Below are 54,848 nucleotides of genomic sequence, written 5' to 3' on the forward strand. Positions count from 1 at the left end.
ATATCTCTCTCCGAAGGCAGTTCGAAATCGCGGTGATAGCTACGGATACGGATGTGGCTCGCGATCGGGACGCGGTTCGAACCCGAGTTCGCCGGGAACCGTCCGCGCACGCTCGCCGAAGAACGCATCCCCGGTGAACAGCGGTTGTGCGTCGGGCACGAGGACACGAGCTCCCTCGAATCCGAGCGACGCGACGTCTCGCGTGGTCAGCCGTGCACCGTAGACCTGAAATGCGTCCCTCGCCAGCGACACTACGGTTTCCAACTCCTCCACGCCCTCCGGAACCGCCGATCCGACGCTCGAACTCGGTATCGTCGTCTCGGGAGCGACGAACTCCCGGGCCGCGTCCGGAAACGCCGCATACCGGCCGATGGACCCGTCCTCGTTCGCCGCATCCTCCTTCCCCATCAACTTGAGTTCCGTCCAGTTCTGCAACGCCTCCGCGAGAGCCGACCGTGCCGCCGCGTCCGGATCGAGGTTCGCACCTGACCCGACTGCGAACTTCGGCCACTCGCCCTCCCGGTGAACCGCCACGGCCACCACGGGAACGTCGATGTCCTGTGTCACCAGCAGGGCCGTCACCTCCAGTTCCTCCGCGCGTGCTCGCTTGACCAGCGCCTCGAAGCCCCCGTCCTCGACGGCCAATCCGAGCGGTTCGAACGTGGAGTACCACGCGAGCATCGTCGCATCGCGCTCGATGACTTCGTATATCCCCGACAGAAGCGCCTCTACCGTCGAATTGCCCAACCCTAACCCGGTAGTGATGGATGGCTTGAACCGCATCGACGGCGGCGGGAAGTGGACGAACTCGGCCGGGAGATGAACCAGGTCACCGGTCGTCAGATTCCGACCCGACACCCATTCGATCTCTTCGTCGCTCGGGTCTTCCCACCCGGTCGGGCGCACGAATTCGGCGGGTGATACGGCGTTCCCGAGTTCGGACGGCCGTGCCACCGCGAACTCCTCCTCGCGGTAGATTCCCGCGCAGTAACGCTCCATCCCCTCACCCAGCGCCTTCATCAACGCTTCGTCCCAGTCGGCCGAAACACCGGCCGATTGGGCCGCCGCGCGTGCGTCGCTGAACCCGCTCGTATCCGCGGTGGACGCCAAATAGTACGGCACGGGAAACGACGACACCTCGCCGAGCGAGCGAACGATTCCGATCCGCTCGTCCATCGCCAGTTCCGCACGGCCCACCGCATCGTCCAGCGTTCGCTCCTCGTACGCGATACCGAGCGTCCTGTCCCGTGGTTCTCCACACGTCGGACACCCCGGAACCGGGAACAGTCGCCGTTCGGCGTGGGGAATCTCTCGAACCCCACCGAGGAGCGACGATTCCTCCCCGCTTGCGAGTCTCGCCGCCTCCCGTCCCGCGACCGCGCCAGCGTATCGTTCGGTGACGCCGTCGTACTCGACGTTTTCTCCATCTTCCTCTCGATTCGATACCACGCGTGCGCTGAGACAGTCGAAACAGGCCGTCTCCGGGGAAAATCCGGAAACCGCGGCATCTACCTCAGTGATCGCGTGTCCACCGACGCCACCGAGTTCCACGGCGATCCACGGAATCCCCGCGCGATTTGCACGCCTGAAAACGGGTGCACCGACCTCGTCGATGACGACCGCGAAATCGGCCTCGTCGATCGCGTCGTCGTCGAGTTCTTCGACGCTTCCTTCGATATCCGAGAGCGCCGCGACGACCGCATCCGCACCACGTCCCTGTCCGACCACGCCCAGCACGCTGTTCATGAACGGGACGAGACAGCGTGGTGGCAAAAATACGGCGGATAGCTACCGCTCACGGGTACTGAAAAACGGAAGGAGTTCGGCTTAGTTGAGGATGCTCTGTGCGACGCCAGCGAGCTGGTCGGTGTCCGCGCTCTGCAGTTCGTCGTTGGCGAGCTTCAGGCGGAGGCGTGGGCGACCGACGTCGATGGGGACCTTTTCCGTGCCGATGAGGCCCATGTCTTCGAGCTTGGTCTTCGTGCGGGAGAACGTGGCTTTGCTTGCGATGCCGACGTCCTCGCCCCACTTGCTGATGTCGTAGAGCAGTGCCTCGTTTTTGGCCGCGACGAGGAGGCTGATCGTCACTTCGTCCAGACCGTCTCCGTCGCCACGTGCGGTTTCGAGGGACGCGAGGACGCTGTTGAAGTCGTCTTCCGCCTCGGGGCTGATCTCGTCGCCGAGCGTCTCGCGGACGCGCGTGATCGGGGGCGTGCGGAGCGAGAAGGAGCCTGCGTCGTCCCAGAACTCCGAGTACGTGCCGTATGCGGCGTCGACGAAGTCGTCGTCGTCCGAGGTGAGACCGCCCACGCGGTCGCCCGCCGTGACGAGCGCGATGACGACGTCGTCGGTGACGAGGAGCGAGTTGCCGGAGGTGTCGTCAGTCGTGCGAAGGGTGAGTGCATCTTCGTCGATGAGGTCTGCGGCGTTACTGGCGATGATGAAGTCCTCCATCACGTCCTTCAGGGTACCCTCGTCCGCGAGCATGCGCATCTCGGGGAGGTCACCTTCGTATTCCGTCGCGGCGTCGATGAGGTCCTCGATCGCGCTCGCGGATGGGTTCACGACGAGCATGACGTCGGGACCTTGATCGATGACCGTCTGCAGGATTTCGTGGACGCTTTGGTTCAAGAGGTTCGATTTTGTTTCCATGGTAGCAGGGAAGAGATTCATGTATTTAATTTTAACGCTCGAACTCAACGGAAATCATAGGTTATGTAGCATGAACAATTAGTCAACGACGTAATTATAATCTCTAAATTTGTATAATATCGGCCTGATCTCCGAAATCTCTTCAGTGAATTTGAATTTTTCAGTGTTGCCGCGAGAGTGCCCAGATCGCACAATATCACGTAATTTTACCTTCCGATAACCGTTGTTGGCCGGGAATAACCGGATAATTCCGAGGGGTAAGCGGTAATTACCAAATCAAGATTGCGTGAACAGTCCGAAAGAATGAAGTATGAATGTGATGTTTCAACATGTATCATGCGATCCGAAATCCGACAGTGGTTCGGGAGTCATCCGTGGGCATTGAACGCAGCGTTCAGTTTGATGTTTGTAGCGACCATTCACTTCGGCGGAGTTTTGGTGCCACTGGGTCGCGTTGATGCTGGAGCGGGACCCTAGCTAAACACCGGCGCGAGTTCGGCAGACCAATACAATTCTCCGTCGTATACGATGGGAAAGTCCGCATTGGTGAGGAAATCCGCTATTTCTACTCGATCTAATTTGTAATCCGTGCTGTTCCCCCCAAGGTGTACTTTGTTGTTTCCGCCGGTATTTATTTGATAATATCCGCCGGGTAGTCGTTCCGCCATCGCATTACAGAGTAACTGGAAGGAACCATCATTTAATTTAATGATCTCTCCGACAGTTGGAAAGAAATTGTCACTCTGTGCTAGTTGATGTGTCCCATCACCGACGACGGCATAATCCTTATTCATCATAATACGCCGCCGAGCGATTTGAAGTGCCCGCTGGATACTAAAGCCGTTGATCAGCAACCGAGCAAACGAGACACCGACTTTTCCAGCTTGTTTGTTCAACACTTTATTGAACGTCACCGCTCCTGCCACACTTCCTTTTCGAATAAGCTCCATTCCTTCAAAGTACGAACCACACGCGTTCAAGAAGAAAGTCTGGACGTTGCTCTGTTCGATAGATTTCACTGAAAGGTTTCCGTCTGTGCAGCGCAACCCTGATGCCTCACAATGGCCGATGTAGTGAACAAAATCACAAGGTGTCTCCAAAGTTTCAGCGAGTTCTACACGCGACAGATGTTCGCGAACGGTAACTTCTATTGGGAGATTTTCAGCCCGCTCCAAGTAGATCTCCGCCACGTCTTCGTGTTCTTCTTCCATCGTCTCATCGTTCAGTATCAGTGTTACGCCGATGTTCTCTCCTTCTGACTGTTCGAGGTATTTGAAACGATTCTCGTAGGCACTCGGTTCGACTTTGAACACGTCGATAGGTACGCCGTCCGCTAACCATCCGTGAATCTGTCCTCGCTGAAGCTCCGGCATCACTCTATCAACTGAATGAACTCTGTCGGTCGTTCGATATGATTCGTCAGTTGGCACTGCACGCGGGGTCGACTGCGTCGGTTGTTCATTGCCACGGTAGAAATCGCCAAGCGAAATGTCCAGTAGTTCGTTTTTCTGTAGGTCCGATGACTCGGGAAGATAAATGAGACTCAGGTTCGAGAGCAGATATGGGAGAGAAGAGACATTTTCCAGCGACGGCTCGACATACATTGATAGATGCCAGTCCGGAAAACCATCGTCGATACATTCGAAATCCACGAAGCTGTAAGTGACGAGCTGTTCGGCTGGAGTCGCCTCGTAGGTCTCCTCTGTGTCCATGTCGATCTCATCAAGCAAGGACAACTCCGCGAGGTCCCAGCTGTAGGGTCCTTCGTTGCGGACGAGACAATCCATGAAAAACACTCGTCGGAGCATATCGGCAACTTCGTGTTGATACGACGGGAGCGGACTGAACGAGTACGTGAAGTTGACTTCGGGTGCCGAAAGCTCCGGTGCGTCACGGTTTTCAACAATCACGTCCGCTTGCAGGTAGTACGCGAGGGGTGCGGTGACGAATAGTGTTCTAAAATCGTCCGGAACCCGTATCTCTATGCCGACGTCCTTCTTCTCGGCGCGAACCGGCTCCGGAATATTCAATTCGTCTCCCACCTCGAATCGAGGTGGATGCCCGCGGAGGGTTGGATACGATCTGTCGGGACCAGTCGCTTTGTGCGACGAAGAGGCGTAGGAAATCGCAGTCGCTAGCCCATCTGTCGTCGGTGGGATGGTTATCGTGTCGAGTGGGACTTCGTGATGGCTTCGAAAGCCGAACGTAATCGGAAGCCGTTCGTGGAAATCGATGATTAAATCCTCGAAATCTTCCGTTTTCCGAACGGTCGCCCCACCCGAAAATCGGAGGTACGTTTTGACGTTCCCGTGGATGTTTGCGAGGTACTCCCCCTCGGGAAGTTCGAGGGATTCAGTGTCGTTACCGTGTTCGTACTGTTCCTCTGTCTCTATTTCCGTAATCTTCACCAAACTCGAAGGAAACGTGAGTTCGGAGGCGTAACCGGGGACTAACTCGTCGATAGGCGGTTCGATTTCCTGCGTCTCGCCGCCGGACTTCCAGTCGAGTGCATCGATGGTGACCCCCGTTTTTGTCCGGTCGAACGCGCGAACCCCTGTCTCCGTTTCCTCCCATTCGATCATACCGGTAATAGAAGCGTTATCTCACTGTTAGTTTATATTTCTGTCGGGGACGGCTATCTGCCGTGCGAAGGGTAAACTTATACCTCGCGGTGTCCCGGGATTTCACATGGAGTACGACCACGTTCGAGCGACTGATCCGGAAGTCGCCGACGCTCTCGAAGCGGAAGTCGAACGCGAACGCGACACGCTGGAGATGATCGCCAGCGAGAACTTCGCCAGCGAGGCGGTTCTCGAAGCACAGGGAAGCACCCTGACGAACAAGTACGCGGAAGGCTATCCCGGCGAGCGCTACTACGGTGGCTGTGAGCACATCGACACGGTCGAGAGCCTCGCCATCGAGCGCGCGAAGGAACTCTGGGGGGCCGAACACGTCAACGTCCAACCGCACAGCGGTTCGCAGGCGAACATGGGCGTCTACCTCGCCGTTCTCGAACCCGGCGACAAGATTCTCTCCCTCGACCTGACCCACGGCGGCCACCTCAGCCACGGTCACAAGGTGAACTTCGCCGGAAAGCTGTACGACGTTGAACAGTACAAGGTGGACCCCGAATCCGGCTACCTCGACTACGACGCTATTTACGACCACGCCGTCGAGTTCGACCCCGACATCATCGTCTCGGGCTACTCCGCCTACCCGCGACAGGTCGAATGGGAGCGGATTCAGGAAGCCGCCGACGCGGCGGATGCGTACCACCTCGCGGACATCGCCCACATCACGGGCCTCGTCGCCGCGGGCGAACACCCTTCGCCGGTCGGCATCGCCGACTTCGTCACCGGTTCGACGCACAAGACGATCCGCGCCGGACGCGGTGGCATCATCATGTGCGACGAGGAGTACGCCGACGCCGTCGATACGGCGGTCATCCCCGGTATGCAGGGCGGCCCATTGATGCACAACGTCGCGGGCAAAGCGGTCGGGTTCAAGGAAGCGCTCCAACCCGAGTTCGAGGAGTACGCCGCCCAGACCGTCGAAAACGCGAAGGTGCTCGCCGAGACGTTCCAGGACCACGGTTTCGGTCTCGTCTCCGGCGGCACGGACACCCACCTCGTGCTCGTGGACCTGCGTGAATCCCACGAGGACGTGACGGGCAAGGACGCCGAGGAGGCGCTCGAAGACGTCGGTATCGTCCTCAACGCGAACACGGTTCCGGGCGAGACGCGCTCGCCCTTCGTCGCCAGCGGTATCCGCGCCGGTACCCCCGCGCTGACGACCCGCGGCTTCGACGCCGACGACATCGAACGCGTCGGCGACCTAATCGCCCGCACGATAAACCACATCGACGACGAGGACGTGAAAGCGGAAGTCGCCGAGGAAGTGCAGGCCCTCTGCGAAGAGAACCCGCTGTACGAGTAACGCGACTCTCGACCCTCGACCCTCGACGTTTCTTTTTCGCGAGCGACACATCTAATTCGGCACGCCGTGAGGTTCGACCATGCCTGAACAACTCGCGGGTTTCAAACGCGCCGACATCGTGTTCACCGACGGAACGTCCCTCGCCGACGTGACCGTCGCCATCTATCCCGGGTGGATTCGCATCCAGACGGAGACGGCGAACCAGTTCCACCCACGCGAGCAGGTGGACCGGGTTCAATCGACTCGGTGATACCGATGACCGACGATTCAGACGTTCTTCGAGCGAGGATGCACGTGGAGGACGGAAACGTCGAATACGTCGAACGCGACGACGTGATTCGGTATCCGAGCGTCTGTCACGGCGAGGAGCCACTGGAGTACGATACGATGCCGGTCGAAAGATGGATCGAATATCGGGCCGCCAAGGCCGCGCTGGATGCCGTCCGGGAGGAATTGGAGACGCGAGTAGACGGAAACTTCGTCGGTATCGCAACTGGAATCGGGTCCGCTGACGAGGAGACTGCGAAAGCCGCGCGATCCGTGGTAGTTTACTACGTCGAAAATTTCTCGAACTCGTCAATCTCGTTCGACCGACTGAAGGAACTCACCCCGAAACGCGTGGAAACGACTATAATATTCCGCGGAGAGCCGTATTCCCGTTCAATACCCGTCGAATTCGACAGCATGGAGTTACTGGAAACTTGACCGGGGATGGTCACAAACATGTATATATCCGAATTCTAAAGGCCAAAAATACGCACGAACCCGGATGTTTAAGGGGCTTCGAGTGCCAACGTCGGGTAATGACGGACATCATCGACGGGCGTGCGGTTGCGGAGGGCATTCGAAGCGACCTCGGCGAGAGCATCGAGACGCTGAAAGCGGAGGGTGTGACGCCGGGACTGGCGACGGTGCTCATGAGCGACGATCCGGCGAGCGAGACGTACGTCTCGATGAAACAGCGGGACTGCGAGGAGGTCGGTATCAACGGGATTCACATCGAAATCGACCCCGAGGCACCCGCCGAGGAACTGTACGACACCATCGACGACCTGAACGAGGACCCCGACGTCCACGGGATTCTCGTCCAGATGCCCGTTCCGGACCACATCGACTCACAGAAGGTGCTCCGCGCCATCGACGCCGAAAAGGACGCGGACGGCTTCCACCCGGAGAACGTCGGCATACTCGTGGCGGGCCACCCGCGATTCAAACCCTGCACGCCACACGGCGTCCAGAAGCTTCTCGAATCGGCGGACGTAGACCCCGAAGGAAAGGACGTGGTCATCGTCGGCCGGTCGAACATCGTCGGGAAACCGCTCGCGAACCTCCTCATTCAGAAAGCCGAGGGTGGCAACGCGACGGTGACGGTGTGTCACTCCCGCACCGACGACCTCGCCGCGAAGACCCGCGAAGCGGACGTGGTCGTCGCGGCCTGCGGCGTCCCCGAACTCATCGACGGTTCGATGCTTTCCGAGGGAGTAACGGTCATCGACGTGGGTGTCAACCGCGTGGACGCGGACAACGAGAAGGGCTACGAACTCGTCGGCGACGTGGACTTCGAGAGCGCGAAGGAGAAAGCGGGCGCGATCACGCCGGTGCCGGGCGGCGTCGGTCCGATGACGCGGGCGATGTTGCTCTACAACACGGTGAAGGCCGCCGGAGAGCAGACGGGCATCGACGTCGAACTGCCGTAAAGCGGAGAGTCGAACGGCGCTATCCTAACCGGTCGAGCCTGTCCTGACTGCTTGCGAGGGCGTCCAAGTCTCCTTCATCGAAATATCGCCGCAACTCACGGGCGGCCGATACGAGCACTTCCGCGGTGTCGATGTCGGTTCCGCCTTCGAGCGCCTGCGCCCTGCGGACGTGTTCCCCGAGGGTTTCCAGCGTACTCCTGCTCTCCCGACTGACGTCGTGTTCCCTGGTCCACTCTCCCATCTCCCGGTGATACTCCTTGAGCGATTCGGCGTCGGCCAACCCGCGAATCTCGTAGATCGACTCCGGGAGGTCCTCGGTGTCCGGTCGTTCGCCCTCGTCGGCCCCGCTGAGCAGGGAGTAGAAGTAAATCTCCTCGTCGTCGGTCATCCGCATCGACCGACTGAACAACTCGCCCGCGTGGCGGAGTTCGTTCGCGGCGAGGTAGGTGCCGTCGAGCGGGAGGAGTTCGCCGCCGCGGATGAACCCACGCTTTCTGACGTATCTGCGGCCCTCCTTCGCCGCGAGGTCTGCGACCTCGCGCGCCGGTTCCTTGTCGAGTGCGTTCCGTATTTCGACCAGGTCGAGCGTCGCCGGACGGTCGGTCTGTTGGAGACGATTCTCGTCCAACCCGACGCTCTCCATGCTTCCACAGTCGGGACACGTGACGCTCCCCGTCTCGTAGTACGACCACTGGTTCCCGCAGCGCTTGCACTCACGGGTTCCGCGAACTTTCATGCCCATCCGTTACAGGCCCGCGGTAAAAACTTTCACGCGCGTGAGCGGTCTCCTCTTTCCTTTCCACCTCTCCCCTCTTTTCTTCACTTCTCCCTTTCACTTCTCCTTCTTCACCGCTCCTCTTTCACCTTCGGTCCCCGCTACAGTTCCTTTCTCCCCAGTACATTTATCAGCGGTCACGAACTACTCCGTATTACTATGTCGAGTGAAACAAGCTCGGAGGATAGAGTAAGTCGCCCCGTGGCGACTGGTCGAGAAATTCTCGGCCACTTGTACCGCTGATTCTGCGGAGTATTCCGCGAACGACTCGTCCGCTCCCGCCGAGACGCCAGTCTCCGCCGAGCGAACGGACGATGGCGTGTCGCTGACCGTCTCCGGCGAGACACACGAACTCACCAGACGCGAGGCAACCCACTTGCGGGAGGTTCTCGGTCGAGCGCTGACCGAACGCCGCGAATACCTCCACACGGCGGGGGAGCACCGCGATGACGGCAGTTACGTCGTCTCGCGTCGCGGTGCCGATTCCGCTGGTCATCGAAAGGTGTTCGAGCGCTTCGACGTACTGGTGGACCTGTACGACCGGCTTCCCGGGGCGTTCACCGCCGATGACGTGGACGAACGGGGACTGACCGGCGGGCGACGTCACATACTCGTCCACCACTTCGCCGAACATCCCGAGTTCGACTGCGAACTCGTCTCGCGCCAGCCACTTACCGTGCGGAAGGAGGGCAAAACGGACGGGTAGAAACGCGGACGAACGACACGCGGACAGCACGCGGACGAATCGTACACGAAGAGCGACGCGGGAACCCCGACGACGTTTCCGACTAGTGAACGCTTTTCGGGATGGACTGCTTCGTCCCGCGTATGTCACACCACGCCACAGACGATGGACCGCGACCGTCCACGTTCTCCATCGTCGCTCGCGACCCGGAACAGGACGCCATCGGCGTCGCCGTCCAATCGAAGTTCGTCAGCGTCGGCAGCGTCGTCCCGTTCGTCAGCGCCGACGCCGGAGCCATTGCCACACAGAGCTTCGCCAACGTTTCCTACGGACCGGACGGCCTCGGACTGCTCCGGAAGGGGACTCCCGCCGACGAAGTCGTGATGGAACTCACCGGGGCCGACCCCGACTTCGAGTCGCGACAACTCGGTGTCGTCGAGGCACCCATCGCCGCCCGCCGCCGGACGAAATCCCACAACGTGGGCGCACAGGAGGACTCGATAGCCGCCTTCACGGGCATGGAGTGTTTCGACTACGCGGGCGACATTCAGGGCGCTCACTACACCGTGCAGGGGAACATCCTCGAAAACAGGGCCACCCTCGAAGCGATGGCCGAGACGTTCGAGGAGACCGACGGCGGACTACCGGAACGACTCATTGCCGCGCTCCACGCGGGCAACGAGGCCGGTGGTGACAAACGCGGCGAACAGAGTGCCGCGCTCTCCATCGCCAAACCGCAAGGCGGCTACGAGGGCCGTAACGACCATTGGGTGGACGTGCGCGTCGACGACCACGAAACTCCAATCGACGAACTGGAACGCGTCTTCAAGATTTACGACGTGACCCTTCTGGAGCGCGAAGCCCCGGACGAGACGCGCGAACTGACCGGCGACGTCGCGGAACAGGTCAGCGGCACGCTCGCGGAGATGGGCTTTTTCGAGGGGACGCCATCGGCGGAATTCGGCGACGAGGAACGCGACGCCCTGGAGGACTTTCGCGGCCTGAACAACTTCGAAAACCACTCGCTTCCAGTGCTGGAGGACGCCCTCGCACGCGGCTGGGACGAGTCGTCCGGTGACGGCCAAGGGAAGATGGTCGACGCCATCTGGCACGGCCTCTCCCGACTGCAACGGAAGTGACGGCGACACGAGAGGGAATTTTCGGATTTCGATTTTTGCTGTAATTGATCGAGAGCAAGTGAGAGCGACGCTCTCCCGAGGAATCGGTTTGGGAGGACGGGGTGTGGTTTTTGCAGTTCGGAGAAAACCGATTCCGGAGCCGTTTGCGAGTGGGCTAACGTTAATGAGGCTTGACCGACAAGCAGTATCTATGAGTACAGATGCCGCACCGAACGGGGAGGAAAGCCCGACAATCGAGGTGACCGAAGATGCAGCGGAACAAGCGCTGTCGTTGCTGGACAGCGAAGGCCTCGACCATTCGGTAGCGGGGCTTCGACTGTTCGTACAGCAGGGTGGCTGTGCCGGACTGTCGTACGGAATGCGGTTCGACGACGAACCGGAGCCTGACGATACGGTGTTCACACATTACGGTCTGCGGGTGTTCGTCGATCCGGCGAGCATGAACTACATCGAGGGGAGCGTCGTGGATTACGAGACCGGTCTCCAAGGTGCGGGATTCCACGTCGAGAACCCGAACGTGGTCTCCGAATGTGGCTGTGGCGAGAGCTTCCGAACCTGATTCGACGCGACGAAGCTCGCGGTATCGGCAAAAGAATGGATCGGTGGCTGTTTTCCCGTTAGTCCAGTTCGAACGCGACCGTCACTTCGGATTGGTACTGACGCCCTTCGACCGAGGCGACTTCGACGCCGAGGGTGTCGACTTCGACCCACTTGATGTTGTCGAGCGTCTCCTCCGCCCGGTCGATGGCGCTTTCGGTCGCTTCGTCGAATCCTTCGTCGCTCGTTCCGATGAGGGTGATCTTCTTGAACACCATGGGGTATGTGATTGTTCCGCACCGGTAAAAACCGCATCGGCCGTCCCGGTCCCTCCCGTTCCCATCCCGTTCCGTATTCCGCTCCTTACTCGGACCCCTGCATCCGTGCGTCGAGGCGGGCCGCGAGGGCACCCGTCACGTCGGTGAGGTAGGCCGTCCCCCAGAGTGCGGTAACGAGGCCGCCCGCCGTATCGAACACCAAGTCGAGCATGGTGTCGTCGAGTCCAAACTGGGTGAGGACCGCACTTCCGCCGACGATGGATGCTAGGCCGCTGACCGCGAACTCGGTCACTTCCCAGATGACGCCGAACGCGACGACGAACATGAGGATGAAGACGAACATGAACCGAGGTGGGAGATACACGTCCGTGTAGTGTGAGTCGAGCGCCCGGACGGTGGCGTAGCCGACGCCAGCGACGAGCGACGCAGACAGCAGGTGCGTGAGGTGGTCCCACCACCAGACGTTCTGGTAGGGTCCGAGGGTGCCGACCGCGTGGAGGAAGACGGCGGTGGTGATCCACAGGGTCAACCCGGCGTCCATCGGAATCCCGTAATCGCGCTTGAGAACTGCGGGGGTGAGCGTGACCGCGAACGCCAGCGCGCTGTTGATCATGATTCCGAGGTTCCCCCTGTCCACGCCGACGAAGAAGATGCCGACGAGACAGAGTTCCATCACGCGCGTCAACTGTTGCTGTCTATGCTCGGAGATACCGAGGCGTTCGCGTACTCTCATTCGAGATGCTCCTGAATCTCGGCGGGCAACCGTTCTTCGGTCGGGATGACTCGTCGGAAGTACCACTCGAAGACGAGTCCCGCGACGATGCCGACGACCGTCGCGTAGACGAAATCCCACATCAGTCGATACTCGCTGTGGAGGAGGTGCGTTCCGAGATAGCTATCCGAAAGCCACTGGACGACTGCCCAGACCCCGGCCGTCGCGATCGTGGCGATGACCACGAAGAGGACGGCGAACCAGTGGTTCATCCGAACCGGGGTAAAGACGTGTAACTCGACGGCGACGATGAGCGCGAGCGCGGCGACCGAGAGATACGTGGCGACACGCGTGGTGAGCGCGAGAGTAGCGAGTTCCCGTCCGAGGACGGGGAGTGCGGCGAGTATGAGCACTTCCCACGGGAGCATCGCTTCGGTGTTCCGAAAGGCCAGTGGTGGTACCAGCGCGAGCACCGCGACGCTTCCGGCGAACATCGCCCATAGCAGGTCGTCCTGCACCAGGCTCCCGATCATCACGATCACCAGAAATCCGACGAGTAGCCACGCCAGTCCCGCGTTGACACGCTTGTCTTCCACGAGTGCGTCCAACTGACTGACCCGCTGTGCCATACCCTGAATACGAGCGCGGGCGGTAAGAAATGATAGGGAAGGACGCGAAAAACGAAATCCGTCGGGAATTTCAGCTGAACGGACTATTCGGTCGGGAAAGCGGTTCAGGCGAACTGATACACCGCGGCGTACGCGACGGCCGCGAGTGTCACCGCGGCCATGCCGGTACACAGCCACGCCCTCGGGTTCCGAACCGGGCGGAACGGTCGTTCGGGGTGCAGTTGCGGTCCGACGCCGACGGCACCTACCGCGAGCACCGAGAACACGAACTGATACGAGACCGAGAGCGTCGGGGCGGGAATCACCAGCGCGGCCAGCGCGTATCCCACCCCGAGCGCCGCACGCGGGTGGATGTGTTCGCGGAACTGCTCACGAACGCGGCCGCCGCTGAGGTGAAAGTACACCGAGACGGCGAACCACGCCAGCACGACTTCCAGCCCGAAAATGGCGAGCAGGTTCAGCGTCGGGTCCGAAAGGATGGCGACGCGGGAGTGCAGCAGCGTCACGTCGAAGGGGTAGAAGAACTGTGGCGGTGCCCCCGTGAACACGTCGCCGAACGGATGGGACATCAGCCCGAAGACGGCGGCGAGAACTAGCTCCCTCGGCCCGAGGTCGGTGCGCGAATCGGCGACGAGCGCGGCGACCGTTCCGACGACGACGAAGACGGACATGACGCCCGCTCCGAGGAAGCCACTGTTTGCGAACGCGATCCAGACGAGTCCCGCCAGTAGGCCCGCGGACAGAAGTTTCCTCCACCGATCGCCGGTCGCCAGCACGAACGCGGGACCGGCGATTGCGGCGACGACGAGCGAGTGGGTCACGGCGCGGTGGACGAGGTGTGCGCTCCCCCAGAACTCGGCTGTCATCCGCCAGACGCCGCCGAATCCCGACTGTACGAGCCCGATCACCGCGTACGTCATGTCAACGTCCGGGACCGTAGCGAAGACGCCCGCGACGACCCCGAACGCGAGCGCGCGCTCCGTGGACCAGAATCGTCGGGCGACGAGCGCTGCCACCCCGAAGGCGAGCAGCGCGTGGCCGACCATCATGGAACTACCCTTCGCGTTCAGTCGTCATAAGCTTCTCTCCAGTCCGCCCCCTACTGCATCCGACCCCTACTGCATCCGACCTTCGGTCTGCACCGGATCGACCGTTCGGAAAGAAATAGCCGCTTGGAATCGAGTACGAGACGGTTCGCGTCGCACGTGTGACGGCCCGAAAATGTGAGAGTTAGAACCTCGATTGCTCGCCCATGATCTCCTGTTGGATACCACCGGTCGATGGCTCCTGTCCCGTCGTCCCCAACTGGTCGAGCAATCGGTAGGTCGAATCGACGGCCCGGGAAAGAACCGACGCACACTCCTGACAGTGCGGGTTCTGGTGTCGCATACACTCGCTTGCACATTCCTCGGCCGCGTTCGCGAAGATTTCGGCGAGCTCCGGTCCGAAGACCGAGTCACGCGCGATGAGCTTCGTGTTCAGCGTTCCGAGGTCGGCAACGTCACGGCAGAGCCGAATACATTCGGCCATCTCCGGCCCCTCGTCGAGACATTTATCGGCACACCAATCACAGACTTTCGCGGCCTGCTCGAAATCTTCGAGCGCGACACGCATCTCGCCCGGCAACTGGTCGTCGAACTGGCCGCCCGGTTGTGTCATCCCTCGTCCGATCTGCTGGCCGATTCCCCCTCGTTGGGTCGTCCCTCCTTGAGCCATTTCTCGTTGGCCCATTCCGCCGGGGCCGGTTTCACCGCCGTATCCCTGATTGGGCACCTGTTGGCCGATTCCCCCTCGTCGGCCACGTTGCTGACTGACGGGCGGTTGCCCGTACCCCTGCTGATACTCGGTGCCGTACTCGTTGCCACCGCCGCTCCGCGCCTGCGAGTGCTGCATGGGTCTCTGTTGTGTCATGGTATTTCTCCACCCAGCAACGTGCTGGGGTACCCCGTCCTACACCCATGACCCGAATAAACCGGACCGACCGTTTCGACCGTTCGTGATCCGTTCGCCGGGAGAAACGCTGCGTTGTGCGATTTAACGGTCCGTTGGGTATCGACTGCCGGGACGGCGGGATTTTTGTCACCGCGCGTGATACGGAAAGGCATGGAGAACCCTACGGTAGGCGAGTTGACACCGCCCGACAGAACGCTGATGGGTCCCGGTCCGAGCGAGGTACATCCACGCGTCCTCCGCGCGATGAGCACGCCGTTGGTCGGCCATTTAGATCCGTCGTTCATCGACATCATGAACGAGGTTCAGGACCTCCTCCGGTACACCTTCAGAACGGAGAATCAATGGACTATTCCCGTCTCGGGAACCGGATCCGCCTCCATGGAGGCCGCTATCGGAAACCTGGTCGAACCCGGCGACACGATGTTGGTTCCGACTAACGGCTACTTCGGCGGCCGGATGGAATCCATGGCGAAACGGGCGGGTGGCGAAGTCGTCCACGTCGATGCGCCGTGGGGCGAACCACTCGACCCCGCCGACGTGCAGGTCGCGTTCGAGGAACACCAGCCCGATATCTTCGGATTTATCCACGCGGAGACGAGCACCGGCGTCGTTCAACCGGGCGTTTCCGAACTGACGAGCATCGCCCACGACCACGATGCTTACGTCATCGCCGACTCGGTGACATCGCTCGGGGGCGTCGAGTTGAAGGTGGACGAATGGGACATCGACGTGGCCTACTCCGGCCCGCAGAAGTGTCTCTCCTGCCCGCCGGGTGCGAGTCCGCTGACGCTCAACGACCGCGCGATGGAAAAGGTGCTCTCCCGCGAGCAATCCCCTCGCTCGTGGTATCTCGACCTCTCGCTCCTCGAAGGCTACTGGGGTGATGACCGGGCGTACCACCACACGGCACCCATCACGAACGTATATGCACTCCGTGAGGCGCTTCGTCTCGTCAGCGAGGAAGGCATCGAATCGCGCTGGGAGCGCCACCGCGACGTTGCCGGTGCGCTCAAGGCGGGCGTCGAAGCGATGGGTCTCGAAATGAACGCGCCCGAGGAGTACTGGCTCCCGAGCCTCAACGCGGTTCGCGTACCGAACGGCGTCACCGACACCGACATCACGAGCTACCTGCTCGACCAGTACGACCTCGAAATCGCCACCGGACTCGGTGATTTGGACGGCGAAATCTTCCGCATCGGTTGCATGGGCTACTCCGCCCGCCCGGAAACCGTCTCGTACCTCGTGAGCGCGCTCGGCGACGCGCTCCGCGAACACGGCGCGGACGTGGACGTGGAGGCGGGACTCGCGGCGACGAGCGAAGCGCTCGGCAACTGAGTCGAAAACCGATTTCTACGGATGCACGGGCGGACTACCGAACGGTCAGCGCAGTTTCCAAAACCCCTTGTACGGTTCGTCCGCTTCGAGGAAGTTGAAGGCCCAGTAGAGCGGCTTGGTGCCGGTTTCGACCTGATAGGCGAGTTCACCGCGGTGAGACTCCCCGGACTCGATGTCGGAACTCTCGTTGAGCGGTTGTTTCAAACCGGAACTCGCACCGATGTCCGCCGTGTACGCGAGACCAGCTCCCGTCTTTACGTGCATCTGGAGCAGCGTCGAGACGAGCAGTCGCTCGTCGCCGTCGTTCGTGATTTCGATGTCCGGGACGACGAACTCGTGTCCGTCGGTCGCGTCCGTGATTTCGTTCAATTGCGTCGTCGTTCGGACGCCGTGGACGGCGACCGAGACGCCGCCGTGTGACGCTTTCTCCCCCGAGGAGAGTACGTCGTCGAGCGACTGTTTCAGGTCGGCGACCGAGTCGGCTTTCTTCCCGAGCGAGACGGTTACCTGCTCGAATCGAAAGCTGGTGAACGAGTCGAAATCGAGTCGAAGCGATAGCTCGGACGCCCCCTTCGGCACCTCGAAGACCATGTCGCCGCGCACGACTTCACCCGGGGCGAGCACCCCGCTTCGAATCGGGTGGTCGGGGGAACTGATCGATGGGTCGTACGTCCGATTCTCCCCGTCCACGACGCTCGCATCGAGGAAGTCCTCGAAATCGATGAACTCCGAACCTCGGTTTTTGACCGCCATCCGAATCACTGCGAACGTCTTACCCTCCTCCGCATCCCGAAACTCGCCCAACTCCTCCTCGGTCGTCACCCTGCGAACGACCATGGCGAGCGTGTCGTCCTTCACGACCGAACCGACCGACACGGTCGTTTCCGTTCGCCGCCGTTCCGTGTCGCCGTTTTTGTCCGTCCCGGAGGACGAAGTGGCCGATTCCGCGCTCGTCGAGGAAGACGACGTGCCCGCGTCCGTCGTGTCGCTCCCGTGGCTGGTACACCCGGCGAGCGTCGTCGCTACACTCGCCGCGATAAACGTCCGTCGCCCGACGAGCGCCCCTTTCTCCATGAAACAGAAGGCCCGTCCCGGCTGTTAAAAGTATATGATGTTGATTGAATATCTGACAGATGTGATCGAATGAGGTACGGCCGTTTTCTCCCCCGAAGCCGCCGTTTCCACGGCCATCACTATCTTAGGCCCACCTAAAGTTCGAAACGACTATAGGTGTTTAGGCGAGCCTAAAATCATGGCTGACGATTCACGGCGACGCGGACTACGGACGCGACGCACCGTCATCAAGGGAACTGGCGCGGCACTCGGCGGCGGGTTGCTCGCCGGTTGTACCAGCGACAGCGATGACGGTTCCGACGGCGCTGATAGCACACAGACCAGCACCGACACGACGGCCTCGTCGGACGAGTCCACGACGAGCGAATCGACGACTACCACGGACGGTCCGTACTCCGTCTCGATGGTTCCCGTCGGCGAAGTTGAGTTCGAGAGCGTTCCGAAGACGTGGGTCGCCAACAACGGCAGTTGGGCGGACATGGGTATCGCGCTCGGCCTCGAACCGCCGAAAGCGGTCTGGCTCACCAGTCGGTATCACACCCAGTACTACGACGCGATAGACGGCGTCTCGGTGGACAAGAGCGGGATGAAGAACCTGTACCAGGACGGCGTCAACAAGGAGCTGTTCTACCAACTCGACGCAGACGTGCACGTGATGGACCCCAACTTCCTGATGAACCGGTTCAAGGGATGGTCCCAATCGGACGTGGACGAGATCAAAAAGAACGTCGGCCCGCTGTTCGGCAACTGCATCTACGCACAGCACTACACGTGGCACGACGACTACCGATACTACACCCTCATGGAGGGCTTCGAAAAACTGTCGAAGGTGTTCAAGCGGCACGACCGCTACGAGGCGTTCGCGGACCTCCACGCCGACTTCCAGTCGAACATCGAGTCGGTCGTCCCGTCGAAGGGTGAACGGCCGTCCGCTGCCGTCGTCTGGGGCGTCGGCGACGAACCGAAGAAGTTCTATCCGTACATCATCGGCAAGGGAACCGGGTTCAAACACCTGAACGACCTCAAAGTCGATGACGCGCTGGCGAAGACGGACGTCAAGGATTTCCACGGAAGCCGTGCGGCCATCGACCTCGAAGTGCTCCTGAAGGTGGATCCGGAAGTACTCCTGCTCCGCGGCTACGAAGACAAGAGCAGAGAGGAGTTCGAGAACACGGTCGTGAAATTCCTGGAAAACAACAACACCGCGAGCAATCTCACGGCAGTCAAAAACGGCGACGTCTACCGCGCCGGTGGACTGTACCAAGGACCGATCACGAACCTCGTCCTCACGCAACGAACCGCCGAACTGCTGTACGGCGTGGACGAAAAACTGTACGACCACCAGCGCGTCGCGGACATCGTCAACGGGGAGTTCTGACGCCTACTCCGATTCGGCGGCAGTAGCGGTATCCACGTCATCCACATTCTCGGCGTCCGTATTTCTGGTAACGTGCCCGTACTTCAGCAGGGCCACGAAGAACACGCCACCGATAGCGTTGCCGATGGTCGCGGCGAGGAGGAAGCGGGCGTAATCGACGAACGTGATTTTCGCGGAGAGGAACATCCCCATCAGGACCTCGACGTTTCCGGCGATGGAGTGGGGAAGGTGGGCCAATCCGATGGCGGTCGTGACGATCCAGATGATGAGGACTCGGCTGACGGTGTCCCGTGCGGCGGTGACGAGCCACGACAGCAGGCCCATGAGCCACCCCGCGAAGATGCCGCTCCCGACCAGAACCAGGAAGTCGTGTTTGACAAGTGCCGCCGATATCTCGGTGAACGCTTTGGCGTGCGCGATGCCGAGTTTCGGGGCGATCGTCACCGCGAAGGCGGCGAACAGTGCTCCTCCGAGGATGTTCGCCACGAACACGACGACCCACAGTCTGGCGAGCGAGGCGTACGACGCCCGTTTGTCGAGGACGGGGAGCACTGCCAGCGTGGTGTGTTCGGTGAACAGTTCGGAACGGCCGAGAATTACGAAGATGAACCCCACAGCGTACATGTTCGCCATGAGTAGCTCCGTGACGGGTTTCGACAGGGACCCGGTCATCAGCCCCGTCATCACCGCCATGAGGAGGGGACCGAATCCGATATCCAACCCGGCGGAAAGCCCGGACAGGAAGAGGCCGCTGGTGGGACGCTGTAACTCCTCCAGTCCGAGATTGATCTGTTCTCTCAGAATGTTCTCGTACGATTTCAGGCCGTCGGCTTGCGTATCGGAGTTAGTAGACTGTGCCATAGGATAAGGATCGTAGTACCGTGTCCGCCAATGGCAGTCCGTCAGGAAAGGAGTTATGGCTCGGGGCATTCACCACCGGCATATTCCGGGTGTGCTATTCGGATCGAGCCGTCGAAATCGCATCTGTGACGCGGCACTTATTATCCTTCCTCGACCTCGCTTCGTCGTGTCGAATCGACGCCGTTCACCGTTCGATAACTCCCCATCCGTTCTGACGGACGACCCACCGGTCCTGACGGCCGTCGTTCTCGGGACGACTATCCTCTGCACCGCCCTCCACCTCGTGATTCCCGGGTTGCTCCCCGCGGTGCGTCGGAATCCGGACGCACTCGCGGCGGGCGAATGGTGGCGACTCGTCACGCCCCTGTTCGTCCAAGCCGACTCGTGGTGGGCCACGCTGACGGTGTTCGTCGGCATTGCAATCGTCGGCGTCGCCGTCGAGCGGCTATACGGACGCCGTGACTGGTTGCTGTTGTACTTCGGCGGTGGAGTCGTCGGCGAACTCGCCGGTTACGCGTGGCAACCGAACGGTTCCGGGGCGTCGGTCGCCGGTGCGGGACTGCTCGGCGGGTTGTGCGTCTGGCTTCTGTGGCGCGGAAAATCGTTGCCGCTCCGGGTTCGAATCTGGGGCGTCGTGTGGCTACTCGTGGGCGTCGCTCTCGTCGCACTGCACGACATTCACGGCCCGCCGCTCTGCTTCGGAGCGTGTCTGGGCGGTCTGTTGCTGTTTCTCGAAAACTGACTGCGGCTACTGGAATCCCTACTCTTCGAACCGTTTCCGCACGCTCTCGGCGTGCGCGTCCAGTCCTTCCGACTCGGCCAACGTCGTGATCGTCGCCGAGAGGGAGTCGAGCGCGTCCTCGTCCAACCGCTGGACGGTGGTCGAGCGGAGGAACGTGTCGACCGACAGTCCGCCCGTGATCTTCGCCAGTCCGGTCGTCGGGAGCACGTGGTTCGTCCCCGAGGCGTAGTCGCCCGCCGCGACTGGGGTGTACGACCCGAGGAAGACGCTTCCCGCGCTGTCGATCCTGTCGAGGAGTTCCTCGTCGTCGTCGGCCTGTATCGAGAGGTGTTCGGCCGCGTACTCCTCGGCGAAGAGGAGGGCCTCGCTCATCGACCGCGCGACGAACACGCCGCTCGCGTCGTTGTCGAGCGCGGCCCGAATCACGTCCTCGCGTCGGCGTTCGCTCGCCTGCTCCTCGATTTCCTCACAGACCGCCTCCGCGAACTCGGCGTCGTCCGTGACGACCACGGACGAGGCGTTTTCGTCGTGTTCGGCCTGCGCGACCACGTCGCTGGCCACGAACGCTGGGTTCGCGGTCGCATCGGCGAGGACGAGGAGTTCGCTCGGTCCCGCGAGGAAGTCGATAGCCACGTCGCCCTGCACTTCGGCTTTCGCCGCCGTGACCCACTTGTTGCCGGGACCGACGACCTTCTGCACGCGGTCGATCTGTTCGGTTCCGTAGGCCATCGCGGCGATGGCCTGCGCGCCGCCGACGCGGTAGACCTTGTCTGCTCCGGCGGCGTGAATCGCGGCCAGCGTGATGTCGTTCTGCGGTTCGCCGGGCGGCGTGGCGACCGCGACCTGTTCCACGCCAGCCACTTTCGCCGGGATGACGCCCATCAGCGCGCTGGAGGGGTATGCCGCCGTACCGCCGGGTGCGTACACGCCCACACGCTCGATGGGGCGGAATCGACGGCCGAGTTCGCGGCCGTCGAAGTCCGCACGCCAGTCCTCCGGCACCTGGGCCTCGTGAAACGCGCGGATGTTGTCGGCCGCGTCCTCGATGGCCTCGCGCACGTCATCGTCTATCTCCTCGTAGGCGCGTTCGGCGTCGTCCGTGATGTCGATGTTACCCACCTCGACGCCGTCGAACTCGCGGCAGTACTCTCGGACCGCCACGTCGCCTTCCTCGCGCACTCGGTCGATGATGTCCCGCACGTCGCCCCTGACGCCCTCGATACCCGCGTCACGGTCGAACAGCGCCTGACGCTCGTTCGGCCCGAGTTCGGAGGTCTCCGTTGGATTCATGGACGGGGTTTCGAAGCGGGCGGAAAAACACGTTGCGCTCTCGGATGAACAGGCGAGTGGGAGATGATTCGTTTTCGATTGGAGTCACTGAGAAGCAGACCTCGAAAGCCCCCGCCCGCGCGAGAAACGCAGTCGGTTGGGGACGGTGTGGCGCGGTGCGGTAATGTCGGGGCTCGGTCGTTGCAATCACAACAAAATCAGAACGGTCTCGTAGTCTGTAGTCGGGCTTTTCGAGCGATTACTCCCCAGTAGTTGGTGGATTTACAGCTCCGCCCACTCCGAGTCGTTCCCTCGAATCCACCAACACGCATAACCGCCGAAGCCACGAAATGGCGAAATATGCGAGACGAAGAAGAGATTCGGGAGCAGTACGAGTTCCTCAAAGAACAGCTAGAAAGCGACGAAATGAACCATCAAGGAATCCGTCAGATGTTCACGTATTACAAGCGGGCGTTGGGATGGACGCTGGAGGAGGAGTACATCTAACTTTTTTTCACCCTGTGACCCACAGTTATCGAAATCGTTACCTTTAAGTCACTACGCCGTTTTGTTGCAGTTGACGCTTCGCTTTGGAGGGCCGAAGCGTCAGCGGGGACCAATTCAGGGCGGCAAGCGGTACGCGGGGTCTTTTCGCCCCCGCGTGTTCCGCTTTCCTTTCGACAATCAAATTCTGAGCCACTGCTTCGTGCACATCGTTTCTATCGACGGATAGTGGTTTCGCCGTTTCCGATCCGAGCGATTGCTTCTGCATAGATTTTGATACATAACCCAAAATAGGGTGGAACGACGACGTCGTGGAAAAACAGAAACCGCCGACCTCAGACGACCGAAACGGTTTCGGTGAGGTCGCCGACGGAGAGCCAGTACTCGCCCGTGTCGATGACCAACTCGCCGCGGGAGAAGATGTCGCCGAGGACGGTCCCGAGCGGGAGGATCGTCGAACGGATTTCGACGCGCTTCGTCTCGCCGGGGTCGAGCGCGACGCGTTCGAAGCCGACGACGACTTCCTGCGGATACATCACTCGACCGAGATCACGGCCGCCGTAGACGGGAACGACGGTCTCGCCCGCCTCGTCGCCCGTGTTTTTGACCGCGACGGAGACGGTGATGTCGTTCGTCGCGTTCTTCTGCTGGAGTTTCGTCGGTGCCACGCGGAGGTCGGCGTACTCGAACTCGGTGTAACTCAGTCCGTGGCCGAATTCGAACAGTGGCGTCTCGTGTGACTGAGGCGGGTTGACGTTCGTGGACTTGTTGAACTCGTCCGGCGGATAGTTGTTGTGCAGGTTGGGGATTTGCCCGGTCCCCTTCGGCCACGTGAACGGCAACCGACCGCTCGGGTTGGCGTCGCCGAACAGGGTCGCGGCGACGGCCGGTCCGGCGGCCGTTCCCGGGAGATAGGCCATCATGGACGCGGACAGGTCGTCGAACACGTCCGTGCCGCGCGGGCGGCCCGCCATGATCACGCCGACGGTTGGCGTGTCCGTTCCCGACACGACCTCGACCAGTCGCTGTTGTGCCTCGGGAAGCGCGAGCGTGTCCGTGTCACCCTTCTCCTCGGCGTACGGTCCCTCGCCGAGAACGGCCACGACGACGTCGGCGCACTCGGCCGCACGTCGGACGTCGTCCTCGTTCGTGAACTCGTGGAGGCCGGTCGGAACGTGCGTGACGGACGCGGACGAATCCGCCGCATCGGTGAGGCCTTCGAGGACCGTCGTCGCCGGTGGCTCGGTGTCGCCGACGCCCTGCCAGCCGAGCGCCCAGCCACCCATCTGGTTCCTCACGCTGTCGGCGCTCGGGCCGGTGACGAGGATCGAACTCCCGGAGTCGAGCGGGAGCGTCCCGTCGTTGGTGAGCAACGTCATCGACTCGGTGGCGACCTCCTCCGCGAGGTCCCGCCCGTCGGAAATCACGTCGCTCACCTTCGATGGCGTCCCGTACGGGTCCTCGAACAGGCCGACGTGCTCCTTGAACGCGAGGATGTTCGTCACCGCGTCGTCGATGCGGTCCCGGCTGACGCTGCCTTCCTTCACGAGTTCGATGAGTCGCTGTTGATAGCCCGCGGCGTCGTCGCCCTCGATACCCGCGGCAGGAACCATGTACATGTCTATCCCGGCGTTGATGCCCAGTTTGGTCGCCTCCTTCAGGTCCTCGGCGAAGCCGTGGACCTTTATCATCCGGTAGAAGTCGTGCCAGTCGGTGACGACCATCCCGTCGAACCCGAGTTGGTCGCGGAGAATGTCCGTCAACAGTTCCTTCGACGCGTGGGCGGGGAGCCCGTTCAGCGACCCGCTGTTGACCATCACCGTCTCCGCTCCGGCGTTGATGCCCGCAGCATAGGACGGCAGGATGGAACTCACGAAGGTCCGATACGGAAGAAGGGCGGCGGTGCGGTCGTTCCCGTTCGCCGGTGCCGAATACCCCGCGAAGTGTTTGACGGAAGCACCGGTTCGTTTGTACCCGTTCGTCTCCTCCTCGTAGCCGCGAACCTTCGAGGCGACCATCTGGGAGGCGAGGAACGGATCCTCGCTGAACCCCTCGTAGAACCGTCCCCATCGTGGGTCGCGCTGTATGTCACAGACGGGCGAGAAGTTCCAGTGGGTACCGGTGGTACGCATCACCTTGCTCGTCACGGTCGCCATCTCCTCGGCCTTGTCCGCGTCCCACGTCGCGCCGACGCCGTGGTTGTGTGGGAACAACGTCGCCCCTGCCACGTTGTTGTCGCCGCGAACGGAGTCGATACCGTAGACGAACGGCACGCCGAGACGGGTCTCGTTCACCATCGCTTTCTGGAGTTTGTTGCTGGTTCGAGCGACCTCCTCCGGATCGAACGACGTCAGGTACATGAGCGACCCCGGCTTGTACTTCCGAAGCGTCTCGGCCGGGTCGTCGGTCGAAATCTCGCCCGCGGCCATCTGTGTCATCTGACCGACCTTCTCTTCGAGCGTCATCTCGTCGACGAGTTCGGTTACGTGGCGACTCGGCTCTCGTTGCTTCGTGGCGACCGCGGACTCTCCGAGGTATCCGGCCAGTGCCGTTGCCAGCGTGATTCCCCCGGACGCTTGCAGGAACGTTCGCCGCGACGAGCCGCTCGTGGTATCCTTTGACATGCCATAAAAACTGGGAAGCAAGAATCAATAAGATTTTTTCTTATAAATATATGGATTTTTACTGAACAAACTCTTATTTGAAATGAGAACGACTGGTATCGATTTTGATTGGAAAATAGAACAACTTCGTTGGTGGGGTGAGACACCCGAGAAAACGGCGGGAAACATGGTTGAATTCATCAACGAACGTCCTGATACTATATCTTCCCAAAACTATCGGAACCGATATCCTTATACTAAGTAGACACATAATTCGAGTGGTAATAATGCACGAGTTGACGGGATTTCAGCGGGACATACTGTACGTCATCGCCGGACACGGCGAGCCGCACGGACTCGCCATTCAGGACGGTCTCGAAGATTACTACGACACCGAGGTCCACCACGGTCGTCTGTATCCGAACCTCGACTCGTTGGTCGATGATGGACTCGTCGAGAAGGGGAAACGGGACAAGCGGACGAACTACTACGCGCTGACTGAGCGGGGTCGGTCGCTCCTCGAACACCGACGTACGTGGGAAGAGCGGTTTCTCGACTGAACCGGACGGTATCAGCAGTCACCGAATACCCCGTCAGTCGATACCATCCCCGTCCGTGGGCGTCGGCGCTTGGACGGGCATCTCGTCACCACCCGGCGGTAACTCCTCGTCATCCGAATCGGACGGGTCATGCGGTGGTTGTGGATGCATATCGGCGTCCTTGAGATACGTCGGGTCCACGGCCCACGGTCGAATCGGGTTGCCGGTGATGAGTTCGGGCAGGACGATTTTCACGAAGTGGACGACGAGCACGAGTATCATCGGTCCCAAGAAGATCCCATACCAGCCGAACAGCAACGGCCCGAAGATGTACGCGAGCATCACCATCCCGACGTGGAGGTTGCGCCCCGAGACGTACGGCCGCAGGACGAGGTCCGGGATGGTGTCCACGATGACGAACGAGACGAGCGCGAAGACGACGGGGAACCAGAGGATGCCGGGGTCACGAGCCATCAACGCCTCGGCGCTGATGACGCCCGTCACCGGGAAGTAGACGAGTTTCATCCCGACGACGGGGATGAGGCTGGCGACGCCGGTCAGCAACCCGACGACGGTGGGGTACGGAATCGCCAAGCCGGGGGGTGCGATCATATTGAGGAGGTTGTAGGAAATCGCGCCGATGGTGCCCGTCATGAAGGCGTTCAGGATGTTGCCGAAGAAGATGCTGTTGAAGTCCGAATCCACGCGGGCCACGTACGCTTCGAGGACCCCACCGCTGTCCGCGAACGTCCGGTGGAACCACCGCGAGAGTTTGTGGTCGTCCCGGAGCAGGTAGAACGCGATGGCGATCATCACGAACAAGTGGAGTGCCCCGTTCCCGACGAACTTGAGATACTGGAACGTCGAACCGAACGCCTGCTGGATGAGCTTCGTGTTGTCCTTGTTCTGGAGGAGCTGTTCTGGATTTTTGGTCAACTTCGAGATGTCGCTGTACTGCTGTATCGGCTCCGGAAGCGTGCCGATATTGGCCGTCTTCGCGACCATCGTGAGTTCGTGAAACGCGATGGAGACGGTGTAGGCGACGAGCAGGATCGCGGGAAGGGCGAGCAGCAGTAACGCAACCGCGGCGGCGAGGCTTCGCGGGCGAACCCGCTGCTGGAGTCGGCGATATACCGGCCGCGTCGCGTAGTAGAGAAACAGACCGAAGACGAACGTCCCGATGAACGAGTAGATGACGAACAGCGCCGCGAGACCGAGTAGCCCACCGATGGTCCACCACGCCGCCCGGGACTTGTCAATGTTCAATCCGGAGACCATACCACAGAAGTTTGCGGGCTGGCCTTAAAGATTTCGCGCACAGGACGACGATAGCAACAATCCTTTTAACCGAATAGGAGCGTAGTACGGGGAGTGTCCGGATTCGAAAACCTCGTCACGTCGACTACGTTGGGCAGTGACGTCGTCCATATCGCCCTCGCCGGAGCGCTCGGTCTCTTCCTCGGATTGGAGCGCGAATGGTCGCAGAAATCCGCCGGTATCCGGACGTTCACCCTCATCAGCCTCCTCGGTGCGGCGTTCACCATCGTCGGGAAGGACGTTCTGCTCGCGCTCGGTGGCCTGCTCGTCATCGTGCAAGGGATTTTGCTTGCGGTGCAGGGACTCCTGGACGACGACGAGGAAACCGGTCTTTCGCTCACGACGTCGGTCTCCATGCTCGTGACGTTCGGCGTCGGCGTGCTGGTCGCGGAGGGGTACATCCTCGTCGGTGTCACCGTCGCCGTCGTCTCCTCGCTTCTGCTCATCCTGAAGCGCGAACTACACTCGTTCGCGTGGGGATTGTCGCGCGAGGAACTCCGTTCCGCCGGTGAGTTCGCCATCCTCGCGTTCGTCATCTACCCGCTGCTCCCGTCCGGTGAAGTCGCGTTCGGCGGCGTCACGTTGAGTCCCCGCCTCATCTGGCTGATGGTCGTCACCGTCGCCGGAATCGGCATCGCCAACTACGCCGTGGTCGAAACGTACGGTGGACGCGGTATCGCCGTCACCGGGTTTTTCGGCGGGTTAGCCTCCTCGACGGCCGTCGTCGGCACCATGCTCGACCACGTTCGCCAGCAGCCGGAGGCGGCGACGTACGGCGTCGCCGCCATCTTGCTGGCCGACGCCGCGATGGCGCTCCGAAACCTCGTCATCGCGCTGGCGTTCACCATCGGTACCCCACACAAAACGCTCTACGGTGCCATCATCCCGCTCGGAACGATCATCGTCGGTAGCATCGCCATCGCGGCGTACACGGCCGACTGGTCCCAACGGATGGACATCGACTTGGAGAGTCCGTTCTCGCTACGAAACGCCCTCGGGTTCGGTGCTATCTTCCTCCTCGTCGTCATCGGCGGCGCCATCGCAAAGAGCCAGTTCGGTCAGACGGGGTTCTACATCACCGCACTGCTGTCGGGACTCGTTTCGAGCGCGGGCGTGACTGCCTCGGCGGTCACGCTGTACAGCGGGGGCAACGTGAGCCAGCAGACGGCCGTCTTCGGCATCCTGCTCGCCACCGCATCGAGCATCATCGTCAAGGCAGCGTTGACCATCTCTGCACCGAACCGTTCGTTCGCACGCCGAATTGCCGTCTGGAGTACAGTTCTGCTCGCCGGGTCGGGAATTGCGGCAATCGTCGCTGTCGTGTGAGGACATATAACGAACCGTTTAAAATGTGGCTATTCCTATCAGCTACATGGACCGCGAAACAGCCGAGCCACAGGTTCGGGACATGCCGGGCCAGAAGGCGCGAGAGTGGTCAGACTATCATCACAAATTTGCCGCCCCGACGACGTACGTGTACGATTTCGTCTGGGACTTGACCGAGGATGCGGTCGGGCCGTTTTGTACCGACGTGGACGGAAACGTCCTCCTCGATTTCACGAGCCACGTCGCCGCCGCCCCGCTCGGATACAATAACCCCAAAATCAAGGACAAACTCGACGAGTTTCCCCTCCCCGACCCGACGAAAATCGCCGGGCAGGACTTCTACGCCGCCGGTGGCTGGCCGCCGGAGGACCCCGAATTCCCCGGGCCGACCCAGTTGATGGAGCGACTCACCGAGGTCACGAGCCACTACGACATGGACACCGTCTTCCTGTCGAACTCCGGCGCGGAGGCAGTCGAGAACGCCATCAAGATAAGCTACAACAACGGCGGCCACCGCGCGTTCAACTTCGACGGCGCGTTCCACGGCCGGACGCTCGGCGCGCTCTCGCTCAACCGCTCGAAAGTCGCCCACCGTAAGGGCTACCCCGAGATTCCGGGCATCGTGAGCGTTCCGTACTGTTCCTGTGAGGGCCAGTGTGGCTGTGGGTGGAAGACCGACGGTCCGGGCGGCAACGTCATCGCCGACAAACTCGACCCCGCCCAGGGCGTCATCGACCCCGAAGAAGTCTCGTACATCATCCTCGAACCGGTGCAGGGTGAGGGTGGCTACCGCATCCCGAACGACGAGTTCGTCGCGGACATCGCCGAGATTCAGGACACCTACGGTATCACCATCATCGCCGACGAGATTCAGTCCGGAATGGGCCGAACGGGCGAGATGTGGGCAGTGGACCACCTCGACCTGAAACCCGACGTCATCACCAGCGCGAAGGCGCTGCGCGTCGGCGCGACCATCTCCCGTTCGGACGTGTTTCCGGAGGAGAAAGGCCGCCTCTCCTCCACGTGGGGTGCTGGCGACGTGCTCTCTTCGCTGCAGGGCGTGCTCACCCTCGACGCGATTCAGGAACACGACCTGCTCGCGAACGCCACCGTGCGCGGACGACAGGCGCGTGAAATCATCGAGGACGCCGCGCCGGAATCCGTCGTGGACGTTCGCGGCCGTGGCCTGATGCTCGCCGTCGAGTTCGACTCGAAGGACCGGCGCGAAGCCGTCGTGGACGCCGCACTCTCACGCGGCCTCCTCACCCTCGGCTGTGGGTACAAGACGCTCCGTCTGCTCCCGCCGCTCGACGTGACCGAGCGCGAAATCGACCTCGGTGTCAACTGCTTGCTCGACTCCATCGACGAGGTAGCGTAACGCTATATCCGGCCGAGACGTTCCTCTAGTATGAGCGTCACGGCTGATTTGTCGATATCCGGAGAAGAGTTCGTTCTCGGCACTGCCCTCCTTACAGATGCCGACGTTCATATCGAACTGGAGCGGGTCGTCCCTTCCTCACGGCAGGTACTCCCGTTTTTCTGGGCCATCGGGTCGGACTTCGAGACGTTCGAGAACGACGTGCGGAGCAATCCGAACGTGCAGAGCCTCATCGCGCTCGACAGGGTCGAAGGGCGTGTTCTCTATCGTGTCGAGTGGAGCGAGGAAGTCGAGAGTTTCATCTACGGTATCGCGGAAGTCGGCGCGACCATCCTCGAAGCGACCGGCGACCGCGTCTGGCGATTTCGACTCCGATTTCACGATCACGGTGCGCTTTCGGCGTTCCACGACTACTGTGAAGTCCGGGACATCGGCTACACACTGGATCGCGTTGTGACTGACCTCGCCGAGGAGCGGGAGGAGTTCGGGTTGACACCCGAACAACGTGAGACGCTGATGCTGGCACTCGAACGGGACTACTTCGACGTTCCGCGCGGCGTGACGCTCGGCGAACTCGCGGACGAACTCGGCGTCACCCAGCAGTCGGTATCCGAACGCGTCCGACGCGGGACCGGAAGCGTCCTCGAAGCGGTGCTCCTCGAAGCGAACGGGCGGGACACCGGGTCCACGTAAAAGTGGGCTGTAATAACAGGCACCATTGCTATCCTTACTACTCCGTTTTTCGAGAATACGATGGCCGAAATGCGAGACGACCGACAATCGAGCGGGACCACAGCACCCCCATGCAACCCGACCACGACGTTCGGCGACGCGGTCGGGATGTTCGGATTGGGAGTCCTTCTCCGTTTGCCGACGGAGTTACACGAGACACTGGCGGCCGAGTCACGACGGGAAGTTCTCGCGTATCTGTACGGCCTCGACAGGGAGGTACCAGTCACCGAGATGGCGGATTACCTCGCGGCGGCAGGTATCGAACCCGACCGCCGCCGGGCACGGACGATTCTCAACCACGCACATCTGCCCGAACTCGACGATTCCGGGTTGATTCGGTGGAATCGAGAAGACGAGACGATACGGCTTTCGGTCGCCAGTACCGCTCAGAACTGATAGCGGCGCTCGTCGTCGCGTTGGGGGAGTTGATTTGCACCGGTCATTTCTTCGAACGTCATGCCCGAGAGATACTCGTCGTAGGTCACGTCGTACGTGCTTCGGAGATGGAAGTCGAGGGTTCCGGATTCGACCGTCGTCTGAAACAGTCGATGAACGGCACGTCGGATGATCTCCGCGGGGTCGTCGGTGTCGAACGCGGTGCCGAGCATGGCGAGTTCGTTGCGTGTCTCACGGTCGAGAGAGACGGAAAAGTCCTCGTCGAGCGACGAGTAGGTGGCTCGAACGTCGTCGTTCAGGTCGTCCAGACTCATTGCCGGGTGGTTGTGCGGTAGCGGGATACGGCTTTCGCTCTAGAACGGTTCGTCACAGCACCGACACTCGTCCCGGCTTGCGAAGTTGCGAGCGCTACAGTTCCCACAGACGATGTAGTGATAGGACTGTGGACTCGATTCGCGTGCGGAGCGCTGCCCTCGGTGCTCTTGAAGCGACATACCAGCACCTGCGAGCATGAACGTACACCCGACGGCGATCCACACGGACGGACTGCGGGCGAACACGAGTGGTGCCGCTGGCGCGACGATGATGCCGACGCCGATGAGGAAAAGTGTGGAGGGACGTACGTGCATCCAGCGAAGATTAAGACGAACGTGCAATAAGCCTTCAGATTAACTCGGCCGTTTGGTATCCCGTGTCGTGGAGCGCCCCGCGACAGTCGAAAGCTTCACGCGTTCCGGTGTTCCCTTCGAAAACCGCTATCCGTAAACCGTCGCCGTCCAAAATCCCACTGATGACCGAAACGGCGCCGTCGATCCCCGACAGAGACGCGGTACGCGACGCCCTCGTTTCGTGGTACGAGGACGACCATCGGTCGTTCCCGTGGCGCGAAACCGACGACCCATACGCCATCCTCGTCTCCGAGGTGATGAGCCAGCAGACGCAACTCGGCCGCGTCGTGACGGCGTGGGAGGCGTTCCTCGACCGCTGGCCGACCCCGGAGGACCTCGCGGCGGCCGACCGCTCGGACGTGGTCGGCTTCTGGTCCTCCCACAGTCTGGGCTACAACAACCGCGCGAAGTACCTCCACGAGGCCGCGAACCAAGTCATCGATGAGTACGACGGCACGTTCCCCGAGACGCCGGACGAACTCCAGAACTTGCAGGGCGTCGGGCCGTACACCGCCAACGCCGTCGCCTCGTTCGCGTTTAACAACGGCAACGCGGTGGTCGATACCAACGTCAAGCGCGTGCTGTACCGGGCGTTCGACGTGCCGGACGACGATTCGGTTTTCGAGGAGGTCGCGAGCGACGTCATGCCCGACGGGGCGTCCCGCGTCTGGAACAACGCCATCATGGAACTCGGCGGCGTGGCCTGCGAGAAGACGCCCTCCTGTGATACGGCGGGTTGCCCGTGGCGCGAGTGGTGTCACGCCTACGAGACGGGCGACTTCACCGCCCCCGACGTTCCCACCCAACCCAAATTCGAGGGAAGCCGTCGGCAGATGCGCGGCCGCGTGGTCTCGCTGTTGAAGGAGTACGACGAACTCCCGCTCTCGAAACTCGGCCCGCGGGTGCGAATCGATTACGGCGGCCAGTACGGCGAGAAGTGGCTCCGGGAACTGTGTTCGGATCTGGAAGGAGATGGGTTGGTGAAGTTGGAGGAGCGCGAGGAGTGGGTCGCGCGGCTTAGGCGGTAAATTCCAAATAGACGCTTACAGCGTCAGTACAAACGAATACATCGGTCACGGTTTTCTGACATCGTCGTAGTCCTCCCAAATGAACAGGTCGTGTATCCGAACTTCGAAGAAGTACGCTAGTTTGAACGCGAGTTCGAGCGAGGGGTCATAGCGGTCGCGTTCGATGGCGTTGATCGTCTGACGCGTGACGCCAACACATTCCGCGAGTTCGCCTTGGCTGAGACCGAGCGCTTCGCGGTATCGTTTGAGTTCCGACTTCATCGCTCGTATCGGGTATAGAGACGGAGTCCGGTGTAGAGGAAGCCGATACCTGCGGTGTAGATGGCGAGCCAACGCATCCAAGGCGGCCACTCGTTGTAGCCAGTCGCCCAGAGAACCACTGCGGCAGGAAAGCCGATGGCCGAGCAGATCCCGAGAATGCGAATCGTCCTGCGCGCGGCGATGCGGTTGAGCATCTCGTCGCGTTCGTCGAAGAGCGGGCGGTCGAGACGGTGGCGATAGGCGACACCGACGGCACAGATGGCGACCCACGCACCGACTCCCACGAAGGGATAGCCGGCGACGATAAGGACGGCGTACACCGCGGCGGCGAGGACGAAAACACCCACGTATCGCAGACGGTGTGAATCTCTGAGACGCCGCCCGTTGGAATGGTTCATAGTAATGCAACGTGGTTTTTCCATCAAATTTGTTTTGCGTTAGTATTCTTTTTCGCTCCCTCTCCGAGAAATATTGCGGACCCATCACCCGAAGAACTAAGTCGAAAGTATTCGATTCATTACTGTATGGTATACTTTACACCCACGTCCGGGGGGAGCGTCCATGGCGGTTGAAACAGCACGCTCTACCCCCTCAGATCCGGTGCTGTGGTTACAACAGGTCGTCGCGTTCATGCGACGGACGATTCTCTCGCAGTTGAAGAACCGACGTGCACTCCTCATCACGTTCGGTTTTCCGGTCGGTTACTACCTCCTCGATACGCACCTCGCGGCCGGACAGGGTGGGGTGTCCCCCACGAGCAAGACCATCGCGGCCATCGGAATGGGTATGTTCGCCGTGTTCATCGTCGCTCTCACCGGATTCGCCCGGTTGTTCGGGGACGATATCACCGAAAAACGCTATCGCAAACTCCGCTCGCTTCCCATCTCGCCTTCGGCCGATTTCACCGGCCGCTTGTTGGGCAGTTACGTCATCGCGCTCGTCGCCTACACCCTGATGCTCGTCGTCGCCGCGCTCGACGGCGCTTCCTTCGACGCGTTCGGTCCCGTCTCTGTGCTTGTCTTCCTCGGCAGTCTGTTCGCGTTCTGCGTGGTGGCAATGGCAGTCGCCACCGTTGTCGCCGTTGTTCTTCGCGGTGACGGGGTGTACCGTGCGACGGTTCTCCTCGTCCTCGTCGTCTTCGCCGCGACGGGTTTCAACGGAGTTTCTCTGGCCGTGATTCCGCCCGACCTCCAGTACGCCGTCAACTACGTGCCGAATTCGCTCGCCGTTCGTCTGCAACTCGCGTACACGACGACCCACCTCGGCTCCCTCACACCACCGGCCCTTCCCGATTCCCTCACGTGGGGCGGGCTTCTCGCCGTCTACACCCTCATCGCCGGAGCCGTCGCTGCCGCGCTCTTCCGCCGTTACGTCTACGACGGGGAGGTCGGCGAATGACCGCTACCTCGAAGGTCGAACCGGCCGTCGTCGTGCGTAACGTGACGAAGTCGTTCGATGGAAAGACCGTTCTCGACGGTGTGGACTTGGACATTCCGGCGGGAAGGACGACGCTCCTGATGGGTGAAAACGGATCCGGAAAAACGATTTTCCTCTCCTGTCTGGCCGGTGGTCTCCACCCCACGAGCGGTACCATCGAGTGTTTCGGTGACGAACCGGCCGAGGCCCGAACGTCGTTCAACTTCACCTTACAGGACAGTCTCACGCTGCCGGACCTCACGGGTCGAGAGAACGCGGAGTTCTACGCCGACCTCCATCCGAACGCGACTGGTGAGTGGTTGGGTATCGCGGAGCGGTTGGGCATTGCGGACTCCCTCGACGACCCGGTTCGGGACTACTCCGGCGGGATGATTCGAAAGCTGGAACTCGCAATCGTCTTCGGCGTGGACGTGCCGCTCTACCTGTTGGACGAGCCGACAGCCGAACTCGACATGGCGGCGATAAACACCGTCCACGCGCTCGTCAACGAGCGATGTCGTGAGGGGAAAACGGTCGTATTTTCGAGCCACACGGCCGTCGACGTGGAACTGGCCGACAAGGTGGCGTTCGTTCGCGACGGTCACGTCGGCAAAGTCGGTGCGCCCGACGCGCTGCTCGATACCGTTCCGCCGGTCGCACTCGCGCCCACGCGGACCGCCGCCGATGCTCTCCGTGACCACGTCGGCGACGACCGCTTGTTCGAGACGAACGACGGCTATCGCGGGTTCCTCGACGCCGACACGGACGAACCAGCGCTCCCAGACGACATCGACGTGACCGAACCGTCGTGGTCCGACTTCTTCAACTACTACGTCCGGTTCAATTGAGAAGGCCGGACGAACTCCCCCGTTCGTGTGGTCTCGTATACGCGCCCCGATCAACGATAATACGCTTCCAACCGGTCGCGAATCACGGTCTCGATTTCACGCATTGTCTCCCTGTCTTCGAAATACACGCGTTCGGGCGGGTCGGACACGAGCGGCGACAGTTCGGACAGAACGCGGGTTACTCCGTCCGTCGATTGTTTCGCCTTCCAGTCCAACGAGAGCGACAGTGTCTCCGGGTTCGCTTCGAGACGTCGGAGGTTAGTCAGGTGGTAACAGCCACGCTCCCGAAGGCCCCCGCCGCGAACGCAGAGGACCGTTCCGGTCAGCCGATATGCCCGTTCGCCAGCGGACCACTCGATATCCGGCGTCGATGGCAGAGCGGTGGCTTGTTTTCCCGCGAGCGCATCGTCCACCGCCGCGACGAACGATTCATCGGGTGCCTCCAGTCGGTAAATCGAATGATGCGGCACGGCGAAAAGCAGCGGTTCGTCACCGATGCTGAGGATCAGCGTGTGAAGGAAGAAGGCTCCGCTGTTGCCATCCTCCAGCGACCACAGTCGTTCGAACGTTTCCGACGTTTCGGGAAGCGCTCCGTGATACCACGCACCCGGATGGCGGTCGTCACACCACGAGAGCGAGTCACGCACCTCCTCCCACGTCGCTCGACAGCGCGGCGCGTCGGGTAGGCCCATTTCGAGTTCGTCGTGGTCGATACCGACGTAGCCGTCGGTGGCGCGGTCGAGCGCGCCTCGGAGGACCGCGCTCGAAGCGTCGTGGAAGTCCGCGGCGACCAGCGTGTGTGAGAACTCGAAGGGTTCGACGTCCGGCGGATTCATATCGACCGTTCGGAGTACCGACACTTGGGCGTTCCCCTGCAACGTATTTCGCTTTGCCGAGCGACTGTTCTCCCATGACCAATCAACCGCACGTTGTAGCCATCTGTGGCAGTCTCGGGGAGGAAAGCGTGACCAGATTCGCGCTCGAACACGTCCTCGTCGGCGTGGAACGGGCGGGTGGAACCGGCGAACTCCTCGACCTCCGCGAATTCGACCTGCCGCAGTTCGACCCCGACCAACGGGAAGCGGGTGATACCCCCGAACTGAAACGTCGCGTGCGCGCGGCGGACGCGGTCGTCCTGGGCACACCCGTCTATCATGGCTCGTACTCCTCGCCGCTGAAGGCGGCGCTCGACTACTGCGGGTTCGACGAGTTCGAGGGGAAAACCGTCGGCCTGCTCGCCGTGGCGGGTGGTCGGTTTCCGGTCACCGCGATGGACCACCTCCGGTCCGTCTGTCGCGCGCTCGATGCGTGGGTGCTCCCGTACGAGGTGGCGATTCCCCGCTCGCACAGCGCGGTGATGGACGGCGCGTTCACCGACGAGGAGTTGGCGAATCGCGTCGTCACGCTCGGGCGGCAAATCGTCCGCTACTCGCACATCGAGCCGTGTCCGCCGAGTTTCGAGAGCGGGGAAAATATCGGCGCGGCCGATTGAATGAGCAACTCTTTTGCCGTCGGATTGAGCGTCACACGGGTATGCACAAAATCACGAACAGTGGGTGGGTCGAGGTCATCACCGGCTGTATGTTCTCCGGGAAGACCGAGGAACTGCTCCGACGGCTTCGCCGCGCGGAAATCGCGGGGCAGGAAGTCGCGGTGTTCAAACCCGCACTGGACGACCGTTACGGCGAGGACACGGTCGGCTCCCACGACGGCAGTTCGTGGGAAGCGACCGTCGTGGAACCGGACGACGACGGCGTGTGGGAAATCCCGAGGGGATTGAACGGCGAGAAAGTCGTCGCCATCGACGAGGCGAACTTCTTCTCCGCGGAACTCGTCGACGTGTGTGAATTCCTCGCGGATGACGGACGACGCGTCATCATCAGCGGCACCGACCAGACCTTCCGCGGTGAGCCGTTCGACCCGGTCCCGCAACTCATCTCCGTGGCCGAGTACGTCGAAAAGCTCCAAGCCATCTGTGCGCAGTGTGGCGAACCCGCGACGCGAAACCAGCGGCTCATCGACGGCGAACCCGCACACATGGACGATCCGACGATTTTGGTGGGCGCACAGGAGTCCTACGAAGCCCGGTGTCGAAACTGCCACATCCTACGGCGCGAGTAGCGGAGTCGTGACGGCGACGACGGCGACGATCGAACCGGCGCACGTCGTTCCGTGGTAACTAAAGGTGTGAGCGCGTATCGGGAGTATGCTCAACCTACGGCTGGACGATTTCATGGTCGAACTGAAAGACGGCTCCTTGAAGAACGTTGGACCCGCGAACAAAACGGCGTCGGCGAAACTGTTCAACGTGGAATCCGCCGAAGCGCGTGCGTTCGGGGACAAACGCGTAAAACTCGTGTTCGAGGACGAGGACGGCAACGAAGTACAAGTCGCGCTGTTCCCCGACGTCGCGAAGAAGATCGTCGACGACATCGAAACGCTCGAAGACGACAGTCCCGTCTTCGAGTAGCGACCGAACGGCGACCCTTCCGATCTCCATTTCATCCCATCCGACTATTTGCTTCACCCTATTCCATCGTCCGTTTCGCCCTGTTTTTCCTCCCCGATTCGTTAAGGAACCAATAATAATATCGTGTCATGGTGTACCATTGTTCGGAGACCATGTCAACCATCATCGCCCCGGACGAACTGGGTGATTCATCGGACGACGGCGAGCGACGCTCATCGTTCCCGGATTCCGTCGTCACCTCGCTTCGGTTCATCGGTTTTTGGGGAGCAGTCGTACTCCCGTTTCTCTACATTCCGCTGTTCATCAGCGGTCTCGATACCGCTGGACAACAACAAACGTTCATCCTGTTGCTTGTGTTGAACGTCGTCGCGCTCGTCTTCGGTCACCGGTACAGAGCGTGAATGGAACGTATCGCGCGAGAATGTAACGAGTCTATAATCCGACCGTTTCGTGGTTTCGCTCCTCGTGCCGATTTCGTTAACGGGGGTATAACTATGGGCTCGACCGCTGAAAGGAAGCGTATGTCTCAGTCAGTTACGAGCAGTATGAACATCGGGTGTCCCCACTGTGGGTCCGCATCGACTGTCGATATCGCACCCGACGGACAAGGTCAAGCGGAATCCGACGACCAGTTGAAGGGGACGCTCGTCCGATGCCAATCCTGTGGTGACGATTTTTCGTTCTACTACTACTGAGTTGGCGTTCGCGTGGTCGGCTCAGAACCGCGCCGGGAATTCGACAATCGTTTTAGGCCTGGACTATTCTTTGCCAGTATAAATGGGTAACTGCGTCATTTGCGGGACGCCTGCTGACGGCCCGATTTGTTCGAGCCACGAGCAGGACGTTCTCTTTGAATTCAACGGAAACAGCCCGGAGCAGCTCGTTACTGGACGATTTTACAAAGGTACCGTCGACGGTTTCGCCGACTTCGGCGTCTTCATCGACATCGGTGACCGCGTCACCGGCCTGCTTCACAAGAGCGAGTTGGACCAGCGGCTCGAAAGCCTCGACTGGGACCAAGGCGACGCGGTCTTCGTCGAGGTCATTGGTGTGCGCGACAACGGCAACGTCGATCTCAGCTCGTCGATTCGCCAATCGGAACGCGAGTTCCGCGGCAAGCTGATTCAGGACGGTACCGACGTGCACCTCCCCAGTGAATCGAACGACGAAACCACGTCGGACGAACCGGAATCGAATTCCGAATCCGCGTCCGAATCCGAAGCCGAATCTACGTCCGAATCCGAAGCCGAATCTGCGTCCGAACACGAAGCCGAACCGGAACACGAATCCGAATCCGAACCGGAACAGCCGGCGACGACCGACGGCTCCGGGAACGCGGTCGGAGGCGCTACCGTCTCCTCCCAGATCGAACAGCCCGAACGCGTCCAGATCGAAACGCTGGGCGACCGAGTCGGCGACAGCGTTCGAATCGAGGGCGAAATCGTGAGCGCGAGCCAGACGAGCGGCCCGACGGTGTTCGAACTCCGCGACGAAACCGCCGTCGTGGACTGCGCCGCGTTCAAGGAGGCAGGCGTTCGTGCCTACCCCGAAGTAGATACCGGCGACATCGCACGACTGGTCGGCGAAGTCGAACTCCGTAACAACGAACTCCAAGTCGAGACCGAACACCTCGAAGCCCTCACCGAAGAGGAGGAAGCGACCGTCGAGGACCGACTGGCACAGGCACTCGAAGACGAGGCCCGTCCCGAAGACGTCGAACCGCTCGCCGACGACTCTGCCGTCGAAGCCATTCACGGGGACGTCCGCGACGCCGCCGGTGCGATTCGCCGCGCGGTCATCGAATCCCGCCCCGTTATCGTCCGACACAACGCGAGCGCGGAGGGCTACGTGGCCGGAGCGGCCATCGAACGCGCCGTCCTCCCGCTCGTGCGCGACGAACACGCACGAAGCGACGCCCAGTATCACTACTTCGACCGGCGACCGCTCGAAGACGGCTTCTACGACATGCAGGACGCGACGAAGGACGCGACCATGATGCTCGACAACCGCGAGCGCCACGACGAGAAACTACCCCTCTTCGTCCTCATCGATGCCGGAAGCACCGTCGAATCGAGCGACGGACTCTCGCTCCTCGACATCTACGGTGCGCCCCACGTCGTCATCGACACGCACTACCCGGACGACGAAGTCGCCCAAACTGCCGACGTCGTCGTCAACCCGTTCCTCGGCGACTCGGGCGACGACGTAACCGCGGCCGTCCTCGGTGCGAACGTCGCGGCCCACGTCAACGACGAGGTGCGCGACGATGTCGCACACCTCCCCGCAGTCAGCTACTGGGAGGACACCCCGTCCGAATACACCGACCTCGCGACGGATGCGGGCTACGACGAAGACCACGTTACGGCCCTGCGCGAGGCAGTCGCGCTGGAAGCCTACTACCAGTCCTACGAGGACAAGCGCGAACTCATCACCGACCTGCTGTTCGAGCACGCGAAGCGCGACCTCGCCGAGCACGTCAGCGAGCAGTTCCGCACGAAGCTCGAAAACGAACTCGACACCGCCGAGCCGAACCTCACGGTTCGCGGCGCGAACGGCGTCACCTTCACCGTCCTCGACACCGAGGCGTACACCCACCGCTTCGACTTCCCATCGACGGCAGTGCTCCTCGACGCGCTCCACCGCCGCGACATGACGGGACAACCCGGCGACCAGAACGTCACCCTCGGTCTCGCCGACGACGAGGTTCACATCCGAAGCGACGGGGAAATCAACGTCCGCGACATCGCCGAGGACGTCGAGGACCGCGCACCGGAAGCCGGAATCGTCCCCGTCGGCACGCGCGACGGCAAGTTCGAATTCCTCCGCGGCGAGCGCGACGAAGCGCTCGACGCCGTCATCGAAGCCGTCAGCGCGAAGCTGAACTGAACGCGGCGCTGATTTGGACTTCTCGGCTTTCTTCTCTTTGAACGATTCTTTCAGCGTTACGTCGGATTTCGGTGAGAACGAGCATCCGGATGAGCGGGTGGGATCTCACTTTGTAAGCAGATTCTTGTCCCGGTAGGTGAGTATCACGCCGACTGCCAGCAACCCGAGGACCGCGTAATTGTCACCGATGTCCATACCGTGATAGGTGACGATGATTCCGTATATGCCACCGACCCAGAGAGCCAGCGCGGAGGCGATTGCGGGAACCGACCGATCATCGAGCACCTGGTGAGCGCCGTAGACGATTACGGTGGCCATGAGAAAATACGCGAGTGTCGTGGATACGTCCCTGCCCGAGACGGCAGAATAGATGGCGAGTATGACCATCCCCATCAGGAGGCCGAGAGTGGTCAGGCGACTCAGGTTCTGCATACTGGACTCGTTCCCTTCAGTCATGTTTCAACCCTCCTTCGTTTGTCACAAATAGCTACTGATTGGACCGTTCTCCCTCGGAACCGCAGTCTACCGATTTCCCTGTTCGGGTTCGACCACTCGTCGTGTTTCCGTCCGAGGAGCAACTTCCCCGGAACTGTCCTGTACCGTCTCGTATATCATCTCGACCGTCTCCGTATCGAAGTCCGTGGCACGAGTTCCGGCGGACAGTAGCGATGCCGCAGTCTCGACGGATAGCGTCGCGAGGTCGAACCGTCGCTGCAAAATCGACTGTGACTTCGAAACAGATTGAACGTTCGCGAGCGGAACGATGAACTCGCTGTGAACCAAGATTCCGTTTCGGACCGCGAGATAGTCGTCGCCGATGGCGACGCTGCGATATCGCCATTGGACGTGTGCAGCGACGAGTGCAAACGGTACGCCGACGAGGGGAAGTAACCACGGAACGGGGAACCCGCTCCAAACGAACTGTGCGGCGTAGAGGAGGAAAGAGAGCAGTACGAGGGCGATGAGATACCGAGTCGCCAGACGGCGTCGCATACGCTTCGGTGGACGCTCGAACTCCGGGTCGTCGTGGTCGATAATCGTCCCCGCAATCTCCTCGACTTCCGACCGATTCCCCAGCGGGATGACCGGTGTCCGAGCGGGCCAGATGTCGAAATCGGCCGCACCGGCGGATTCGACGGTCAACCGTGCGAATCCGAAGGCGTTCTGTAAGGGGTTCGTGGAAACTCGCAACAGTTGCACGTTATCCAGCGGAATGTCGTTCGAATAGTGCCAGACGAGTCCGCCGGACTGATGGATTTCCCCGTCTCGAAACTCGACGGACGTGTCGTGGAATTCGAGCACGGACTGTATCACTCCCACTCCCCACGCGCCGACGACCGTTGCCCCACCAACGACGAGGAATTTCTCGACGGTGAAGTGTCCGTTGACCAGCGACGCGGGTAACGTCGGGGTGAGGAAATCCGATAGCCACGCCGGACTGAAGATGATAGACATCGCGATCGAAATCGCGAGGAAGAGGTGTTTCGGATGCGATGACAGGACGCTTCGAGCGAACAGCATCGCCGAACGAAGTCGATAGAGTTTCTCCTCTTCCGTCGAGACCTTACTTCCGTTCCCCAGACGGTCCTGAATTCGTTCGGCCTCTTCGATACCGACGTAGCGCAACTCCAGTTCGCTTTCTTTACTGCTCCCCGCCGTTTCACACGAGACGTTCGCGATTCCGAGGAACGAATCCACTCCGTTCTGAACGACGCTCGATTCCTGGATTCGGTCGTACGGAATCACGCGGTGCTGCCGGTCGAAAATACCGGATTCCGTCTCTACTGCGGTGTCCTCCAAACGATAGGAGACGGAGTACCATCGGACGCTTTCGCGCACGACGTAAATCAGGACGTAGCACAGGGCGAACCCGACGATATAGGTGAGCGGTGTATCTTCGTAATTATACAGTCCGAAACCGACGGCGAAAATCAGGGGATGGATTTTTAGTCGGTCCATCGTTCCTCGGATGACGCTGTACGGGTGCAACCTCACACAGTGTCACCTCGGATGACGTCGTTCGCCTCGGAGAGCGATTCGTCCGAGCGATTCTCCTCGCGGAGGCTCAGTATTCGACTGCGGAGTTTGCTGGCGCGTTGCGGTCGAAGCCCCGGGAGCAGTAGGTTCGAGCGGCGCGACCCGGCCGTGTGAATCATGATGCTCGCTAACCCGGCGGCTTGTTCGAGAACACCGCGGTTGATGTCGATGTGTTGGATGCGGTCTATCGGAACGTAGGTCTCCCGTCGACGCAACACTCCGTGTTCGATCGTCACTCCGTCTTCGTCTACGGCGAAGCGCCACGCTCTGTATCGAATTGGCGTTACGAGGAGGGCGACCACGAGCATACAGAGAACGATCGGTATCGGACTCCAGACCGGAATGATGGTGGATTGTGACGCGATGATCCCGGCGATGATTCCACCGATCAATCCCGCTCCAACCGTCTTCGTGAACCAAACGTAGCGGACTCTCTTTTGTAACGATTCCATCCGTTATATCAATGGATTATACTGTCTTCGTATTTAAAATGACCATCATCGATTTCGATACGCCATCTCCGAACCCGTATCCGTAGACGACACGCTTATCCGCCCGAACCAACCAAATATCACGTAATGAGTACCGAGACGCCGGACGCCACGGAAACGGAGGCGTTCGAGCAGGTTTGCGAGGAACTGATCGACCGCATCCTCGCTGGCGAGGTCGAGCGCGACGACGTAGAGAGCGCCAAGCTCAACGCCTGTTCGGAGTTCTCCGCGCCGAAAGTGCCGAAGAACTCCGAGATTCTCGACCACGCGCCGGACGAGCGCCGCGAGGAACTGGAAGCCGTGCTCCGGCGCAAACCGGTCCGCACCGCGTCGGGCGTCTCGCCAATCGCAATCATGACCAGCCCGGAGCAGTGCCCGCACGGTAAATGTCTCTACTGCCCGGGCGGCCCGTCCTCCGAGTTCTCCTCCTCCCAGAGCTACACCGGTCACGAACCCGCGGCGGCCCGCGGCGTGCAGAACGACTACGATCCGTACGGGCAGGTCACGCTCCGCTTGGAACAACTGCGACAGATCGGTCACCCCGTCGATAAGGTCGAACTCATCCTGATGGGCGGGACGATGACCGCCCGGAGCCACGACTATCAGGAGTGGTTCGTCAAGCGCGCGCTGGAGGCGATGAACGACTACGACGTGAACAAGGAACCCGAACCCGCGGAGGGCGAGAGCTTCGCCCAGAGCCCCGAGGAGCACGACTTCCGCTATCTGGAGGACGTCATCGCGGAGAACGAGACGGGCGACATCCGCAACATCGGGACGACGTTCGAGACGAAGCCGGACTGGTGTGATCCCGAGCAGATAAACCGGATGCTCGATTTGGGCGGCACGAAAGTCGAGGTCGGCGTCCAGACCACCTTCGAGCGTATCAACCGCGAGATGCACCGCGGGCACGGCGCACAGGCGTCCATCGAGGCCAACCAGCGCCTCCGCGATTCGGCGTTCAAGGTCGGCTTCCACATGATGCCGGGCCAACCCGGTATGTCCAAGCGGATGTGCGTGGAGGACTTCCGCCGCATCTTCGAGGACGAGAAGTGGAAACCGGACTACCTCAAAATCTACCCGACGCTGGTCGTCCGCGGCACCGCGACGTACGACTGGTGGTACAAGGGCGAGTTCGAACCGCTCCGCAACGAGGAGGCGGCCGAACTCGTCGCCGAAATCAAGTCGATGATTCCCAAGTACGTCCGCCTCCAGCGCGTCCAGCGCGACATTCCGGCGGACTTCATCGACGGCGGCGTGTGGAAGTCCAACCTCCGCCAACTCGCACGCCAGCGGATGGAGGAACACGGGTGGACTTGCGACTGCATCCGCTGCCGCGAGGTCGGCATGAACGACGAGGAACCCGAGAACGTCGAACTCGACGTCATGACCTACGAGGCGGCAGGCGGCACGGAGCACTTCATCAGCTTCGAGGACTTCGCCGAGCGGCGCTCGGCTGATAGCCGGATTGTATCCGGCGACTTCGAGAAAGACCTCCTACTGGGCTTCTGCCGACTTCGCTTCCCCGGCGACCCCGTGCGGCGCGAACTCGACAACGCCGCGCTCGTCCGCGAACTCCACGTCTACGGCAGTGAAGTGACCGTGGGTGCGGCGAGCGAGGAAACACAGCACCAACACCGTGGCTACGGGCGAAAACTCATCGCTAAAGCCGAGGAACTCGCCGCCGACGCGGGCTACGACAAGGTCAGCGTCATCTCCGGAATCGGCGCACGCGAGTACTACCGGAACAAACTCGGCTATCATCAGGACGGGCCGTACGTGAGCAAGCGGGTGTAATCGGCAAAAACGGAGTTCGTTCAGTCCTGCATCGGCACGGATTCGACGTCGTACTGCTCGCCGATGGTTTTCAACTCGTCCAGCATGTCTCGTTCTTCACGGAGATTTTTCTTGAGGAGGTCGGCGGCTTCGTCGTGGCCCAACTTGTCGGCCATGAACAGCAGGTTGCCGTACGCCGCGATTTCGAGGTGCTCGAACTTTTCAGCGATTCCCTTGTCGAACAGGTTCCGGAGTTCCTGATTCGGTTTCCCGTCGACGAACTTCTCGTGGTCCTCCACGAGGGCGTCGAGTGCACGGAGTTGCTCTCTCTTGGCCGGTTCGCCGATGTGGTCGAACACGTGTTGGAGGCGCTCGACGTGTCGTTTCGTTTCGCCTCGATGCTCCTCGAACGCGTTTTGAAGGTCGCCATCGTTGACCTCAGTCGCCAGTTCGTCCAGCGCATCGAACAGTTCGTTTTCGACGTAGTACATCTCCTTCAGCCCCTCGTAAAAGAGGTCGTCGAGTGAATCTCCGGTCATGGTAGGTCGGTATTGGTACGACTACAACGACGGCCCTAAACTTTGCCGTGCCCGCGGCGAGTTATCGACGACGACAGTCCCCTCGCGAACCGTTCGCTCTGCGAGTCAAGTTGCACAGATTTAAGACGGAGAAACGAAAATGAACATACGCCGGTATGCGACGCTTTTCTCGTCGTATGTTGGCAACTCAACTGGGACTGTGCGCTTCGTCGCGTGGGAACTGGTCGGACCCACATCGGCTTCCGGAAGCCACCACCCACCATCCGTCTCGTCTCTCCGTCGTCTCCACCCTTTGCAAATCAAAATCGAAACGTCGTCTTCTACGCGAACCCTTATTTCGGCTGAATCGGCACTATAACGGAGCAACCGTCTCATCGACGAGTCGAGACGATTCAGTACGCAGATCGGTCAATACTTTCGTCTGTCGTACTTTCCGGAATTCATTACGATAAAATAAAAACGGAGTAGCCGTCTATTCGTCCTCTGTGAACACGAAAATTTCGGGGAGTCGTCTCACTCCGTTCGACTCCTCCCGGTCAATTATTCGTCTTCAGTCTTGATGTCCGCCGAGAGACCCTGTGCCATCTCGATGTCCTTCGAGTTGTTGAGGGTCCACGCCGTGCGTTCGGTGACGGCTTCGATGGATTCGCGGGCGCTCGGGTAGCCGTTGCCGGACTTCTTCACGCCGCCGAACGGCAGGTGGACCTCCGCGCCGATGCACGGGAGGTTGGCGTAGGCGAGGCCGATTTCCGCGTAGTCGCGGAAGTAGTTGATCTGGCGGTAGTCCTCGCTGATGATGGCTCCGGCTAGGCCGTAGGGCGTGTCGTTGTGAATCTCGACTGCCTCTTCGATGTCACCCGAGTAGCTCATCAGGGCGACGTGCGGACCGAAGACCTCCTCGTGGATACAGCGCAGGTCGGGGCTGTAATCGACCTCGTAGACGAACGGGCCGACCCAGTAGCCGTCCTCGAAGCCGTCCGGAATCTCGTCGTCGTCGAGTTCCTCGCGGTCCACGAGCACGTTCGCACCCTCGTCCTTGGCGAGTTGGTTGTACTTGCTGAACTTCTCGACCTGATCCTCGTTGACCATCGGACCCGTGAAGGTGTTCTCGTCGAGCGGGTCGCCGACGGAGATGTCCTTCGCGATTTCGACGTAGCGCTCCTTGAACTCGTCGTACACGTCCTCGTGGACGATGAGGCGCTCGCTGGAGACACAGCGCTGGCCCGTCGTCTTGAACGAGGACATGATGGCGCTGTGGACGGCGACGTCGAGGTCCGCCTCCTCCGTGACGATGATGCCGTTCTTGCCACCCATCTCACAGGCCGCGAGTTTGCCGGGTTCGCCGCCGACCTTGCCCGCGATCTTGTGACCGACTTCGGATGAACCGGTGAACAGGACGGTGTCCACGCGCTCGTCCTCGACGATGGCGTTTCCGGCGTCGCCGTAGCCCTGTACCATGTTGAACACGCCGTCCGGGAGACCGGCGTCCTCGAACATCTCGGCGATGATCTGACCGCACCACGGCGTCTGTTCTGCTGGCTTCCAGACGACCGTGTTCCCCTCGACCAGCGCGATGGCCATGTGCCAGAACGGGATGGCGACCGGGAAGTTCCACGGGGAGATACAACCGATGATGCCCCGCGGCTTGCGGCGCATGTAGGCGTCCTTGCTCGGAATCTCGCTCGGGACGACGTCACCGTGCGGGTGTCGGGCGTTGCCCGCGGCCCACTCGACCATGTGCGCGGCCTCGACGACGTCTGCTTTCCCTTCCGAGATTTCCTTCCCGCATTCCTTCGTGATGACTTCGCCGAGTTCGTCGGTTCGCTCTCGGAGTTCGTGGTAGATGTCCCACAGGTACTCCGCGCGGTTGATGTACGAAAGTTCGCGCCACTCGTCCTTCGCTTCCTCCGCGGCGTCGAGGGCGGCTTCGACGTCCTCGGGTGTTCCGCGGTGGAACTCGCCGAGCGACTCCTTCGTCGCCGGGTTGACGCTCTCGAACGTTTCGTCGCCCGCCCCGTCGTGCCACTCACCGTCGATGTAGTGACTGTAAACCTGCTCGCTGGCTTGTTGACTCATGTTGTACTCGGTAAAATTTGACGCGGCACCTTAAAAAAGACTCTTACTTGGAGAGCACACCGACGTGGGGTTCGGGGGAACACGGAAGAACTCCAAGCCGCTATTCGTCCTCTCCACGCCAGTAATCCACTTCGCCGTCGAGCGGGAAGTAGCCGCTCAACGTTCTCCCCTCGTGTTTTCCGGGTGCGGTCCCGGCGAATATACCCATCTTCCCGGAATCGGGATACACCGACACGTCGGGTTCGCGCATGGTCGAAAAACAGAGGTATCGAAGCGTCGCCTCGGAGTCGTTGATGACGCGGCGAGCGTACTCCTCCCCGACCGGGAACGCGACGTAATCGCCCGTTTCGAGGTCCCGTTCGTCGTTCTCGATTCGGAGCGTTCCCTCCCCGTCGAGGACGAAAATCGCCTCCTCGTTTCCGGTGTGGTAGTGGTACGGCCACGATTTCTTCCCCGGCGGGAGTTCGTACAGACTACAGCCCAACCGCTCGCCGCCTGCCGCACCACCGAGTTGCTTGCGACGGATCTGAAAGTTAGTGCCGTGTGATTTCTCGTCCCAGTCGATTGCGGATTCGTTGACGATTTGGGGTCGCCCGTCGGTCATACTCGATTAATCACAAACGGTTGATAAATAGGCACCGGCGAGCGGTTAGCCGCTCTCGGCCTCTTCCCTGTCGGCGAGCTTTTCGATTTCACCTTTGACGCTCGCGGCGTCGAAATCGTGGTCGGGGCGCATGTTCACGAAGTCGAGGAACTCGCGTGCGGCGAGCAACTCCTCCGGAGAATAGTGTTCGTTGGCGGCCAATACCGAGTCACGAGCGCCGATCAGCGGCGTGAGCGACGCCAGCGCGCACGCGAGGTCGTACGAACGGGCCTCGTCGATTCGCTCCTCGTTGACGCTCGTCGCGTCGATGAAGTATATCTCTCCGTCCGCGACGAGGACGTTCTCCCCGCGCAGGTCGCCGTGTGCGAGGTTGTGTTCGTGCATCCGTGCGAGCGCGCCGAACAGGTCGGGGGCGTACTTTCGTACGTCCGATTCGGGAATCCCCTCGAACGTCTCGAAAGAGGGCAGATACTCCATGACCAGCACGCCGAGGTCGTCGTATTCGAACGCCTCTATCGGTGCCGGGACGTTCAACCCGATTTCGCGCATCTTCTTCGTTGCTTCTAGCTCGTGTTCCGCCATCTCGTCCGGCCCGGCGAAATGTTCGAAAAACCCCTCGGTGCCGCTGCTGAACGCGCCCAGATTCCGCACGCTGGTGAAGAGCGCGTGAACGAGCGAGTTCTGGTCAGTCGTGATCTTGACGAACCACTCGTCGTCCACCACACAGGGCGTCGAGAGCCAGTTGTCGGCGTCGATGAACTCGACGCGAACTTCCTCGCGGTCGTATCGCTCCGCGATCTCTCGAATGACTGCCTCGATACGCGGCCACTCGATCGTGCCACGTACCAGTCGCCGAATACCCATTGGAGACCGGTTCGTCCCCATCGTTGATAAACTCACTCACCGTCAAGGAGGTTTCATTTTACCTGCTTCCCCCTCGTTCGCTCCGCTCACGAGGGGCCAGTCGAAGACATTATAGCGAAACCCGCGCAAAAATTGCGTATGGATTTCAATCTCCCCGACGAACACAGGATGGTACGCGACACCGTCCGGGAGTTTTGTGACGAGGAAATCGAACCTATCGCACAGGAAATCGAGAGCGAACACCGCTTCCCCGCGGAGGTCTTCGACGAACTCGCCGCTCTCGACATGATGGGCGTTCCCATCAGCGAGGAGTACGGCGGACTCGGCGGCGACCAGTTGATGTACGCGCTCGTTACCGAGGAGTTGGGCCGGGTGTCCGGGTCCATCGGTCTCTCGTATGCTGCACACATCTCGCTGGCGTCGAAACCCATCGAGATGTTCGGCACCGAAGAACAGAAAGAGCGATGGTTGACGCCACTCGCGGAGGGCGACTACCTCGGTTCGTGGGCGCTCACGGAACCCGGTTCCGGGTCGGACGCGAGCGATATGGACACCACCGCAGAGAAGGACGGCGACGAGTGGGTGCTCGACGGCACGAAGCAGTTCATCACCAACGCGAGCGAGGCGGGAAGCGTCCTCGTCAAGGCAGTCACCGACTCCGATGCGGGCTACGGCGGCATCTCGACGTTCATCGTGGACCCCGAGGAGGACGACGGGTTCGAGGTCACGACCGTCTGGGACAAGATGGGACTCAACGCCTCGCCGACCTGTGAAATCCAGTTCACCGACTGCCGGATTCCCGAGGACCGACTCCTCGGCGAGGCGGGCGAGGGCTGGGAGCAGACCAAGAAGACGCTCGACGGCGGCCGAATCAGCATCGCCGCGCTTTCGACCGGCATCGCGCAGGGTGCCTACGAGGCGGCCCACCGGTACAGCCAGGAGCGCGAGCAGTTCGGCAAGCCGATCTCGAAGTTCGACGCCATCCGCAACAAGGTCGTGGACATGGACCGCAAAATCGAGCGCTCGCGCCTGTTGACCCACAAAGCGGCGTGCAAGTACGACGAAGGCTACTCCGTCTCCCACGAGAGTGCGCTGGCAAAACTCGACGCCAGCGAGTCGGCGCGGAAAGTCTCCGAGGACGCCGTGCAGGTGCTCGGCGGCTACGGCTACACCGAGGATTTCGCCCCGCAGCGGTTCCTCCGTGACGCGAAACTGATGGAAATCGGCGAAGGGACCAGCGAGATTCAGCACCTCGTCATCGGACGGGAACTGGGACTGTAAGCCCAGAAACGGATCTTTTCTCTCACCAGACCCCCCACGAGAGCATCGTCCAGACGCCGACCACGAGGACGACGAGCGACACCAATCGCTGCATCATGATGCGCGTATCGCTGAACTCGATGTCCCCTTTCGCGCCGTATCGCACTCGCATTTGGTGTCGCGCCATCGCACGTGGTTTCAGCACGTTCAACGCGCCGATGGCGACGAATACGACCATGAAGAGGGTGAAGAATGCGGGAGGCATATCGCCACGATTCTCGGTTCGGGGCATAAGCTTGTGGGTGAACTGAACACTCTTTCGTGTGAACCTCGGACGCTGTAGTAAAAGAAGAACTCAGTACGTCGGACTCTCTTCCCGTTCCCCGTCGCGTTTGTTCACGACGCGGGCGAGGATGAACAGCGCGTCCGATAGCCGGTTCAGGTACGTCACGGCGTTCTCGTTGATCTCCTCCTCGCTTGCCAGTGCAACTGCGCGACGTTCGGCGCGGCGGCAGACGGCGCGGGCGTGGTGGAGTTCCGCCCCCGATTCGCTGCCACCGGGGAGGATGAACGACGTGAGGGGGTCCAGTTCCTCGTCGTAGGCGTCCATCCACGATTCGAGCAGGTCGGCGTGTTCGGCCCTCACCTGCGGGTCGTCCTCGTCGGGTTCCGGGTTGGCCAAGTCGGCCTGCACGATGTGGAGGTGGTTCTGGATTTCGCGGAGGTGTTCGTCCACGTCGTCGTGCCCCGTCGGTCTGCAGCGCCCGATGAGGGCGTTCACCTCGTCCACCGTCCCGTAGGCCTCGATTCGCGGGCTGGCTTTCGAGACGCGGGACATGTTCTGCAGGTCGGTCTGCCCCGCGTCGCCGCGACCGGTGTATATCTTCATACGAGCGACTGCTCCACGTACTCGACGATTTTCTTGCTCTCGGCCATCGTGACGCCCGAATCCTCGTTCACGAGCACCGGCACGCCGCGCTGACCGCTGACGCGTTTGACCTCGTTCCGCTTCGAGTGGAGCGCTTCGACCCACTCCGTCTCGTACTCGATGTCCGCCTCATCGAGCGCGTCGTGGACTTTCTGGCAGAACGGGCAGCCATCGAGCGAGTACAGCGTTATCGAACTCATATCGCAACGATGGGGCGCGAGCGTAAAGTAAGCTACCGTCTCGGAGAGTACAACGGACTTCGAAAGCCTCCGTCCGCTCGCGAGGTCACTTCGCAACCTCGAAATCGAGCACCCCGAATTTTAAATACCGAAACGGGACCACTCCGGCGCAATGGAGGTGCTCGGAACCCGACTCCTACTGCGTTCGTCGACGACGATGACGACGCTCGCGTTCGTCTTCGGCGGGGTCGTCGTCGGTACGATAAGCGGGCTCACACCGGGAATCCACGTCAACAACCTCGTGCTCTTGCTGGCGTCGGTGGCGGGGTCGATAGCCGGTCCGCCGAAACTGGTCGGTGCGGCGATACTCGCGGCGGGGGTCGCTCACTCGTTCCTGGACGTGGTTCCGTCGCTGGCGCTCGGGGTTCCGGACCCGGTGATGGCGGCGGGGGCGCTCCCCGGCCATCGGTTGGTCATCGAAGGCCAAGGCAGGGAGGCGCTTCGGCTCTCGGCGCTGGGGAGCGGGTTGGCGGTGGCGTTCGCGGTGCCGCTGGCGATTCCGGTCACGACGCTGATGACGGATGCCTACCCGCTGGTTCGGAACCATCTCCGCTCCTTCTCGTCGGAATCACGGCGTTTCTCGTGCTCACGGAACCGACGACCCGCGGGAAAGTTGGTGGTCTCGTCGTCTTCTGTACGAGTGCCGTGCTCGGCATCCTGGCCCTTCCGCTCTCACCAGCGGCACCCCTCGGTATCGGCGGAGTACTCACGCCACTGTTTGCGGGGTTGTTCGGCGCGCCGGTGCTCGTGGACGCGATGAACGGAACGGGGGTTCCGCCACAGGCCGAAGCGACGCTCACGATGCCCCATCGGGCAATCGCCGTAACCGCACTCGCGGGTGCGTTCGCCGGTGGAATCGTCGGATATCTCCCCGGCGTGTCGAGCGCGATAGCGGCCGTCATCGCGTTGGCACTGGTTCCCCGAAGAACCGAAGCACGTGGATTCATCGTGGCGACTAGCGGCGTCAACACTTCGAACACCATCTTCGCGCTTTTCGCGCTCGTCTCGCTCGGAACGCCGCGAACAGGCGTGATGGTTGCCCTGCGCGAGACGAACGCGCCGCTCGACCTGCCGGTGCTCCTCGCCAGCGTCGCCATCGCGGGCGTCGTCGGGTTCGTCCTCGTCCTCGTTCTCGGCGACACCTACCTCGAAGCGGTCGGTCGGCTGAACTACCGACAGCTCTCCGTCGGCGTCCTCTGTCTGCTGATCGCGGCGTCGTTCCTGTTCGCGGGCGTCGTCGGTGTCGGTCTCTTCGTTTGCAGTGCCATCCTCGGTTGCCTGCCACCGCGATTGGGGTGCCGACGGGTTCATCTCATGGGGGTGTTGCTCGGTCCGCTCATCGTCGGCGTGTAACCACGAAGCATTTACGCACCTGCTGTCAATTTGAGGTCATGATCCCCCTGTTCGGTCCCGTCCCGGGCGGCATGGAGTTGATCGTCATCTTCATCATGGCAATCTTGCTGTTCGGTGTTCCGTTGACCATCTTCGGAGGAATATTCGTGCTCCATCGACGGTCACAAGAGCAGGTATCCGAACTGAGAGACGAGGTCGACGAACTGCGAACGGAACTCGAAACGCGGGAACGAGAACAAGAACGAGAGTAGAAGTGACCGAGTTCGGTGACTGCCGTGGGCTACTCCTCGTTCATGATGTCGAGGCAGGCGCCGACGAACGTGTTCTGCACCGCGAACGCTTCGCCGTCGAGCGCGACGGCGGTACCGCAAAGTTCGCCGTGCGTGAAGTGCATCTCGATGGCGTCGTCGAAACAACGGATGGTACAGTTCAACGATCCGTGATTGTAGAGGTCTTCCTGATGTGATTTCTCGATGGCTTCGAGTCGCATGTCGCGGCGTACGTCGGCACGCTCCTGTTCGTCGTAAGCGTCGGCGACGTCGTCACGGATGTAGAGTAGTTCGCAGGAATCGGCATCGTAGTAGAGAACGCTTCGAAGAAGGTCCCCGACGTGCGTCTGTAGATACGTGACGAGTTCTCTGGATTCCGTGGTTGTATGAGACATAATAACTATCCGCCTCCACGTTCGTCGACGAAAGACATGAATCTTCCCGGGATTATCTTCGCTGAAAACTAGACTCCGGAATCGGAGGACAGGTCGGTGACGAGACGCTCTTGGAACGATTCCCGAATCCGATGGCTCGGTTCGGCGTCCGTGAGCACTTCGATGACCTGCGTCCCGGTGCTGCCGAGGGAATCCGAAAACGCGTCACGGAATTCGGAACGCGTCTCCACGCGCTGGAAATCGAGGTCGTAGAGGTCGCCAGTCGCGGCGTAATCGAGTCCGTGTGGCGTCCGGAACTGCCCGGAAAACGGCGGGTCGAACGATTCGATGGGAAGCATGTGGAAGATGCCACCGCCGTCGTTGTTGATTTCGACGATGGTCGCGTCCACGCCACAGCGGTCGAGCGCGAGCAGTCCGTTCATGTCGTGGTAGTACGCGATGTCGCCGGTGACGAGGACGAGCGGGTCATCAGTCGCGCTCCCCGCGCCGAGTGCAGAGCTGATGATACCGTCGATACCGCTTGCGCCCCGATTTCCGAGGACGGTCACGTCGGCCGACCGCGGGCGGGCAAAGCGGTCCAAATCCCGGACCGGCATGCTGTTGGACACGAACAGCGTCGCCGGATCGGGAACGAGTCGCGAGACGTCGGCGAGCACCCCGCCCTCGAAATGCTCCTCCGTTTCGGCGAGCAGCGACCGATGGGCGGACTCGGCACGTTCGAACCGTGCCCTCCACTCGTCGCATCCTCCATTTTCTCCGTCTTCGAGTTCGTCGGAGAGTCGCCGGGCGAGGCGCGTCGGGTCGGTGGCGACGAGGTCCGTCGCGGTGAACGAGGCTTCTCGCCATCCGCCCGCGGAATCCACGACGAACTGCCGGGCGTCGACGCGTTCGAGGTACTGACGAAGGACCTTCGAGGTCGGGGACGCGCCGAACCGAAGAACCACGTCCGGGTCTGGCCAGTCGTCGGTCACGTCCGGCACGAGATACGAATCGTAGCCGCCGACGATGGGCCGGTCGTGGCCGAACCGGTGCCCCGACAGCGGGTCGGCGAGCACGGGAAACCCGGTCGCATCGGCCAGCGTTTCCAATTCGTCACGGTCCGGTGTCGGCGTGTCGGCAGGGCCGACGACGAGCAGGCCGCGTTCCGCGTTCGAGACCGACTCGGCGAGCCGGGAGAGCGCGGCGGAATCGAGTTCGGGAACGCCCTGCGAGAGGCGAACGAACGGCCCGTCACGCCCCTCGGCCGCGAGCGGTTCGTCGTCCGCGAACGAGTCGGGAACGTCCCCATCGACGTCGGTCGGTTCGAGGGGTTTTCGGAACGGGAAGTTGAGATGTACCGGTCCCGGCGGTGTTCCGGTCGTCGAACCGAGGGCGCGGGCGGCCGTCGTGCGAAGGTAGCGCAGTTTCCTCGGGGTGGCTTCCGGTTCGGCGACGTCGGCGTACCAACGGACGGCGTCGCCGTACAGTTTCTCCTGGTCTACGGTCTGGTTCGCGCCGCTATCGCGGAGTTCCGGCGGTCGGTCCGCCGTGCAGACGAGCAATGGGACCCGTGCACGGTCGGCCTCGATGACGGCCGGGTGGAAGTTCGCCGCCGCCGTTCCCGAGGTGCAGACGATGGGGGTCGGCTTGCCGGTGCGCTTCGCTCGCCCGAGCGCGAAGAAGGCCGCCGAGCGCTCGTCCAAATGGGAGAACACCTCGATATCGTCGTGCAGGGCGAACGCGACGGTCAACGGCGTCGACCGACTACCGGGAGAGAGACAGACGGCATCGACCCCACCGGCGGCCAACTCGTCCACGAACGTTTCGGCCCACAGCGTGTTTCGGTTCGGATAGGTCATTCGAGTTCGTTCAAAATCGGCAAGAATTTCAACTGCACTTCGTCCCATTCCGCTTCGGGTTCGCTATCGGCGACGATGCCGTTTCCGGCGAACAGGGTGACACGGTCGTTGGCTGCGACACCGGAACGCAGACCGACGGCGAATTCGCCGTCTCCGTC

Annotated in this window: 60 protein-coding genes and 1 pseudogene (1 of these 61 cut by a window edge); 29 read left to right on the plus strand and 32 right to left on the minus strand. The window is 61.3% G+C overall.

The genetic code is table 11. The annotated features are described in order from the left end of the window. Nucleotides 1–39: 39 nt before the first annotated feature. The 3 genes from A4G99_RS08855 to A4G99_RS08865 all read right to left on the minus strand — a co-directional run bounded on the left by A4G99_RS08855 (nt 40) and on the right by A4G99_RS08865 (nt 5,234). Nucleotides 40–1,746 (minus strand): YcaO-like family protein, encoded by a 1,707-nt coding sequence (locus tag A4G99_RS08855; RefSeq protein ID WP_066142050.1) that lies wholly within the window; start codon nt 1,744–1,746, stop codon nt 40–42. Nucleotides 1,747–1,827: 81 nt separating this feature from the next. Continuing rightward, nucleotides 1,828–2,652, minus strand: a complete 825-nt coding sequence (gene tbsP, locus A4G99_RS08860) for a transcriptional regulator TbsP (protein WP_066142053.1) — start codon at nt 2,650–2,652, stop codon at nt 1,828–1,830. A gap of 473 nt (nt 2,653–3,125) precedes the next feature. After that, a complete protein-coding gene (locus tag A4G99_RS08865) occupies nt 3,126–5,234 on the minus strand; it encodes a hypothetical protein (protein WP_066142056.1) in 2,109 nt (702 codons plus the stop codon). 106 nt (nt 5,235–5,340) lie between these two features. On the opposite strand from A4G99_RS08865, the gene glyA reads away from it, so the two are divergent. From glyA to A4G99_RS08880, 4 genes are all read left to right on the plus strand, one after another. Beyond that, the gene (gene glyA / locus A4G99_RS08870; protein ID WP_066142059.1) at nt 5,341–6,588 is read left to right on the plus strand and encodes a serine hydroxymethyltransferase; all 1,248 of its coding nucleotides are present in this window, start codon (nt 5,341–5,343) and stop codon (nt 6,586–6,588) included. Nucleotides 6,589–6,667: 79 nt separating this feature from the next. Further along, nucleotides 6,668–6,838, plus strand: a complete 171-nt coding sequence (locus A4G99_RS25870) for a hypothetical protein (protein WP_190303727.1) — start codon at nt 6,668–6,670, stop codon at nt 6,836–6,838. A 5-nt stretch (nt 6,839–6,843) separates the two neighbouring features. Then, nucleotides 6,844–7,293, plus strand: coding sequence for a hypothetical protein (locus A4G99_RS08875; protein ID WP_066142063.1), 450 nt, complete (start codon nt 6,844–6,846; stop codon nt 7,291–7,293). Between the two features lie 98 nt (nt 7,294–7,391). Further along, nucleotides 7,392–8,285 carry a bifunctional methylenetetrahydrofolate dehydrogenase/methenyltetrahydrofolate cyclohydrolase gene (locus tag A4G99_RS08880; RefSeq protein WP_066142066.1) on the plus strand — a complete coding sequence of 298 codons (894 nt, stop codon included), beginning with the start codon at nt 7,392–7,394 and terminating at the stop codon, nt 8,283–8,285. Between the two features lie 19 nt (nt 8,286–8,304). Here A4G99_RS08880 and A4G99_RS08885 read toward each other — a convergent pair whose 3' ends face one another. Further along, a complete protein-coding gene (locus A4G99_RS08885; protein ID WP_066142071.1) occupies nt 8,305–9,021 on the minus strand; it encodes a hypothetical protein in 717 nt (238 codons plus the stop codon). A 358-nt stretch (nt 9,022–9,379) separates the two neighbouring features. Here A4G99_RS08885 and A4G99_RS24345 point away from each other — a divergent pair, with 358 nt between their 5' ends. The 3 genes from A4G99_RS24345 to A4G99_RS08900 all read left to right on the plus strand — a co-directional run bounded on the left by A4G99_RS24345 (nt 9,380) and on the right by A4G99_RS08900 (nt 11,443). Continuing rightward, nucleotides 9,380–9,766, plus strand: coding sequence for a hypothetical protein (locus A4G99_RS24345; protein ID WP_082837740.1), 387 nt, complete (start codon nt 9,380–9,382; stop codon nt 9,764–9,766). A 122-nt stretch (nt 9,767–9,888) separates the two neighbouring features. Next, a complete protein-coding gene (locus A4G99_RS08895; RefSeq protein WP_066142501.1) occupies nt 9,889–10,884 on the plus strand; it encodes a DUF1028 domain-containing protein in 996 nt (331 codons plus the stop codon). 190 nt (nt 10,885–11,074) lie between these two features. Next, nucleotides 11,075–11,443: an iron-sulfur cluster assembly accessory protein gene (locus A4G99_RS08900; protein ID WP_066142078.1), complete on the plus strand. Its 369-nt coding sequence runs from the start codon at nt 11,075–11,077 to the stop codon at nt 11,441–11,443. A 58-nt stretch (nt 11,444–11,501) separates the two neighbouring features. Here A4G99_RS08900 and A4G99_RS08905 read toward each other — a convergent pair whose 3' ends face one another. From A4G99_RS08905 to A4G99_RS27110, 5 genes are all read right to left on the minus strand, one after another. Continuing rightward, nucleotides 11,502–11,699 carry a dodecin gene (locus tag A4G99_RS08905; RefSeq protein ID WP_066142080.1) on the minus strand — a complete coding sequence of 66 codons (198 nt, stop codon included), beginning with the start codon at nt 11,697–11,699 and terminating at the stop codon, nt 11,502–11,504. Between the two features lie 85 nt (nt 11,700–11,784). Next, on the minus strand, nt 11,785–12,432 hold the full coding sequence (locus A4G99_RS08910) for a hypothetical protein (protein WP_066142083.1): 648 nt from the start codon (nt 12,430–12,432) through the stop codon (nt 11,785–11,787). Further along, entirely contained in the window at nt 12,429–13,040 is a 612-nt protein-coding gene (locus A4G99_RS08915; RefSeq protein ID WP_066142086.1) for a hypothetical protein, read from the minus strand. The genes A4G99_RS08910 and A4G99_RS08915 overlap by 4 nt, the downstream gene beginning before the upstream one ends. A gap of 104 nt (nt 13,041–13,144) precedes the next feature. Beyond that, entirely contained in the window at nt 13,145–14,089 is a 945-nt protein-coding gene (locus A4G99_RS08920) for a metal-dependent hydrolase (RefSeq protein ID WP_066142089.1), read from the minus strand. Between the two features lie 181 nt (nt 14,090–14,270). Further along, nucleotides 14,271–14,951, minus strand: coding sequence for a four-helix bundle copper-binding protein (locus tag A4G99_RS27110; protein WP_223301783.1), 681 nt, complete (start codon nt 14,949–14,951; stop codon nt 14,271–14,273). A 192-nt stretch (nt 14,952–15,143) separates the two neighbouring features. Here A4G99_RS27110 and A4G99_RS08930 point away from each other — a divergent pair, with 192 nt between their 5' ends. After that, nucleotides 15,144–16,328 carry an alanine--glyoxylate aminotransferase family protein gene (locus tag A4G99_RS08930; RefSeq protein ID WP_082837742.1) on the plus strand — a complete coding sequence of 395 codons (1,185 nt, stop codon included), beginning with the start codon at nt 15,144–15,146 and terminating at the stop codon, nt 16,326–16,328. Between the two features lie 45 nt (nt 16,329–16,373). Here A4G99_RS08930 and A4G99_RS08935 read toward each other — a convergent pair whose 3' ends face one another. Beyond that, nucleotides 16,374–17,402 carry a DUF4352 domain-containing protein gene (locus A4G99_RS08935; protein WP_066142095.1) on the minus strand — a complete coding sequence of 343 codons (1,029 nt, stop codon included), beginning with the start codon at nt 17,400–17,402 and terminating at the stop codon, nt 16,374–16,376. Nucleotides 17,403–17,580: 178 nt separating this feature from the next. Between A4G99_RS08935 and A4G99_RS08940 the strand changes: the two genes are divergently transcribed. Beyond that, entirely contained in the window at nt 17,581–18,780 is a 1,200-nt protein-coding gene (locus A4G99_RS08940; RefSeq protein WP_066142100.1) for an ABC transporter substrate-binding protein, read from the plus strand. Between the two features lie 3 nt (nt 18,781–18,783). Here A4G99_RS08940 and A4G99_RS08945 read toward each other — a convergent pair whose 3' ends face one another. Continuing rightward, entirely contained in the window at nt 18,784–19,641 is an 858-nt protein-coding gene (locus A4G99_RS08945; protein WP_066142103.1) for a formate/nitrite transporter family protein, read from the minus strand. Between the two features lie 166 nt (nt 19,642–19,807). Here A4G99_RS08945 and A4G99_RS08950 point away from each other — a divergent pair, with 166 nt between their 5' ends. Then, the gene (locus A4G99_RS08950) at nt 19,808–20,383 is read left to right on the plus strand and encodes a rhomboid family intramembrane serine protease (RefSeq protein ID WP_223301784.1); all 576 of its coding nucleotides are present in this window, start codon (nt 19,808–19,810) and stop codon (nt 20,381–20,383) included. An 18-nt stretch (nt 20,384–20,401) separates the two neighbouring features. Here the strand turns inward: A4G99_RS08950 and hisD are convergent, their stop codons facing one another. Next, entirely contained in the window at nt 20,402–21,673 is a 1,272-nt protein-coding gene (gene hisD / locus A4G99_RS08955; protein ID WP_066142105.1) for a histidinol dehydrogenase, read from the minus strand. Between the two features lie 339 nt (nt 21,674–22,012). On the opposite strand from hisD, the gene A4G99_RS25875 reads away from it, so the two are divergent. Continuing rightward, nucleotides 22,013–22,159: a hypothetical protein gene (locus A4G99_RS25875; RefSeq protein WP_190303728.1), complete on the plus strand. Its 147-nt coding sequence runs from the start codon at nt 22,013–22,015 to the stop codon at nt 22,157–22,159. A 332-nt stretch (nt 22,160–22,491) separates the two neighbouring features. Here the strand turns inward: A4G99_RS25875 and A4G99_RS08960 are convergent, their stop codons facing one another. After that, complete coding sequence (locus A4G99_RS08960) at nt 22,492–24,780, minus strand: glycoside hydrolase family 3 N-terminal domain-containing protein (protein WP_223301785.1); 2,289 nt, start codon at nt 24,778–24,780, stop codon at nt 22,492–22,494. Between the two features lie 266 nt (nt 24,781–25,046). Between A4G99_RS08960 and A4G99_RS08965 the strand changes: the two genes are divergently transcribed. Next, nucleotides 25,047–25,319: a PadR family transcriptional regulator gene (locus A4G99_RS08965; RefSeq protein WP_066142107.1), complete on the plus strand. Its 273-nt coding sequence runs from the start codon at nt 25,047–25,049 to the stop codon at nt 25,317–25,319. Between the two features lie 33 nt (nt 25,320–25,352). Here the strand turns inward: A4G99_RS08965 and A4G99_RS08970 are convergent, their stop codons facing one another. Next, entirely contained in the window at nt 25,353–26,576 is a 1,224-nt protein-coding gene (locus tag A4G99_RS08970) for an AI-2E family transporter (RefSeq protein ID WP_082837744.1), read from the minus strand. Nucleotides 26,577–26,669: 93 nt separating this feature from the next. Between A4G99_RS08970 and A4G99_RS08975 the strand changes: the two genes are divergently transcribed. From A4G99_RS08975 to A4G99_RS08990, 4 genes are read left to right on the plus strand one after another with little or no spacing between them, the layout of a single operon-like run. Continuing rightward, entirely contained in the window at nt 26,670–27,941 is a 1,272-nt protein-coding gene (locus tag A4G99_RS08975; protein ID WP_066142109.1) for an MgtC/SapB family protein, read from the plus strand. A 46-nt stretch (nt 27,942–27,987) separates the two neighbouring features. Then, entirely contained in the window at nt 27,988–29,319 is a 1,332-nt protein-coding gene (locus tag A4G99_RS08980; protein ID WP_066142112.1) for an aminotransferase class III-fold pyridoxal phosphate-dependent enzyme, read from the plus strand. Nucleotides 29,320–29,349: 30 nt separating this feature from the next. Beyond that, nucleotides 29,350–30,012, plus strand: coding sequence for a helix-turn-helix domain-containing protein (locus A4G99_RS08985; protein WP_066142115.1), 663 nt, complete (start codon nt 29,350–29,352; stop codon nt 30,010–30,012). Nucleotides 30,013–30,072: 60 nt separating this feature from the next. Beyond that, entirely contained in the window at nt 30,073–30,447 is a 375-nt protein-coding gene (locus A4G99_RS08990; protein ID WP_066142118.1) for a hypothetical protein, read from the plus strand. Here the strand turns inward: A4G99_RS08990 and A4G99_RS08995 are convergent. Both A4G99_RS08995 and A4G99_RS09000 read right to left on the minus strand, forming a co-directional pair. Continuing rightward, the gene (locus tag A4G99_RS08995) at nt 30,438–30,761 is read right to left on the minus strand and encodes a hypothetical protein (RefSeq protein WP_066142121.1); all 324 of its coding nucleotides are present in this window, start codon (nt 30,759–30,761) and stop codon (nt 30,438–30,440) included. The genes A4G99_RS08990 and A4G99_RS08995 overlap by 10 nt on opposite strands. 39 nt (nt 30,762–30,800) lie before the next feature. Continuing rightward, on the minus strand, nt 30,801–31,076 hold the full coding sequence (locus tag A4G99_RS09000) for a hypothetical protein (RefSeq protein ID WP_066142124.1): 276 nt from the start codon (nt 31,074–31,076) through the stop codon (nt 30,801–30,803). Between the two features lie 161 nt (nt 31,077–31,237). On the opposite strand from A4G99_RS09000, the gene A4G99_RS09005 reads away from it, so the two are divergent. Beyond that, entirely contained in the window at nt 31,238–32,143 is a 906-nt protein-coding gene (locus A4G99_RS09005) for an A/G-specific adenine glycosylase (protein ID WP_066142127.1), read from the plus strand. A gap of 45 nt (nt 32,144–32,188) precedes the next feature. Here A4G99_RS09005 and A4G99_RS09010 read toward each other — a convergent pair whose 3' ends face one another. Then, the gene (locus A4G99_RS09010) at nt 32,189–32,404 is read right to left on the minus strand and encodes a helix-turn-helix transcriptional regulator (protein WP_066142130.1); all 216 of its coding nucleotides are present in this window, start codon (nt 32,402–32,404) and stop codon (nt 32,189–32,191) included. Further along, nucleotides 32,401–32,802, minus strand: a complete 402-nt coding sequence (locus A4G99_RS09015; RefSeq protein ID WP_190303729.1) for a DUF2178 domain-containing protein — start codon at nt 32,800–32,802, stop codon at nt 32,401–32,403. The genes A4G99_RS09010 and A4G99_RS09015 overlap by 4 nt, the downstream gene beginning before the upstream one ends. Nucleotides 32,803–32,965: 163 nt before the next feature. Between A4G99_RS09015 and A4G99_RS09020 the strand changes: the two genes are divergently transcribed. Next, on the plus strand, nt 32,966–33,802 hold the full coding sequence (locus A4G99_RS09020; RefSeq protein ID WP_150123069.1) for an ABC transporter permease: 837 nt from the start codon (nt 32,966–32,968) through the stop codon (nt 33,800–33,802). Next, the gene (locus tag A4G99_RS09025) at nt 33,799–34,668 is read left to right on the plus strand and encodes an ABC transporter ATP-binding protein (protein ID WP_066142141.1); all 870 of its coding nucleotides are present in this window, start codon (nt 33,799–33,801) and stop codon (nt 34,666–34,668) included. The genes A4G99_RS09020 and A4G99_RS09025 overlap by 4 nt, the downstream gene beginning before the upstream one ends. Nucleotides 34,669–34,718: 50 nt before the next feature. Here A4G99_RS09025 and A4G99_RS09030 read toward each other — a convergent pair whose 3' ends face one another. Then, a complete protein-coding gene (locus tag A4G99_RS09030; RefSeq protein ID WP_066142511.1) occupies nt 34,719–35,504 on the minus strand; it encodes a hypothetical protein in 786 nt (261 codons plus the stop codon). Nucleotides 35,505–35,578: 74 nt separating this feature from the next. Between A4G99_RS09030 and A4G99_RS09035 the strand changes: the two genes are divergently transcribed. The 6 genes from A4G99_RS09035 (at nt 35,579) to A4G99_RS09060 (ending at nt 40,024) form a co-directional block, all read left to right on the plus strand. Next, on the plus strand, nt 35,579–36,160 hold the full coding sequence (locus A4G99_RS09035) for an NADPH-dependent FMN reductase (protein ID WP_066142144.1): 582 nt from the start codon (nt 35,579–35,581) through the stop codon (nt 36,158–36,160). 41 nt (nt 36,161–36,201) lie between these two features. Further along, a complete protein-coding gene (locus A4G99_RS09040; RefSeq protein WP_066142148.1) occupies nt 36,202–36,789 on the plus strand; it encodes a thymidine kinase in 588 nt (195 codons plus the stop codon). An 85-nt stretch (nt 36,790–36,874) separates the two neighbouring features. Then, complete coding sequence (locus A4G99_RS09045) at nt 36,875–37,138, plus strand: hypothetical protein (RefSeq protein WP_066142152.1); 264 nt, start codon at nt 36,875–36,877, stop codon at nt 37,136–37,138. Between the two features lie 152 nt (nt 37,139–37,290). Next, complete coding sequence (locus A4G99_RS09050) at nt 37,291–37,539, plus strand: hypothetical protein (protein ID WP_066142513.1); 249 nt, start codon at nt 37,291–37,293, stop codon at nt 37,537–37,539. 120 nt (nt 37,540–37,659) lie between these two features. Continuing rightward, a complete protein-coding gene (locus tag A4G99_RS09055; protein ID WP_223301786.1) occupies nt 37,660–37,833 on the plus strand; it encodes a zinc-ribbon domain-containing protein in 174 nt (57 codons plus the stop codon). 82 nt (nt 37,834–37,915) lie between these two features. Further along, nucleotides 37,916–40,024 carry a DHH family phosphoesterase gene (locus A4G99_RS09060; protein WP_066142158.1) on the plus strand — a complete coding sequence of 703 codons (2,109 nt, stop codon included), beginning with the start codon at nt 37,916–37,918 and terminating at the stop codon, nt 40,022–40,024. A 105-nt stretch (nt 40,025–40,129) separates the two neighbouring features. Here the strand turns inward: A4G99_RS09060 and A4G99_RS09065 are convergent, their stop codons facing one another. The 3 genes from A4G99_RS09065 to A4G99_RS09075 all read right to left on the minus strand — a co-directional run bounded on the left by A4G99_RS09065 (nt 40,130) and on the right by A4G99_RS09075 (nt 42,513). Next, complete coding sequence (locus tag A4G99_RS09065) at nt 40,130–40,480, minus strand: hypothetical protein (protein ID WP_066142164.1); 351 nt, start codon at nt 40,478–40,480, stop codon at nt 40,130–40,132. A gap of 66 nt (nt 40,481–40,546) precedes the next feature. Beyond that, nucleotides 40,547–41,983, minus strand: coding sequence for a PH domain-containing protein (locus A4G99_RS09070; protein WP_150123070.1), 1,437 nt, complete (start codon nt 41,981–41,983; stop codon nt 40,547–40,549). A gap of 32 nt (nt 41,984–42,015) precedes the next feature. After that, on the minus strand, nt 42,016–42,513 hold the full coding sequence (locus A4G99_RS09075) for a PH domain-containing protein (protein ID WP_066142167.1): 498 nt from the start codon (nt 42,511–42,513) through the stop codon (nt 42,016–42,018). 126 nt (nt 42,514–42,639) lie between these two features. Between A4G99_RS09075 and A4G99_RS09080 the strand changes: the two genes are divergently transcribed. Next, entirely contained in the window at nt 42,640–44,346 is a 1,707-nt protein-coding gene (locus A4G99_RS09080) for a tRNA uridine(34) 5-carboxymethylaminomethyl modification radical SAM/GNAT enzyme Elp3 (RefSeq protein ID WP_066142169.1), read from the plus strand. 20 nt (nt 44,347–44,366) lie between these two features. Here the strand turns inward: A4G99_RS09080 and A4G99_RS09085 are convergent, their stop codons facing one another. From A4G99_RS09085 to A4G99_RS09100, 4 genes are all read right to left on the minus strand, one after another. After that, nucleotides 44,367–44,864, minus strand: a complete 498-nt coding sequence (locus A4G99_RS09085) for a ferritin-like domain-containing protein (protein ID WP_066142172.1) — start codon at nt 44,862–44,864, stop codon at nt 44,367–44,369. Between the two features lie 540 nt (nt 44,865–45,404). Beyond that, entirely contained in the window at nt 45,405–46,940 is a 1,536-nt protein-coding gene (locus A4G99_RS09090) for an aldehyde dehydrogenase family protein (protein ID WP_066142179.1), read from the minus strand. A gap of 100 nt (nt 46,941–47,040) precedes the next feature. After that, the gene (locus tag A4G99_RS09095; RefSeq protein ID WP_066142182.1) at nt 47,041–47,544 is read right to left on the minus strand and encodes a cupin domain-containing protein; all 504 of its coding nucleotides are present in this window, start codon (nt 47,542–47,544) and stop codon (nt 47,041–47,043) included. A 45-nt stretch (nt 47,545–47,589) separates the two neighbouring features. Continuing rightward, a complete protein-coding gene (locus tag A4G99_RS09100; protein WP_066142185.1) occupies nt 47,590–48,408 on the minus strand; it encodes an RIO1 family regulatory kinase/ATPase in 819 nt (272 codons plus the stop codon). A gap of 138 nt (nt 48,409–48,546) precedes the next feature. Here A4G99_RS09100 and A4G99_RS09105 point away from each other — a divergent pair, with 138 nt between their 5' ends. After that, nucleotides 48,547–49,689, plus strand: a complete 1,143-nt coding sequence (locus A4G99_RS09105) for an acyl-CoA dehydrogenase family protein (RefSeq protein WP_066142187.1) — start codon at nt 48,547–48,549, stop codon at nt 49,687–49,689. 22 nt (nt 49,690–49,711) lie between these two features. Here the strand turns inward: A4G99_RS09105 and A4G99_RS09110 are convergent, their stop codons facing one another. The 3 genes from A4G99_RS09110 to A4G99_RS09120 all read right to left on the minus strand — a co-directional run bounded on the left by A4G99_RS09110 (nt 49,712) and on the right by A4G99_RS09120 (nt 50,796). Next, on the minus strand, nt 49,712–49,933 hold the full coding sequence (locus A4G99_RS09110) for a hypothetical protein (protein ID WP_150123071.1): 222 nt from the start codon (nt 49,931–49,933) through the stop codon (nt 49,712–49,714). A 90-nt stretch (nt 49,934–50,023) separates the two neighbouring features. Then, a complete protein-coding gene (locus A4G99_RS09115; RefSeq protein WP_066142193.1) occupies nt 50,024–50,557 on the minus strand; it encodes a cob(I)yrinic acid a,c-diamide adenosyltransferase in 534 nt (177 codons plus the stop codon). Continuing rightward, entirely contained in the window at nt 50,554–50,796 is a 243-nt protein-coding gene (locus A4G99_RS09120) for a glutathione S-transferase N-terminal domain-containing protein (protein ID WP_066142196.1), read from the minus strand. Before A4G99_RS09120 ends, A4G99_RS09115 begins: the two co-directional genes overlap by 4 nt. A 151-nt stretch (nt 50,797–50,947) precedes the next feature. Between A4G99_RS09120 and A4G99_RS09125 the strand changes: the two are divergent. Beyond that, nucleotides 50,948–52,188: pseudogene (locus A4G99_RS09125) on the plus strand (tripartite tricarboxylate transporter permease). Nucleotides 52,189–52,226: 38 nt separating this feature from the next. Then, a complete protein-coding gene (locus A4G99_RS09130) occupies nt 52,227–52,439 on the plus strand; it encodes a hypothetical protein (protein WP_066142201.1) in 213 nt (70 codons plus the stop codon). A gap of 29 nt (nt 52,440–52,468) precedes the next feature. Here A4G99_RS09130 and A4G99_RS09135 read toward each other — a convergent pair whose 3' ends face one another. The 3 genes from A4G99_RS09135 to A4G99_RS09145 all read right to left on the minus strand — a co-directional run. Then, nucleotides 52,469–52,852 (minus strand): hypothetical protein, encoded by a 384-nt coding sequence (locus tag A4G99_RS09135; protein ID WP_082837746.1) that lies wholly within the window; start codon nt 52,850–52,852, stop codon nt 52,469–52,471. 68 nt (nt 52,853–52,920) lie between these two features. Beyond that, entirely contained in the window at nt 52,921–54,690 is a 1,770-nt protein-coding gene (gene menD / locus A4G99_RS09140; RefSeq protein ID WP_066142203.1) for a 2-succinyl-5-enolpyruvyl-6-hydroxy-3-cyclohexene-1-carboxylic-acid synthase, read from the minus strand. Then, nucleotides 54,687–54,848, minus strand: the end of a protein-coding gene (locus A4G99_RS09145) for an isochorismate synthase MenF (protein WP_066142205.1). 1,161 nt of this gene lie beyond the right edge of the window; the window shows 162 of its 1,323 coding nt (coding positions 1,162–1,323); the start codon falls outside the window, past its right edge — the gene reads right to left on this strand; its stop codon occupies nt 54,687–54,689. Before A4G99_RS09145 ends, menD begins: the two co-directional genes overlap by 4 nt.

Origin of the sequence: Haladaptatus sp. R4 (genome assembly GCF_001625445.1) — an archaeon.
GTDB lineage: Archaea > Halobacteriota > Halobacteria > Halobacteriales > Haladaptataceae > Haladaptatus.

Bases quoted from the DNA above. Each gene is read 5' to 3' on its own strand.
- A4G99_RS09020 (WP_150123069.1), top strand. From the start codon at position 32,966: ATGGCGGTTGAAACAGCACGCTCTACCCCCTCAGATCCGGTGCTGTGG.
- A4G99_RS08960 (WP_223301785.1), bottom strand. From the start codon at position 24,780: ATGTCAAAGGATACCACGAGCGGCTCGTCGCGGCGAACGTTCCTGCAA.
- A4G99_RS08945 (WP_066142103.1), bottom strand. From the start codon at position 19,641: ATGGCACAGTCTACTAACTCCGATACGCAAGCCGACGGCCTGAAATCG.
- A4G99_RS08980 (WP_066142112.1), top strand. From the start codon at position 27,988: ATGGACCGCGAAACAGCCGAGCCACAGGTTCGGGACATGCCGGGCCAG.
- A4G99_RS09085 (WP_066142172.1), bottom strand. From the start codon at position 44,864: ATGACCGGAGATTCACTCGACGACCTCTTTTACGAGGGGCTGAAGGAG.
- A4G99_RS09040 (WP_066142148.1), top strand. From the start codon at position 36,202: ATGCACAAAATCACGAACAGTGGGTGGGTCGAGGTCATCACCGGCTGT.
- A4G99_RS08875 (WP_066142063.1), top strand. From the start codon at position 6,844: ATGACCGACGATTCAGACGTTCTTCGAGCGAGGATGCACGTGGAGGAC.
- A4G99_RS09070 (WP_150123070.1), bottom strand. From the start codon at position 41,983: ATGGACCGACTAAAAATCCATCCCCTGATTTTCGCCGTCGGTTTCGGA.
- A4G99_RS09135 (WP_082837746.1), bottom strand. From the start codon at position 52,852: ATGTCTCATACAACCACGGAATCCAGAGAACTCGTCACGTATCTACAG.
- A4G99_RS08865 (WP_066142056.1), bottom strand. From the start codon at position 5,234: ATGATCGAATGGGAGGAAACGGAGACAGGGGTTCGCGCGTTCGACCGG.
- A4G99_RS09030 (WP_066142511.1), bottom strand. From the start codon at position 35,504: ATGAATCCGCCGGACGTCGAACCCTTCGAGTTCTCACACACGCTGGTC.
- A4G99_RS09050 (WP_066142513.1), top strand. From the start codon at position 37,291: ATGTCAACCATCATCGCCCCGGACGAACTGGGTGATTCATCGGACGAC.
- A4G99_RS09100 (WP_066142185.1), bottom strand. From the start codon at position 48,408: ATGGGTATTCGGCGACTGGTACGTGGCACGATCGAGTGGCCGCGTATC.
- A4G99_RS08910 (WP_066142083.1), bottom strand. From the start codon at position 12,432: ATGAGAGTACGCGAACGCCTCGGTATCTCCGAGCATAGACAGCAACAG.
- A4G99_RS08940 (WP_066142100.1), top strand. From the start codon at position 17,581: ATGGCTGACGATTCACGGCGACGCGGACTACGGACGCGACGCACCGTC.
- A4G99_RS09075 (WP_066142167.1), bottom strand. From the start codon at position 42,513: ATGGAATCGTTACAAAAGAGAGTCCGCTACGTTTGGTTCACGAAGACG.
- A4G99_RS27110 (WP_223301783.1), bottom strand. From the start codon at position 14,951: ATGACACAACAGAGACCCATGCAGCACTCGCAGGCGCGGAGCGGCGGT.
- A4G99_RS08900 (WP_066142078.1), top strand. From the start codon at position 11,075: ATGAGTACAGATGCCGCACCGAACGGGGAGGAAAGCCCGACAATCGAG.
- A4G99_RS25870 (WP_190303727.1), top strand. From the start codon at position 6,668: ATGCCTGAACAACTCGCGGGTTTCAAACGCGCCGACATCGTGTTCACC.
- A4G99_RS08905 (WP_066142080.1), bottom strand. From the start codon at position 11,699: ATGGTGTTCAAGAAGATCACCCTCATCGGAACGAGCGACGAAGGATTC.
- A4G99_RS09115 (WP_066142193.1), bottom strand. From the start codon at position 50,557: ATGAAGATATACACCGGTCGCGGCGACGCGGGGCAGACCGACCTGCAG.
- glyA (WP_066142059.1), top strand. From the start codon at position 5,341: ATGGAGTACGACCACGTTCGAGCGACTGATCCGGAAGTCGCCGACGCT.
- hisD (WP_066142105.1), bottom strand. From the start codon at position 21,673: ATGAATCCAACGGAGACCTCCGAACTCGGGCCGAACGAGCGTCAGGCG.
- A4G99_RS09005 (WP_066142127.1), top strand. From the start codon at position 31,238: ATGACCGAAACGGCGCCGTCGATCCCCGACAGAGACGCGGTACGCGAC.
- A4G99_RS09025 (WP_066142141.1), top strand. From the start codon at position 33,799: ATGACCGCTACCTCGAAGGTCGAACCGGCCGTCGTCGTGCGTAACGTG.
- A4G99_RS08895 (WP_066142501.1), top strand. From the start codon at position 9,889: ATGTCACACCACGCCACAGACGATGGACCGCGACCGTCCACGTTCTCC.
- A4G99_RS08915 (WP_066142086.1), bottom strand. From the start codon at position 13,040: ATGGCACAGCGGGTCAGTCAGTTGGACGCACTCGTGGAAGACAAGCGT.
- A4G99_RS25875 (WP_190303728.1), top strand. From the start codon at position 22,013: ATGCGAGACGAAGAAGAGATTCGGGAGCAGTACGAGTTCCTCAAAGAA.
- A4G99_RS08935 (WP_066142095.1), bottom strand. From the start codon at position 17,402: ATGGAGAAAGGGGCGCTCGTCGGGCGACGGACGTTTATCGCGGCGAGT.
- A4G99_RS08885 (WP_066142071.1), bottom strand. From the start codon at position 9,021: ATGAAAGTTCGCGGAACCCGTGAGTGCAAGCGCTGCGGGAACCAGTGG.
- A4G99_RS08930 (WP_082837742.1), top strand. From the start codon at position 15,144: ATGGAGAACCCTACGGTAGGCGAGTTGACACCGCCCGACAGAACGCTG.
- A4G99_RS09120 (WP_066142196.1), bottom strand. From the start codon at position 50,796: ATGAGTTCGATAACGCTGTACTCGCTCGATGGCTGCCCGTTCTGCCAG.
- tbsP (WP_066142053.1), bottom strand. From the start codon at position 2,652: ATGGAAACAAAATCGAACCTCTTGAACCAAAGCGTCCACGAAATCCTG.
- A4G99_RS09110 (WP_150123071.1), bottom strand. From the start codon at position 49,933: ATGCCTCCCGCATTCTTCACCCTCTTCATGGTCGTATTCGTCGCCATC.
- A4G99_RS09015 (WP_190303729.1), bottom strand. From the start codon at position 32,802: ATGAACCATTCCAACGGGCGGCGTCTCAGAGATTCACACCGTCTGCGA.
- A4G99_RS09080 (WP_066142169.1), top strand. From the start codon at position 42,640: ATGAGTACCGAGACGCCGGACGCCACGGAAACGGAGGCGTTCGAGCAG.
- A4G99_RS09105 (WP_066142187.1), top strand. From the start codon at position 48,547: ATGGATTTCAATCTCCCCGACGAACACAGGATGGTACGCGACACCGTC.
- A4G99_RS08995 (WP_066142121.1), bottom strand. From the start codon at position 30,761: ATGAGTCTGGACGACCTGAACGACGACGTTCGAGCCACCTACTCGTCG.
- A4G99_RS08990 (WP_066142118.1), top strand. From the start codon at position 30,073: ATGGCCGAAATGCGAGACGACCGACAATCGAGCGGGACCACAGCACCC.
- A4G99_RS09035 (WP_066142144.1), top strand. From the start codon at position 35,579: ATGACCAATCAACCGCACGTTGTAGCCATCTGTGGCAGTCTCGGGGAG.
- menD (WP_066142203.1), bottom strand. From the start codon at position 54,690: ATGACCTATCCGAACCGAAACACGCTGTGGGCCGAAACGTTCGTGGAC.
- A4G99_RS09055 (WP_223301786.1), top strand. From the start codon at position 37,660: ATGTCTCAGTCAGTTACGAGCAGTATGAACATCGGGTGTCCCCACTGT.
- A4G99_RS09010 (WP_066142130.1), bottom strand. From the start codon at position 32,404: ATGAAGTCGGAACTCAAACGATACCGCGAAGCGCTCGGTCTCAGCCAA.
- A4G99_RS09065 (WP_066142164.1), bottom strand. From the start codon at position 40,480: ATGACTGAAGGGAACGAGTCCAGTATGCAGAACCTGAGTCGCCTGACC.
- A4G99_RS08920 (WP_066142089.1), bottom strand. From the start codon at position 14,089: ATGATGGTCGGCCACGCGCTGCTCGCCTTCGGGGTGGCAGCGCTCGTC.
- A4G99_RS08965 (WP_066142107.1), top strand. From the start codon at position 25,047: ATGCACGAGTTGACGGGATTTCAGCGGGACATACTGTACGTCATCGCC.
- A4G99_RS08970 (WP_082837744.1), bottom strand. From the start codon at position 26,576: ATGGTCTCCGGATTGAACATTGACAAGTCCCGGGCGGCGTGGTGGACC.
- A4G99_RS09090 (WP_066142179.1), bottom strand. From the start codon at position 46,940: ATGAGTCAACAAGCCAGCGAGCAGGTTTACAGTCACTACATCGACGGT.
- A4G99_RS08985 (WP_066142115.1), top strand. From the start codon at position 29,350: ATGAGCGTCACGGCTGATTTGTCGATATCCGGAGAAGAGTTCGTTCTC.
- A4G99_RS08880 (WP_066142066.1), top strand. From the start codon at position 7,392: ATGACGGACATCATCGACGGGCGTGCGGTTGCGGAGGGCATTCGAAGC.
- A4G99_RS09060 (WP_066142158.1), top strand. From the start codon at position 37,916: ATGGGTAACTGCGTCATTTGCGGGACGCCTGCTGACGGCCCGATTTGT.
- A4G99_RS08855 (WP_066142050.1), bottom strand. From the start codon at position 1,746: ATGAACAGCGTGCTGGGCGTGGTCGGACAGGGACGTGGTGCGGATGCG.
- A4G99_RS09095 (WP_066142182.1), bottom strand. From the start codon at position 47,544: ATGACCGACGGGCGACCCCAAATCGTCAACGAATCCGCAATCGACTGG.
- A4G99_RS09130 (WP_066142201.1), top strand. From the start codon at position 52,227: ATGATCCCCCTGTTCGGTCCCGTCCCGGGCGGCATGGAGTTGATCGTC.
- A4G99_RS09000 (WP_066142124.1), bottom strand. From the start codon at position 31,076: ATGCACGTACGTCCCTCCACACTTTTCCTCATCGGCGTCGGCATCATC.
- A4G99_RS09045 (WP_066142152.1), top strand. From the start codon at position 36,875: ATGCTCAACCTACGGCTGGACGATTTCATGGTCGAACTGAAAGACGGC.